Source organism: Saccharopolyspora halophila (assembly GCF_039531955.1).
GTDB classification, from domain to species: Bacteria; Actinomycetota; Actinomycetes; order Mycobacteriales; family Pseudonocardiaceae; genus Saccharopolyspora; species Saccharopolyspora halophila.
Window position 1 is genome coordinate 1 of the sequence record NZ_BAAARA010000002.1, and the last position, 56,645, is coordinate 56,645.

The window sequence follows — 56,645 nt, forward strand, 5'->3', positions numbered from 1 at the left end:
ACAGTAACAAGACCAAGCGATGATGTCTACAGCCGCGATCACAGAAATTCCCACCGGGCGATCACCCGAAGCTCGGGGCGGGGCTCATGGCCACCCGCCGGTGCTGGCGGCAGGGGCCGGCAACACGTCACCGACAAAGCTGCCGGAGCCGAAGAACGCCAACAGCACCGCCACCTACCGCGATCAGGCTGCGGCGCAGTGCTGGAGCGGATGGCCCCAGCGGGATGCCGATCGGATGCGTCGAGCTGCGCGGCAGCACGGACCACCGCCTGACGCTCCGCCATCCGAGATCTGCGCCTTCCGCCCCGCCTACGCCGCGTTCCGGGTGCGACGAAGCAGCAGCAGGCTGGCGCCCCACAGGATGAGCAGCAGCGCGATACCCACGCGCGCCAGCGACGGGGTGTCGGTGTGCGTGCCCTCGGGCAACTGCCACGTGCAGGTGCGTCCCGGCGGAAGCCACGACCACTCGGGAGTTCCGCGCGGGGACGAGGAGGGCGTCAACGGGCACGCGTCGGACCGGTGAAGTACCACTCGACCCCCAGCAGGGCGATCCAACAGAGCAGAGCCAGCGCCCACAGCACGCCGAGAGCAATGATTCCGCGACTCCGCATGCGGTGGTCCGCACCGACGTCTGCGCGCATCTCAACTCCCGATCATCACCCGCCGGCCTGCTGATGAATCGTGATCAACCCAGTTCGTGCTGACAGCGCCGCCTCGGACGCCGCACCGGTGCGCGGCCGGTCGGAAGCGTCGCGCGCAAGTCGGCTGCGAGCGACGGCACCTCCGCGTCGAAGTGGTGGAAGCCAGGACGGGCGATCAATGGTGTTCGGGCAAGTCCGCAGCCGTGCGCAGCACGGGAGTCAGTCGATTGTGCGGAACCGCAGCGATACCGCCCTGCTCGATGTCGTCGGCGAGGTCGGCAGCGAACTCGACCAGCCGGTCCACTGCGATGGAGTGCGGGAATTGCTGGCCATAGGGCTGGATGTGGTCGCGCGCTCTGCGCAACAGGGCGGTGGCTCCTGCGGCGTTCCCCCGATGCAGGTGCGTCAGGCCGACGGCGAGCTGGGCCAGCCCCTTCCACAGAGCACGCTCGGCGCTGGGGGCGGTCTTCCACGCCCCTTCGAGGACTTCGTGAGCGTGGAACGGGCGGCCGTCGTCGAGGAGTCGCTGGGCCTGCTCCAGGCTCTCCTCCGGAGTGAGCACGAGGTCTTCATCGATGCGCTCGACGCCTGTGGCGTCGTGCGGCAGCGGGCGGCCGAGTCCATCCCGCGGGCGGGCATTGCGGGCCCGGCCGCTTGCATCGCGATCGCGTTCAGCCATGCCCCGAGTGTCCCTCATCCCCGACGCCGTCCAAGGGGCGAGACGGCGAAACCGGATGCGCCTGGACGATCAGGGAGTCCGCTGGACAGAAACCCATGCGCAACAGGCCCGTGCAGCTGTCGGATACGCAGCAGGCCCGGCGTTTCCTCGCGAAGGCGAGCCCGAGCCGCCATCTCACCCACATGCCTGAAATGTCCGGCTGAGGGCAGGTGCCTGAATGGCCGGGTCCTCGCGGCTGCCGGATACTGCGCTCGAGGGGAGTACTTCCCAAGGGCCTGCCCGGTCAGGACGGACATCCGCAGATGTCCCCGGGAGGCCGTCCGTCCCCAGCGGGCGAAGGAGACCTCGAACGACGATGTTCGAGGAGACGCCTGTGCTCGCCCTCGCCGCCGCCCCGGAATCGATCGGCACGCCTTCGCTGTGGGCAGCCAGCATCGGCGCGCTGCTGGTTCTGCTGGGCGCGGACTTCCTGGTCACCCGCAGGCCGCACGCGGTGTCCATGCGCGAGGCCGTGGGCTGGTCGGTGTTCTACCTGGCGCTGCCGCTGGTGTTCGGGCTGTCCCTGTGGGCGGTGTACGGCCGCGGTCAGGCGTTGGAGTTCATCACCGGCTTCGTGGTGGAGAAGTCGCTGTCGGTGGACAACCTGTTCGTGTTCATGCTCCTGCTGTCCGCCTTCGCGGTGCCCGCGGTTCTGCAGCAGCGCGTGCTGCTGTTCGGCATCGTCGGCGCGCTGGTGCTGCGCGGCGTCTTCATCGCCGCCGGTGCCGCGCTGCTGCACGCGGGGACCTGGGCGTTCCTGGTGTTCGGCGCGATCCTGTTCGTCACCGCCGTCAAGATCCTTCGCGAAGCGCTTACCGGCTCCGACTTCGAGCGCGACGTGTCGCAGATGCGCTCGGTGCGCCTGCTGCGCCGTGCGATGCCGGTCACCGACGACTACCGCGGCACCCGGCTCACCGTCCGGGACAGCGGGCGGCGAGCCCTGACCCCGCTGACGATCGTGATCGTCGCGGTGTTCGCCACCGACGTGGTCTTCGCCGTCGACTCGGTTCCCGCCGTCTACGGGGTCACCGACGACCCGTACCTGGTGTTCGCCACCAACGCCTTCGCCCTGCTGGGGCTGCGCGCCCTGTACTTCGTGCTGCGCGCCGTGCTGGCCAAGCTGGTCCACCTCAACCACGGCCTCGCGATCATCCTCGCGTTCATCGGCGTGAAGCTGGTGCTGCACTGGGCGCACGAGATCTGGCCTGCGGTTCCGCAGGTGCCGACGCTGCTCTCCCTCGGCGTCATCGTCCTGATCCTGGCGACCGTCACGCTGACGAGCCTGCGCACCCGCAGCGCCGCCGAAGTATCCGAACCCGGGAGCTGACCATGCCAACCGACATTCTCATCGAGATCGCCGTGACCGCGCTCGTCCTGGCCGCGCTGGTGATCACCTGCGCGGTCCTGTCGGACGTGCACCCGCCCAGGGGCCGGCACAAGTAACCCCGCTCGCGGAGCGAGGTGTCACGAACGAGGGCTCCGGCACGTCCTGAGAGGTAGGAACAACACCTCGATCGGAGGCGATGACCATGAACCTCGCGCTGTGGATCGTTGCCGGATTGCTGACCGCCGTCTTCCTGATCGGCAGCTCCAAGATGTTCGTGCCCAGGGAGACGATGGCCGCGATGTCGGCCGCCTCGCGCTGGGTCGAGGACTTCAGCCCGGGCGCCCTCCGCGCTCTCGGCGCGCTCGAGGTCCTGATCGCCGCCGGGCTGATCCTGCCTGCACTGCTCGACATCGCGCCGATCCTGGTGCCACTGGCCGCGACCGGCGCCGGAGTGCTGATGATCGGCGCCGTGATCACCCGCCTCCGCCGGGGCGAGCGCGCGACCATCGTGGGCGACCTGATCTACCTCGCGATGGCCGCCTTCGTGGCCTGGGGCCGCTTCGCGCTCGTGCCCTTCAGCTGACCTGCACGACCGATTCCGCCGGAACTCCGGGCCATCGCTCCCGTCGAGAGCCGGTTCGCGATCGCCCTCAGCACGCGGATTGGGAAGGTCGCACCTGGGCCGGTTCGGCGCGGCGGACGAGGACCACGCCGGTGATGATCAGCAGACCGCCGAGCAGCACGGAGAGCCCGGGAAGCTGGTCGAGCAGTAACCAGGCGAACAACGCTGCGGCGACCACTTCCAGGAGTGCGACGAAGGAGCCCACGCGGGAACCGAGGCGGCGGATCGCTGCGGTTCCACTCGCGTAGGCGAGCGCGGCCGAGATCAATCCGAGCGCCAGCAGCGGCACCCACCAGGGCCCCGCGCCGACGGCGTACCCGGCGGCAGCGAAGTTCACGTGCATGGGCAGGATCCCGATCACGCCCAAGGCCGCGAGGACCGCGGCGGCGATGGCCAGCCCTACCCCGGCCAAGGCGATCGGCGGCAGCACATCCTCGGTCTCCCCCGCGATCAGGAAGTACGCCGCGTTGCCGATCATCGCCGCGAACGCCCACAACGCTCCCGTCCAAGCGACTTCAGCTCCCGACGCCAGGTCCAGCGCGAGCACCAACCCCAACACCGCCGCACCGCCACCGAGCAAGGTCAACGGCTGCGGTCGCTGCCCACGCCGGGCCCACAACCACAGCACGATGGCGATCGGTGCGGTGAACTCGATGAGCAGCGCGGGAGCCACGTCCATCGTGCCGACGGCCGAGAAGTAGCAGAACTGGGTGCCCGCCAAGCCCAAGGCGCCGTAGACCAGGAGCGGTCGCAGCTGCGTGCGCAGCAGCCCCCAACGACCGCGCAGCGCGATGATCGCGAACGGCGAGAGCGCGGCGGCCCCGATGCTCAGCCGGGCGAGCACCACCGCACCCGGGCTCCACCCCGCTTCGAGCAGACCACGCGCCAGCGGACCGGCCATCCCGAACGAGGCCGCCGAGAGGACCGCGAGCACCAGGCCGCCGTTGAATCCCCGATCAATGCGCACACCAGCGCTGTCATCTTCTACTTGAGTCATGGCAAATGACGCTATGGACGCACGTGTAAGATGTCAACATGATTTTTGGGCATGACACCGAAGCCGCTCTGCAGGCGGCCGTCGCGCTCATCAACAGCACCGGGAACCCGGATGCGCTGACGACGGTGCAGGCCGTCGATGCCTGGTACGCGGAGCACCGCTACACCGGGCGCCGCGATCGCGACGAAACCGAACTCGAGGAGCTCCGCGCGCTGCGGCCGGTCCTGCGCGATCTGCTGACCACCGACCGCGACCACGCGGCGAGCCTGGTCAACGACATGCTCTCCGAGGCAGCAGCGCTCCCCCAGCTCGTGCGCCACGGAGATGAGGACTGGCACCTGCACGCGATCGACGGGGACGCCCCGCTGGCCCGACGCGTCGTCGTGGAGACCGCGATGGCGATGGTCGACGTGATTCGCCTGGACGAGATGTCTCGCCTGTCGCTGTGCGCCGACGAGAACTGCCAAGGCGTGCTGATCGACCTGACCCGGAACCGCTCCCGGCGCTTCTGCACCACCGCCTGCGCCAACCGCAACGCCGTGGCCGCGTACCGCGCCCGGACCAGGACCCGCTGACGCCACGTACCGAGTGGCCGGTCGCGAGCGTGGGAGGTTCGTGGTCGGTGAGGTGATCGGGCAGGATCGGGGTGTGAGTTCTTATCCCGAGGCGAAGATTCCCAGTGCGTTGTTCGAGGATCCCGAGGCCGAGCAGCGGTGGCGGGCGCGGTTCAGTGCGCCGCGCGTGTCGTTGCCGGACTGGGCGCGGGAAAAACCGCAGCGCAGCCTGTACGTGTCGAATTTCAGCGGGACCTGGGAGCTCTACGCCTGGGACCGCGATTCCGACGAGCACCGCCAGGTCACCGACCGCCCGCAGGGCACCTTCCACGGGACGTTGTCGACCGACGGCGAGAGGGTCTGGTGGTTCGACGACACCGACGGCGACGAGTTCGGCAGCTGGAAGGTCGAGCCCTTCGAGGGCGGTGAGGCGACCGAGGCCGTGCCCGGCACGCACGCCGGTTACCCGGCGGGCCTGGAGCTGGGCCGATCCGTGCTCGGGCTCGGGATGTCCACCGATGACGGCCTGACCGTGTGGGTCAGGCGCGACGGCGGCCGTCCGGAGGTGCTCTACGAGCACGAGCAGGACGGCGGGCTGTCCGCGCTGTCCTGGGACGAGTCGATGGTGGTCATCTCGCACTCCGAGCACGGGGACAGCCGCCACCCGGCGCTGCGGGTCCTCCGCATCGACGGATCGGAGGTCGCCGAGAAGTGGGATGGGCCCGGAAAGGGGCTGGACGCGCTGGCCTTCGCTCCGGTCACCGGTGATCCGCGGCTGCTGGTGCTGCACGAGCGGCGCGGCAAGGAAGAGCTGCTGATCTGGGACGTCGAGGCCGACGCCGAAACCGAGATCACCCTGGACCTGCCCGGCGAGGTCTCCGCGGACTGGTTCCCGGACGGCCGCTCGCTGCTGATCGCGCACACCCACCACGCGCGCACCACGATGCACCGCTACGACCTGGACAGCGGTGAGCTCACCGATCTGCCCACCCCGCCGGGCACGGTCGTGGGCGCCTCGGTCCGGCCGGACAGCGCCGTGGAGTACGTGTGGTCCTCGGCGGCGACGCCGTCGCTGGTGCGCACCGTTTCCCCCGACGGCGAGGACCGGGTGCTGCTGACGCCGCCCGGGGAGCGCGCGCCCGGGTCCGAAGCGCTCACCGACGTGTTCGTCGAGGTCCCGTACGGCCCGAACGACACGGTGCACGCGCTGGTCGCGCGCCCGGCGGGCGCGGGGGAAGGACCGGTTCCGACGGTCTTCAACCTGCACGGCGGCCCGCACGCGGCCGACGAGGACCGGTTCTCCGCCTATCGCGCGGCCTGGCTGGACGCCGGTTTCGCCGTGGTCGAGGTCAACTACCGCGGCTCCACCGGCTACGGCTCCGCCTGGCGGGACGCCATCGAGGGCCGCCCGGGCACCACCGAGCTCGAGGACGTCGCGCGGGTGCACGACTGGGCGATCGAGGCGGGGCTGACCACACCCGCGCTCAGCGTCGTCGCGGGCGCGTCCTGGGGCGGCTACCTGACGCTGCTGGCGCTCGGCCTCCAGCCGGAGCGCTGGGCGGGCGGCGTCGCGGGAGTACCGGTTGCCGACTACGTCTCGGCGTTCGCCGACGAGATGGAGCCGCTGCGCGCCTACGACCGCGCGCTGTTCGGCGGCTCGCCGGAGGAGATCCCGGACGTCTACGAGAAGGCCTCCCCGATCACCTACATCGACCAGGTGCGGGCTCCGGTGCAGGTGCTGGCGGGCGACAACGACCCGCGCTGCCCGATCCAGCAGATCCTCAACTACCTGGATGCGCTGCGCGAGCGGGAGATCCCGTTCGAGTTCTACCGCTACGACGCCGGCCACGGCTCGCTGGTGGTTTCGGAGACCCTGCGCCAGGTCTCGGCGGAGATCCACTTCGGCCGCCGCGCGGTCGGCCTGGCCTGAGGTCGCGACGCGTCCCGCTGAACCGGCCCGGCGCAAGCCGTCCGGCCGGTTCGGCGGGGCTGCCCCGCACCGGATCCCACCTGTTGAGCGGCCTGTGACAAACCCGACGAGGGCTTCGCGGACCGGAATAACTTACCGGCGCTAACGGTCGGACTGGTCGTGAGTCATCTCTTCGAACCCATCAAGCTGCGCGACCTGACCATCCGCAACCGCGCTTGGGTCTCGCCGATGTGCCAGTACTCGGCCACCGACGGCGTGCCCAACGACTGGCATTTCGTGCACCTGGGGCGTTTCGCCACCGGCGGCGCCGGACTCGTGATCGCCGAGGCGAGCGCCGTGGCGCCGGAAGGCCGGATCAGCCCGCAGGACACCGGGCTGTACAACGACGAGCAGGTCACCGCCTGGCGTCGGATCAACGACTTCATCCACGAGCAGGGCGCGGCCACCGGCGTGCAGCTCGCGCACGCGGGCCGCAAGGCCTCCACTGCCCGGCCGTGGGAGGGCGAGCACGCCGTGCCGGAGTCGGAGGGCGGCTGGCAGCCGGTCAGCTCCACCGACGAGGCCTTCGGCGAGCTCTCCGAGCCGCGGGCGCTGACCGCCGACGAGATCGCCGAGCTGCCCGCGAAGTTCGCCGCCTCCGCGCGTCGTGCCGACGAGGCCGGTTTCGACGTCGTGGAGCTGCACTTCGCGCACGGCTACCTGGCGCACCAGTTCTACTCGCCGCTGGTCAACGACCGCACGGACGACTACGGCGGGTCCTTCGACAACCGGGTGCGGATCCTGCTGGAGATCACCGACGCGGTGCGCGAGGTCTGGCCGGCGGGCAAGCCGCTGTTCGCCCGCCTGTCGGCCACCGACTGGACCGAGGGCGGCTGGACCGGTGACGACACGGTCCGCCTCTCCCGGCTGCTGGCCCAGCGGGGCGTCGACCTGATCGACGCCTCCACGGGTGGTGCGATCCCGAACGCCCAGATCCCGGTGCGCTCCGGTTACCAGGTTCCCTTCGCGCGCCAGGTCCGCCTGGAGGCCGAGGTCCCCACCGGCGCGGTCGGCCTGATCACCGCGCCGGAGCAGGCCGAGGAGATCATCGCCGCGGGCTCGGCCGACGCGGTGCTGCTCGCCCGCGAGCTGCTGCGCGACCCGAGCTGGCCGATGCACGCCGCGGACAAGCTCCGCGCCGACGTGTTGTGGCCGGACCAGTACGTCCGCGCCCGCCGCTGAGACACCAGCGGGGATCACAGTTTTGCCTAAAACTGTGCGGACATTTCGGACGCCGAGGCGTCACAGTTTTAGGCAAAACTGTCACCACCCCCGACGCAAAGTGAGGCCGACGAGCAGGGTGAGCACGTAAGCAGCCGCCCGCAACGGCGGAGCCGTTAGCCCACCTCAGCAGCCGGCACCGCCGGGGGTTCTGACACGTCGTGTGGCGAGGGCAGCCGCGACGCCGCGTAGGTTGCTACTCAAGGAGCGGATCCCGCAGCCACGCGGCGTGTCAGGTTCCCCTGCTCGCACCGTCCCGCAGAACGAGCCCAGGAACAGCCCTGAAGCGGGCCTGTCACGCCAGTTGGGCCTGCCACATCCAGTGGGCCTTCTCCAGGTCCGCTGCGATGGCGATCAGCAGGTCCTGGGTGACCAGGTCGGTCTTGTCGGTTTCGTCGATGCGCTTGCGCAGGCCCGCGATGACCTCGTGCAGAGCGGTGACGATCGCCTCGACCACCTCCTGGTCGTTGTGCCAGTCCGGTTCGAACTCCGGCACGTCGGACCCCTTGGCGACGGTCGCGGCGCGGCCGTCCGGGGAGACTCCGATCGTCACCGCGCGCTCGGCCACGTCGTCGGCGTAACCGCGCGCCGAGGTGACCAGCTCGTCGAGCTGGAGGTGGACGTCGCGGAAGAACCGGCCGACCACGTTCCAGTGCGCCTGCTTGGCGACCAGGTGCAAGTCGATGAGATCGACCAGAGTGTCCTGCAGGACGCCACCGGTGATGTCCCGCTCCTCGGCGCTGAGCGGGCTGGTGATCGGACCTTCCGCCTTCTTCGCGGCCTTGCCGGACTTCTTCGCGGTGTCCTTCTTCGCGGTGTCCTTCTTCGCGGTGTCCTTCTTCGCGGTGGACTTGGACTTCGTGGACTTCTCCGCCATGTGTGCGCGACCTCCTCGAACGCGAGCAGACACCTCGAGAGTGCCGCTCCGCGAGCACCCCCGCACTCCGAAGAATCCACGCCAGCGGCGATCGGTCAAGCGCGCTGGGCAGCGAAGTCCACGACTTGTCGACCGATCGTGCGCAGCGTCTCGGTGACCTTGGCGTCGGTCTCCACGCCGGTCTCGAAGCGGGTCTCGGCCGAGTTGACCGCGCCTCCCAGCGGTGTCGGCCAGCCGCGCAGCGCGTGCACCACCGAGCGCAGCCCCTGCAGCGTCGTGACAGTGGCCTGCCAGCCGTAGGCGATGCCGATGCAGCCCACCGCGCGGCCGTCCAGGTAGGGACGCTCGTCGCCGCGCAGGTCCTCGACGTAGTCCAGCGCGTTCTTGATCAGCCCGGAGATCGTGCCGTGGTATCCCGGGGAGGCGAGGATGACCCCGTCCGCGGTGCGCAGCGCCTCGACGAGTTCGCGTGCGGCCCCGGTGCGCTCGGGAACCTGCGGGTCGTAGAACGGCAGCGAGAGCGCGGTGCCGGTGATGGCCTGCACCTTCGCCCCGGACTCCCGGGCGCCGTCGAGCGCCACGTGCAGCGCTCGCTCGGACTGCGAATCCGGCCGCACCGATCCGCCGATCCCCACCACCGTCACGCTCATGCGTGGATCCTTTCATCTGCTGACCGTCCTGCCAGGCCACGCTAAGACTTCAGGTTCACTGGAGGTCAATTTCGGAGACCTTTGCTACCTGCGGGTAATCTCACAGCGACACTGTCACCTTGCGGGAAGGTCACGCCCCATGGCCAACGCCATCGAACAGAAGCTGCAGAGCGCCGTGCTGCGCGGCGTATTCGCCCTGCCCGCGCCGCTGCGGCGCGTCCTCGCGGGCTCGGCGATCCGCCTCGACGACCAGGAACTGGCGCTGGACGCCCAGCTGCTGCTCAAGCTGCAGAAGCTCAGCGGGCAGGAAGGGCTGGCCGCCTCGACGCCCGAGGCCGCCCGCACCGCGATGTCCGACGCGCCGACCTCGGGCGGGCCCCAGCTGCCCGGCGTGGTGGTCGCCGAGCGCACGATCCCCGCCGAGCACGGCACGTTGCCCGCGCGCCTGTACCGGCCTCGGGAGCTGACCGAGACCGGACCGCTGATGGTGTTCCTGCACGGTGGCGGCTGGGTCATCGGCGACATCGACACGCACGACGACCTGTGCCGGTTCCTGGCCAAGCACGCGGGCATCCGGGTGCTGTCGGTGGACTACCGGCTCGCCCCCGAGCACCGCTTCCCGGCCGCCTTCGACGACGCGCTGGCGGCCTACCGCTGGGCCGTGGACAACGCCGCGGAGCTGGGCTCCAGCGCCGACGCGATCGCGATCGGCGGGGACAGCGCTGGCGGCAACCTGGCGGCCTCGGTCTCGCTGCACGCGACCCGCAACGGGATGCAGAAGCCGGTCTTCCAGCTGCTGCTGTACCCGGCCACGGACGCCACCGTGCGGCGCCGCTCGCGAGAGATCTTCGGCAACGGCGGCTTCCTGCTCACCGACCACGACATGACCTGGTTCATGGACCACTACGAGCCGGAAGTGGACAACCGCGGCGACGTCCGGCTGTCCCCGCTGCTGGCCGACGACCACGCGGAGCTGCCGACCGCCTACATCGTCACCTGCGGCTTCGACCCGCTGCGCGACGAGGGCGAGGCCTACGCGAAGGCCCTCGCCGACGCGGGCGTCCCGGTCGTCGCCCGCCGCTTCGCCGACCTCATCCACGGCTTCGCCAACCTCCGGCCGGTCAGCCACCGCTTCGAGGAAGCCCTCTTCGAGATCGTCGGGACCACGCGCGCGGCCCTTCAGCTCACCAAGCGCTGAACCGCGTCGTCAGTCCCGGTAGTGGCGCCCCGACGGGGTGGGGTCGGTGAACTGCGCCGGCCCCGCCTCCGGATCGGGTTTCGCGTGGCTGCCGGTGGACTGACCGACGCCGGGGTGGAAGCGGCGGCCGCCGGTGTCCGGGCCGGTCGAGCGGCGCCTGCGTCCCGTGCCGGTGTCACCGTCGTCGGCCTCGGCGCGGCGCCGGCGGCCGGAACCGCTCTCCGCGTCGTCGACGTCGGCGCGACGGCGTCGACCGGTACCGGTGTCCGCCTCGTCCGCGCGGCGACGGCCACCCGTGCCGCGCCCCTGTTCCCCGGTCTCGGGGACGGGCCGATTCCCCACCAGCTCGGGGGATTCGGCCTGCTGGCCGGAGTCGTCCGGCCTGAGCCACTGCCCGCCGGACTGCGCGGTCTGAACCGGCTGGGCCGGTTGCGCAGGCTGCGCCGGTTGCGAGGGCTGCACCGGTTGCCCCGGTTGCGAGGGCTGCACCGGTTGCGCAGGCTGCGAGGGCTGCACCGGTTGCGCAGGCTGCGCCGGTTGCGCCGGCTGCACCGGTTGCGCCGGTTGCGCAGGCTGCGCCGCCGGTTGCGCGAGCTGCGCCGGTTGCTGGCGGGCCACCGGTGTCGCCGCGGGCTGCTGCGGGGATGCGGCCGGGTTGCCCTGCACCGGCTGCGGATTCGACGGCCGGCGAACGCCCTGCCCGCCGTTGTGTCCTTGCCGAGCCGGTTGCTGCTCCGGCTGCTTGCCCGCCTGCTGAGCGCCGTTCTGCGCCTGCTGAGCGCTGTTCTGGGCGGGCTGAGCGGGTTGCTGCGCCGCGCCCTGCGCCTGCTGCAGGATGATCCGCTCGCAGCTGCGCACCACGGTCCGGACGGCGTCGCGCTCGGTGCGGGCGAGGATGGGGTTGACGCTCTGCTCCCGCCAGCGGTTGAGGGCGGCCGCGGCCTGGTCCGCCAGGTCGGTCGTCAGGGCGTTGTCGTCCATGCCGAGCCGCGCGTGCGGAGATTGGCCGGAACCGCCGAGCAGCCGCTTCGCCTCGGCCTGCAGCGGCCGGGAGAACCGCACCTGCCCGGAGTCCAGGGCCGACAGCAGCCGGAGCTCGTTCCACTCGTGGGCGTTGGTCAGCAATCGCTCGAACTCGGCGCGCAGCACGTGCACGCCCGGGCGCGCGTTCGCGCGCAGCACCATGTCCACCGCCAGCAGGGCCGAGCGGGCGCGCAGCGCGTCCTGCCGCTCCACGAACTGCTCGTGCAGCGTCTGGCGCAGGTGGTTCATGCCGCTCTCGTCGATCAGCGCGTCCTGCAGCTTCTGCTGGGAGTCCACACCCCCGCGCAGCAGATCCAGGCAGCGCGAGATCCCGAAGTGGCCGAACTTCTCCAGCAACCGCTGCCGCACCGGGGACGGAACGGCCTCCAGCCCTGCCTTGACGAAGCGCTCCGCCGAGAGCAGCAGCGTCTCGCGGTCGTTGTCCGACAGCCTGGCCAGGAAGACCAGGATCTTGAAGTCGTCCTCGGTCATCGAGTGCGCGGCCTCACCGAGCAGCCCGACCACCGGGATGAAGTACTGCGCGAAGGAGCCCAGCGTCGGGTCGCCGCGGAATTTCTCGGTCATCTTCTCCGCGGCGACCAGCGCCTCGCTGCCCCCGGAGCCCGTCTCGTCGGCCCGGGAGAACGCCACCAGGGTGCTGATCGGCACGCTGCGCGCGGTCTGCAGCTCGTTGACCGACTGCAGGAACTGCAGATCGGCCTGCCGCGGGTAGCGGGTCAGGTACAGCACCGCGTCGGACTCGGACAGGATCTGCGCGAGCGCCTCGCGCCCGTTGCCCTGCACCGCCGCCGAGGCCACGCCGGGCGTCTCGATCAGGGTGATGGACTCCAGCCCCGGGGTGGGGGACTCGATGACCAGGCGCGCGACCTCGTCCGGCCGCCAGTGCTGCAGGTCCCGGATCGTCGCGGCGTCCAATGTGGACGTGGGCACGTTCTGCACCGCGCCGTGCGGCGTGTGCACCATGATCTTCGGTTCGGGCCCGTACTGGTAGAAGGTCGGGACCTGGGTGCGCTCCTCGGCGTCGGCGGGCGCCAGCTCGGTGCCGATCAGCGCGTTGATCAGCGTCGACTTGCCGGACTTCACCCGGCCGCTGACCGCGATCCGCAACGGCTGGTCCAGCCGCTCCAAGCGCCCGCGCAACCAGCTCGAGGTGCGCGGGTCGTCGCGGTAGAAGGTCATGGTGCGGAGCAGGAGCCCGCGGGCCCGCTCCAGCAGGGTCTCGGTGCTCATGCCGCCGTGATCCGGTTCTGCGTCAGCTGGGTAACCTGGCGGCGCAGCACGGTGATCTCCTCGAGCTTCTGCTTGATGTCGCGCGCCCGCTGATCCCGGTCGACCGCGCTGCGCTCCGCCGAGCGCTTGATCGACTGGATGGACTGGCTGACCTCGAGCTGCGCCTGCTCGGTGATGCGGGTGAAGTGCTTGTGCATCGCCTTGTGCACGCTGCGAATGGTGTCCTTGCCGTCCTTGTTGACCTGGAAGATGACCTGCTCGACGTAGCGCTGCACGTTGTTCTTGGCCTCGGCCTGCCTGCGGCGCAGCCGCGAGTCCTTCTCCTCCTTGAGGCTCTTGGAGCCCAGCAGCACACCGGCGGAGATGGACACCACGTTCATCAGCGGCAGGTTGGCCATCGTGGTGATCAGACCGAACATCAGCACGCCGCCGTAGGAACCGCGCAGACCGGTCAGCACCTGGTCGAACTTCTTGTAGTCGGCGCCGGTCGGCAGCTTCGGCCGGGGCACGTCGTCGAGCGGTTCCGGGTACTCGATCGGTTCGAGGGCGGGCAAGTCGGACCGCTGCGGCATCTGCTCGGCGACGGCCTCGGCGAGCCGCGCCTGCCGCTGCTCCAGCCAGCCGTAGGTCTCGGCGATCGCGTCGGTCAGCCGCGCGCTCAGCCAGCTGTTGAAGTCGTCCCAGATGGCCTGCGGGTCGGCCACCTCGAAGATCTCGTTGACCTCGTGCAGCACGGCCCAGGTGCGCTCGCGGAAGTCGAACTCGATGTCGGTCATCAGCTCGCTGATGCCGTCGTTGAGCGTCTTCTGCCAGTGCCCCTGGATCCGGCGCAGCTCCTCGGCGCGGCGCTGCGCGGTCTCCAGTTCGACCAGCGTCTCGGCCGCGGTGCGCGGGTCGTGCGCGGCGAGCTCGGCGCGCAGCCCGTCGTTGATCTGGGTCAGCGCCTCGGAGACGTTGTGCGCGACCAGGCGCCGGGTGAACTGCTCGTGCTTGCCCGCGAGCTCGGTCTGCAGGAACTCCAGCAGCGGCGGGAAGCCGGACTCCGCGTTGAGGTTCGTGTTGCGCGCCTGCATGGCGCGGTTGCGGATGTCGGCCGACACCGGGAAGAGCTTGGCGGAGACCCCGGCGTTGCTGAGGTGCTTCTTGTTGACCTCCATGACCTTGCGCCAGTGCGGCGTGCGGTCGATCTTCGGCATCACCAGCGCGATGTTCGGGCACAGCGAGGTGGCCTGCTTGAGGAAGGTCAGCTCGTTGGTCGTGAGCTCCTGGGTCGAGTCGGAGACCATCAGCAGCGCGTCGGCCTCGGCGACCACCGACAACGTCGTCGACGTCAGCAGCGACGAGACGCTGCCCACACCAGGGGTGTCCATGAGCGCCAAGCCGTTCTGCAGCACGGCCCGGGGGACTCCGATCTCACTGCGAGTAACCGGCCGACCGTGAGCAAGAGCACGCTCCATGTGCTCGCCGACGGCCTCGATCGGGACCGGATGCCGGTCCAGCGCGGCGGGCCCGCCGGTCGGCTCCTGCTCGATCAGCTGGGCGCTGGGCTCATCCGAGTAGCGCACCAGGGTCGGCACGGAAGTGGAGACATCGTCTCCGGATTGGCAGACCGGAGCGTTCACCAAGGCATTGACCAGTGCGCTCTTGCCCTGCTTGGATTCGCCGACGACCAGCACGAGCTGGGTCGGATCGAGCACCCTGGTCCGGATCTGGCGCAAGCGGCCATGCAGATCGTCGCGCTCCTGCTCGACGCATTCGGCAGTAGCGCGGTCGATCAGTTCCACCAACGCCGTCTCGATCACGGCGGCCATTGTGTCTTGCGTCGGCGATGAGAGAAACCCAATCGGTTGAACTCACATCGTTACCGAACACTCGGGGTGTCGGTTTGTCGCGCAATTCATACCTAATGAGTGAAATGCCGGGGTTCACTCATCAGTGAACCCCGGCATTCAGTCGCTCACTGCGTTCAGCAGCGGACTACTCCGATCAGAGCAGGCCGTCCAGCGGCAGCGCGTCGGTGGCGGTGCCGACAACGCCCTCGACCGCGTCGCCCGCGACCGGGCCGGCGACCGGCAGGTCGCTCGGGGCCGGCAGGTGCGAGGCGACGTCGCCGACCGGGGCCAGCGGGGCGTCGGTGCCCGCGTGGGCCTCGGCGTCCAGCGCACCGGTGGCGGAGCCCGCCACATCGCCGACGGCCGGGACGTCGGCGGCCGTGCCCGCGAGGTCGTCGACCGGCAGCGCGGTGACGTCGCCGCCCGCGACCGTGTCGGTCACGTTGCTGGCCAGGTCACCGGCGACCGGCAGGTCACCGACGACGCCGGTGGCGGTGCTGGCCACGTCGCCCGCGACCGGCAGGTCGCCCACGACGCCGGTGGCGGTGCCCGCGACGTTGTTCACGACGTCGCCAGAAGCGGCGTCGCCGGCCAGGTCGCCCGCGACCGGCAGGTCGCCGGCCAGGCCGGTGGCGGTGCCCGCCACGTCGCCCGCGACCGGCAGGCCGCCGACAACACCGGTGGCGGTGCCCACGACGTCGCCGGTGGCGGCGCCCCCGGCCAGGTCGCCCGCGACCGGCAGGCCGCCGGCCAGGCCGGTGGCGGTGCCCGCCACGTCGCCCGCGACCGGGAGGTCGTTCACGACGCCGGTCACGTCGCCGGAGGTCACGTTGCCGACGACGTCGCCCACGACCGGGGCCTCGGAAACGGTGGAGGTCACGTCGCCGGCCACGCCGGTCACGTCGCCCGAGGTCACGTCGCCGACGACGTCACCCACGACCGGGGCCTCGGAAACGGTGCCGGTCACGTTGGAAGCGACGTCACCCACGATCGGGGCGCTCGACACGACGTCGGACACGTTGCCCGAGGTCACGTTGTTCACCGTGCTGTTGACGTCCAAGTCGCCCAAGACGGGGGCCTCCGAAACCACGTTGTTCACCACGTTCGTCGCGTCGCCCGAGGCGACGTCGCCCACCACACCGGTCACGTCGCCGTGCACGACGTTGCCGATACCACCGGTGAGGTTCACGGACTGGTCGACCACGTTGGTCGCGGTGCTGGTCACCGAGCCGACCGACTCGGAGACGGCGGACAGGTTCAGGCTGTCGCCGATGCTGATGTCGTTGCCGCTCAGGATGGTGTTGTCGCTGAGGACGTCGTGCACGTTGACGACGTTGTGCGAGTCGACGTCGTTGTGCTCGATGTCGACGTCGGTGTTCTGCTGCGGCATGTCGGCGTCGACGTCGCCGCCCTTGCCGAAGTCGTCGCCGGGCTGGGGGGTGTTCTGCAGCATGCTGAGTTCTTCCTGCTCGTGTGGATGTGCGGGATGCAGTTCATTGATCGCGACGAACTGGCTATGCGCGGCGAACTTCTCCACGCTGCCCGAGAGGGAGCGCTCGTACGCGTTGACAACCTCGACCGGCGCGTAGTCGAGGACCAGTGACGTGGCTTGCAGCACGTCCGTCGCGCTCATATCCCCGAGTCCGAACCGATCCAGCGTGGTTTGCGGATCAGTGTCGAAGGCCGACCGGGCTGCCGGATCGCTGACGAGGTGCGTGAGGAACTCGTGCAGCGTCGGCTCCGCGGCCTGACCGGAGGCGGAGTGCGTCCCGGGGGCGGAGATGTGGGACTCGGCAGGACCGGCGGGGTGCTGAGTGTTCGCCATCGTCGGACCTCCCGATGCTCAGCGTTACTCGGCGGTTGAAACCGAGTGAGGTCTTGCCGTCCCTCACTCCTGTCTTGATCACGTTATGAGCGCAGGCTCCCCCCAACATCGGGTACGACTCCTAGTCATCTCAATCTCTATTAGGGGCTTACTTGAGTACCCCGTTAGGGGGTCAATGGGGGATGCTGAAGCCGCTCCGTGACCGAGTACCGCTAAATTGTGTGACACCGCAGCTAGGGCGGCCCGCCGCTGCAGCTGCGCGCCGCACCGCACACGAAGGGATTGCATGCCTTACGTCCTGGGCGTTCACCTCGGCTCGACGGTGACGACCGCCGCCACCGCCAGGCGGGATGGCAGCCAGTGGGCGGCTGCCACGCCCGTTCCGCTGGCAGGCACCGGGCCCGTGGTCCCCACGGTGCTGTGCCGGGTTCAGGACGGTTCCTTCGTCGCCGGGGAAGCCGCGGCCCGGCAGGAGATCAACCACCACGAGTGGGTCGCCCGCGGGTTCACCACCCGGCTCGGCGACGACCTGCCCCTGGTGGTGGGCAGCGAGTTCGTACCCCCGCAGCGGCTGGTCGCCGCGATGATCGAGTGGGTGGCCGACACCGTCACGCATCACCAGGGACACCCGCCCGAGCACATCGCCGTCGCGCACAGCTCCACCTGGGGCCCGCACCGGATCCGCCTGGTGCAGCAGGCGCTGGCGCAGCTGGGGCTCAGCGAGGTGACCATGGTCCCGGAGCCGATGGCGGTGGCCGTGGACTACGCGGCCAAGCAGAAGCTCGAGGAGCACCATCCCCTCGTCGTCGCCAACGTGGGCGGCAGCAGCACGGACATCACCGTGCTGCGCAGGCGCGCGCCCTCCTTCGAGTTCGTCGGCTCGCCGCTGCACTCCGATCACCCGTCCGGGCAGGACCTCGACGACGAGCTGGTCGGACTGCTGCGCGAGGGCTTCGGCGAGCAACTGGACTCGCTGGACCCCGGCGACCCGGCGCAGCGGGCCGCGCTGACCGCGCTGCGCAACGAGTGCGTGCGGGCGAAGGAAGCGCTGTCCCGGCAGCCCGGGATCTCGATGTGGCTGGACCTGCCCGCCGGGCGCACCGAGTTCGCGCTCTCGCGCACCCGGTTCGAGCAGCTGGCCCGGCCGCACCTGGAACGGGTGCCCGAACTGATCTCGCAGGCCGCGCAGTCGGTCTCGCTGCGGACCGAGGACGTCGAGACGGTGATCCTGGCCGGTGGCACCGCGCGCGTCCCGCTGCTGCAGAACCTGGTCGGCGAACGACTCCAACAGCCGCCGCTGGTCGACGCCGCCCCCGAGCTGGCCGCCGCCCGCGGTGCCGCGGTGGCCGCTTCGAAGGTGTTGACCACGGACACCGATCAGGGTTCGGTGGCCGAGACGAGCGTGCTCATGGCCGTCGAGGGAGTCGACGACGCCGTCCCCTACGACGACGAACCGGAACCGGTGGAGCGGCCTCCGATCGAGGTCGAACCGATGCCGATCGAGCCGCCCGACGAGAACAAGGCGAAGCGGATGAAGTACATCAAGCTGTCCGTCGCGGCGGCGCTGGTGCTCATCGGTGTGCTCATCACGTTCTTCGCCGAGGACACCTCGTTCAAGGGCGTGCTGACCCTGTTCCAGACCGTCCTGCACTTCGGGGCGGACCGGCCGAGCTAAGGAGATGTTTCAGTTTGGGGTTTGCGTGGCGGTGCCGGTAGCGGAACCTCGGACGCCGCCGGGCTGCGGGATCCGCGACTCGAGCAGCGGCCTGCGCGGCGCTGCGGCTGTCCGCGCCCGACCACGCCTGAGAACCCGCCGCGGTGCCGGCTGACTCCCGCACCGCATGCCGCTACCGCCGCGTACTGGAATGCCCCTAACGGATCGGCAACGCGAGCAACCGGATCCGAACAATCCACCGTCAGCCAACTGACCGCCGCGGCCGGCCGGTGACGGACGACAAGGAAGGCAGGCGTGAATCACTCGACGACTTCCCGCACCGCCCTGCTCCCGGACGGGCACGCGCCCGGACTGCGCTCGGCGATCGCGGCGGACCCCGCCGCGCCGGTCGTGGCGGGAATCCAGGGAGCGGGAGGGTTCGGCAAGACCACCCTGCTGAGCCAGCTCGCCCGCACCTACGAGACCGCGGGCGTGCGCGTGCTCGGTGCGGCCGAGCTCGACCGGGCCGACGAAGGCGCGGTGCTGATCGACGACGCGCACCGCCTCGACGACGACCTGCTGCGCCAGTTGCGCGAGATCGCCGCGACGCCCGGGGCCCGGCTGCTGGTCGCCTACCGCCCGGGCCCGCGCAGCGCCGCGCTCGGTGAGCTCGTCGAAGAGCTCGGCGCGCCGGTGCAGCTCTCCGCCCTGGGAGTCGAGGAGATCGCCGAGCAGACCGGTGGTGCGGCGCTGGACTGGGTCGGCTGGGTGCAGACCCAGACCGGCGGAGTGCCCCGCTACGTCACGCGGCTGCTGGCCACCGCAGTACCCGGCGAAACCCGGTTGCCCGACCGCGCTCTGGACCTGTTCGGGCACGAGCTGGACCAGCTGGGCGAGGCGGGCTGGGAGTGCGCGACCGCGATGGCCGTCGGCGCCATGCCGCACCCGGACCTGCTGGCCTCCGTGCTGGAGCTGGACACCCGGCAGGTCGGCTCCGCGCTGACCGCGATGCGGCTGGCGAGCATGGTCAACGCCGAGGACGCGCTGCTGCCGATCGTGCGCGCGGCGGTGCTGCGGCTGGGCAACTGGGATCGGCGGTTGCGCATCACCCGGCGTCTGGTGGAACTGCAGATGAGCCGGAGCGGTCCGGTGCTGCCGCTGGTGGCGCCGCTGCTGGACGCGCCGATGGCGCTGCTGCCGGAGGCCACGCTGGCCTCGGCCTTCGAACACGCCGCGGAGGAAGCGCTCCAAGTGGCACCGCGGCTGGCGCCGAAGTTGTTGGCGGCGGCGGTCTCCGCGGGCTCACCGGCCTCGTCCGTGCTCGCGCGGCAGGCTCGCGCGGCAGCAGTGGCGGGCGATCTGGACGAGGCCCTGCGACTGGCCGACCAGGTGATCGTCGACGAGCAGATCCCGCAACGAGCGCTGGGCGCGCAGGTCGCTGCGGGCGTGCTCGCGCAGCGCGGACTGCTGGAGCGTTCCGCGGAGATGTGCCGCTGGTCGGTGAAGAAGCTGAACTGGCCAGGGGATTCCTCCTACGCGGCAGTCGGTCTGATCGGCTCAGGGCGGCTGGCCGATGCCGACGCGCTGCTCGAGGCGGACGACGACGCGGGACCGCCGACGTCGTCGTCCGGCGCCGCCGCGCAACTGGCCACCGGGGTCCGCGAGTCCATCACCGGGACCGCGACCAACTCGCTGTCCACTTTGGTGCGCGCCGCTTCGCTCGCCGAGCCGAAGAGCACCGCACCGATCCCGGACAGCCCTGCCGCGCTGGCGACGCTCGTCGCGCTGCACTGCGGTGAGCTCGAGGTCGCCGAATCCACTTTGGACAAGGCGCTGGAGGCGGGCGCGGGTGGCGCGCTGCTGCAGAACCGGCATCGGCTGCTGGCCGCCTGGCTCCCGCTGATGCGCGGCGACACCATCACCGCGCGCGCGAAAGTTCCTGCGGTGGCCGAGAACGCGGTCCGCGACCGGTTGATGGCGGTGGCCATCGCGGCGGGCATCGCCAGCCGTGACAACGACATGGGGATGCTGGCCAACGCCCGCACCCTGGCCAGGCAGGTGGTCACCGAGCACGCGGTGGACCTGTTCAGCCTGCTACCGCTCGGCGAACTGGTGGTCGCCGGCGCGCGGCTGCGCGACCAGGGCTGGATCGCACCGCACCTCACCGAGGCCGAAGCCCTGCTGGAGCGGCTGGGTCATCCCCCGCTGTGGACTTCGATGCTGTGGTGGAAGCGCCTGCAGGCGGCCATCGTCCTGGAAGACCGGGACGAGATGCGCCGATTCGCAACCGGTCTCGGCGAGTTCGCCCAGCACAACCCGCTCGCCTCGGCGATGGCCGATGCGGCAGGCGTGTGGTTGCGGGTGCTCGACGGCGACGTCGACCACGAGCGGACCGAGAGCGCATCGCGGGCGTTGCACGCGGCGGGCCTGGCCTGGGACGGCGCCCGCCTGGCCGGGCAGGCCGCACTGCGCACCACCGACCGCCGGGCGATGCTCTCGCTGCTGGAGTGCGCGCGCTCCCTGCAGGGCAAGCCCCAGCGCCCGCGCGCGGTGCAGACCTCCGGCACCGACGCGGAACTGCTCAGCGACCGCGAGAAGGAGGTCGCCGAGCTGGTGATCGCGGGCCTGACCTACAAGCAGGTCGGCAAGCGCCTGTTCATCTCGGCCAAAACGGTCGAGCACCACATCGGCAGAATCAAGCAGCGCCTGGGCTGCTCGAGCCGGGAAGAACTGCTCACCAAGCTCAAAGAGATCATCGCCGACTGACCCGCGGGTCAGCGCGCGAACGCCCGCGCGGCTCGCTTTTGGAGATCCTCGCGGCGTGCGGCGGCAGCCGCCATCTCAAGCGTGGGACTCAACCCGCACCGCCGCGGGTTCTGACGCGTCGTGTGGCGAGGACAGCCGCGACGCCGCGTAGGGCCGCTACCCGAGGAGCGGATCCCGCAGCCGCACGACGCGTCAGGTTCCGCTCCGGGCACCGCCACGCAAACCCCGCACAGAACCTAGTTCGGGAGGGATTTGAGGGTTTCGTGGAATCTGTCGATGAAGGGTCGCCGCGCGGCCAGCAGCTCGGCCGCCGCCGGGTCCGGATCGGCCTCGCCTTCCATGGCCACGAGTTTCGCGGCGTACTCCAGCGAGTCGTACTCGCCCAGCGCGCGCCAGCCGAGCAGCACCGCGCCGAGACCGGAGCCACCGCTGCCCTCGGCCAGCGAGATGGGCATGTTGAGAGCGGAGGCGATCGCCTCGGCCCAGACGCGACTGCGGAAACCACCACCGGTGGCGCGCACCGCGCGCACCGCCGCACCGGAATCGGCGACCGCGTCCCGGACCAGCGCCAGCTGCTGCGCGACGCCCTCCACGACCGCGCGGGTCATCTCGGCGCGGCCGTGCGAGCGGCGCAGGCCGAGGAACGCGCCGGTCATGCCCGGTTCCCACCACGGGGCCCGTTCGCCGAGCAGGTACGGCAGGGCGATCAGCCCGTCCGCCCCGGCTGGCACGTCGGCGGCCTCCTCGAGCAGCGGGGCGACGTCGACGCCGAAGGCTTCGCCGGCCCACGCGCCGACGACGGCGCCGTTGCTCACCGCCCCGCCGATCACCCACAGGCCGTCGGCCAGCGCGTAGCTGAACGTGCGGCACCGCTCGTCGACGCCCGGCTGATCCCGCGTGACCCGCAGCGCCCCGCTGGTGCCCAGCGACAGGGCCGCCACGCCGGGTGCCACCGCGCCGACGCCCAGGTTGGCCAGCGGACCGTCCCCACCGCCGAGCACGACCGGCAGACCCGCGGGCAGCCCGACCGCCGCAGCGATCTTCGGAGCCAGCGGCAGCGCGTCGGTGGACGAGCGCAGCTCGGGCAGCTGCTCGGCGCGGATCCCGGCGACCTCCAGCGCGGGCTCGTGCCAGCGCAACGAGGCCATGTCTTGCAGACCGGTACCGGAGCTCAGCGAGTGCTCGGTGACGAACTCGCCGGTGAAGGCGGCGACCACGTAGTCCTTGAGTCCCGACCAGCGGACCGCGTCGCCGATCAGCTCGCGGCCGGCCCCGTGCAGCCAGGACAGCTTCACCATGACCGACTGGGTGTGCACCGGGGTCCCGGTGGCCCGGTGCAGCGCGGAAGCGGTGCCGTGGTCCGCGCGCAGCGCGTCCGCGGCCTCGGCGGCCCGGGTATCGGCCCAGTTGAACGCGCGGGTCGCGGGCTCGCCCGCGGAATCCAGGCCGACCAGGGTGTGCATGGCGGAGCTGAACGACAGCCCGGCGACCTCGTGGCCGTGTTCGCGGGCCCACTCGACGCACTCGGCGAGCGCCTCGACGGCCGCGGCGAGGACCTGGCCCGCGTCCTGGGTCGCTTCACCGGACTCGTCGGTGTGCAGCGGATACCCGCGCTCGGTCTGGTGCAGCACCTGCGCGTCGGTTCCTGCGGCGACGACCTTGGTTGCCGTGGTGCCGAGATCGACACCCAGCACGACCGGGACTGAACTCATGTCCCCAACCTATCCGGGCGGATAAGCACAGCTCAGCACAGGCACAGTGCCCGGAATCACTCCCGCTTCGGGGGGAACGACGCGAGTACCCAGCGCGTCCAGATCGATCCGCAGGTCGAACGGGTGCTCGGTCATGAACACGCCCGGTCCGTCCGAGTCCGTCTTGTAGACGCCGTCGACCAAGCGCTGGGCGGAGAGCGTCGGCCGTTCGCGGATGTCCAGGCTCCAGTACGCGGGTATGCCGGCCTCGGCGTATTCAGCCCGCTTCACGATGTTGTCCGCTCGCTGCGAGCCCGGCGAGAGAACCTCGACCGCGAGAACCACGTCCTGGGCGTGGAGTTTCGCAGGCCGTTCCAGGACCCGGTCGAGGCTCACCACGATCACATCCGGAACCCGGACCGTGGGAGGGAACGTCTCGGCGATCACGACCTCCGGTTCGCTGATCGCGGCCCAGCCTTCGGGCAGCGCGCGATCGAGCGCAGCGGACAACCGGGTGAGGACGAACTGGTGGAAGCCGGCTGCTTTCGGGGTCACTTGGAGGACGCCTTCCTGGAGCTCGTAGCGCCGCGAGTTGTCCTCGGGAAGCTCGTCGAACTCAGCCAGGGTCAACAGGTGATCGGGCCAGGTCATCACGGACATGCCTCCATTGATAGCGGCGCCTGCCACGCGCCCACATCCCCCGTTCGGACAGAAGCCCGCTCGACCACACCTTCGAGCGTTGTTATCCGTCCGCCCCGCGAACAATAGAGGCGCCTTCCCCCTGCGGCCAGGGGAAAGGCGCCTCGGTGCCGCCGGGTTTCAGCTCACTTCGCGAGCGTTTCGGCGATCTCGTAGGTGTTCAGCGCCGCGCCCTTGCGCAGGTTGTCGCCGCAGACGAAGAACTCCAGGGTGTTCGGGAAGTCCAGCGCCTGGCGGACGCGACCGACGTAGGTCGGGTCGGCGCCGACGACCTCGGCCGGGGTCGGGAAGACCTCGTTGTCGTGGTCGTCCCGCAGCACGATGGTCGGCTGGTCGCCGAAGACCTTGTGCGCCTGCTCGACCGTGACCTCGTGCTCGAAGGTGGCGTGCACCGCCAGCGAGTGCGTGGTCTGCACCGGCACCCGAACGCAGGTCGCGGAGACCTTCAGCTCCGGGATGCCGAGGATCTTGCGGGACTCGTTGCGGACCTTGAGCTCCTCGGAGGTCCAGCCGTCGTCCTTGCGCGAACCGGCCCACGGCACCACGTTGAGCGCCAGCGGGGCCTTGAACGGGGTCTCCTCGGACAGGCCGGCAGCGGCCAGCGCCTCGGCGACGTCGCCCGCCTTGGCGCCCAGCTCCTTGCCCGCGACCGCGGCGATCTCGGCGTAGAGCCGGTCGATGCCGTCCTGGCCCGCACCGGAAGCCGCCTGGTAGGAGGAGACGACCAGCTCGCGCAGGCCGAACTCGTGGTGCAGCGCGCCGAGGGCCGCCATCATCGACAGCGTGGTGCAGTTCGGGTTGGCGATGATGCCCTTGGGCCGCTCGTGCACCTTCTCCGGGTTGACCTCGGGCACCACCAGCGGCACCTCGGGGTCCATCCGGAACGCGCCGGAGTTGTCCACCGCGATCGCACCGCGCTCGGCGGCCACCGGGGCCCACTGCGCGGAGACCTCGTCCGGCACGTCGAACAGCGCGATGTCCACGCCGTCGAAGGCCTCCGGGCCCAGCGGGACCACGGTGTTCTCCGCGCCGCGGACGGTGATCTTCTTGCCCGCCGAGCGCGGCGAGGCGATCAGCCGGATCTCGCCCCACGGCACCGAGTCGCGGTTGTTGATGATGTCGATCATGACGGTGCCCACCGCTCCAGTGGCACCGACGATCGCCAGGGTCGGAGCCATCAGCGACCACTCCCCGCGTACACGACGGCTTCCTCGTCGCCGCCGAGCTCGAAGGCCGCGTGCAGCGCCTGCACCGCGGCGTCGAGCTCGGTGTCGTCGATCAGCACCGAGATGCGGATCTCCGAGGTGTTGATGATGTCGATGTTGACGCCTGCGTTGGACAGCGCCTCGCAGAACGTGGCGGTCACGCCCGGGTGCGAGCGCATGCCCGCGCCCACCAGCGAGACCTTGCCCACGCTGTCGTCGTAGACGACCTCGGTGAAGCCGAGCTCGTCGCGGATCTTCTCCAGCTCGGCCACGGCCACCTCACCGTTGCTGCGCGCCACGGTGAAGGTGATGTCGGTGCGCCCGGACTCGGTGCCGGAGACGTTCTGCAGCACCATGTCGATGTCGATCTCGGCATCGGCCACGGCGCGGAAGATCCGCCCGGCGATACCAGGGTTGTCCGGCACACCGCGCACGGTGACCTTGGCCTCCGACCGGTCGTGCGAGACGCCGGTGATCATCGCCTGTTCCACGGAAAGGTCCTCCACTGAACCGGACACGGTAGTGCCGGGCTTGGGCGAGTAAGACGAGCGGACGTGCAACGGCACGCCGTAGCGACGGGCGTACTCCACCGCGCGCAGGTGCAGCACCTTCGCGCCCGTGGCGGCCAGCTCGAGCATCTCCTCGGAGGTGATGCGATCGAGGTGCTTGGCATCGGGCACGATGCGCGGATCGGCGGTGTAGACCCCGTCGACGTCGGTGTAGATCTCACACACGTCCGCTTCCAGGGCGGCGGCCACCGCGACCGCGGTGGTGTCCGAGCCGCCCCGGCCGAGCGTGGTGATGTTCTTGGTGTCGAGAGCGACACCCTGGAAGCCTGCGACCAGCACGACCTGCCCCTCGGACAGCGCCTCCTGGATCCGGCCGGGGGTGACGTCGACGATGCGCGCGTCCTGGTGCGCCGAGGTGGTGATCACCCCGGCCTGCGAACCGGAGAACGAGCACGCCTCCACCCCGAAGGACTCGACCGCCATCGCGACCAGCGCGTTGGAGATCCGCTCCCCCGCGGTCAGCAGCATGTCGAGTTCCCGCTCGGGCGGTGCCGGGTTGACTTGGCCGGCGAGGTCGAGCAGCTCGTCGGTGGTGTCACCCATCGCGGAGCAGACGACCACGACGTCGTTGCCCGCTTTGCGGGTCTCGACGATGCGTTCGGCAACTCGTTTGATGCGATCAGCACTCTCGAGCGAGGAACCGCCGTACTTCTGGACGACGAGCGCCACGTGAAACAAACCTCCTCGACCGCTGCGGTCGCCCGGGTGCGGGTTGTCCCCGCACTGACACCGGGTTGACGAAAGAGCACCGGCCCGTCACGACCGGTTCGCTCCGCGACTCGGCGGTCGGCAGCGTCGGCGACCCGAGGTCGCCCGGGCCAGCCGAAACGGCCTACACCAGGTCGCTCCGCTGCCGGACTAGCCTACCGAACACGTGGGCCCGAACCCCAATCTCCGAAGGCGCGTCTACCCTGTGGGACGCGATTGTCGACAAGAGTGGAGCGTCGGGTTGTCCACCACGCCGGGAGCGCTGGAACCACCCCGCGACGGCGCCGGGAACGCAACGGCTACGCAGCGGAAACGATACAGCTCATCGCGGCTGCCAACGACTGATTTCGGCACCCCGCGGCAGCGTCGGACGATCATCGCGCTCGCACCGGCTGTGGTGTACCTCGCAGTGCGCCTGGTGGGTCTGCTGGTGCTGACCTGGCTCTCCACCGCGAACGATCAGACGGTCGTGGAGAACCTGCGCGCCTGGGACGGGCAGTGGTACACCGAGATCGCCGCGCACGGCTACGGCGGCGTCGACCCGAGCATGGTCGACGGGTTCGGCAACCGCTATCCGGAGACCCCGCTCGCGTTCTTCCCCGGCTACCCGCTGCTGATCATGGCGGTGCAGATCCTCCCGGGGATCACGACCACCGGCGCCGCGGTCATCGTCAGCCTGATCTGCGGCGTGTTCGCCGCCTACGGGCTGGCGCGGCTCGGCGAGCGCATCGGCGGCTCGCGCACGGCCGGGCTGCTGCTGGTCGTGCTGTTCGCCGCGGCGCCGATGTCCGTGGTGCTGTCGATGGCCTACTCCGAGGCGCTGTTCTGCGCGCTGTCCATCTGGGCGCTGATCGGCGTGGTGGAGCGCAACTGGACGCTCGCCGGCCTGTGCTGCGCGGCCGCCGGACTGGTCCGGCCCACCGCGGCGGCGCTGATCGGCGTGGTCGGGCTGGCCGCGATCGTGGCGATCGTCCAGCGGCGCGACGCGTGGTGGCCCTGGCTGGCGATACTCCTCGCGCCGACCGGGATGCTGCTCTACGTCGGCTGGGTCGGATTGCAGACCGGTGCGCTCAACGGGTACTTCGAGCTGCAGCAGCGCGGCTGGTCCTCGGCCTTCGACGGCGGCGCGTCCACCGGCAAGTTCGTCCTGGAGACGCTCACCCAGCAGCGCTCGGTGTTCGAGACCTTCACCGTCTGGGTGGTGCTTGCTGCGCTCGTGCTGCTGGTGGTGTGCGTGCGCCAGCGCATGCCCTGGCCGCTGGTGCTGTTCGCCGCGGCCGTCGTGGCGCTGGACCTCGGGTCGGACGGACTGATGTACTCGAAGGTGCGGTTGATGTTGCCGGCCTTCCCGCTGCTCATCCCGGTCGCCATCGGGCTGGCCAAGCGGCGGCGACCGACGGCCGCGACGACCGCGGTACTGCTGGTGTTCTTCGGCTCCTGGCTGGGCGCGTACTCGTTGACCGCCTGGCAATACGCGATCTAGGAGGTACCGGTGACCGCTGAGGACGAGCTGGTTTCTCGGCCGGACAAGTCCGCGGATACGGCCGTTCCCGTGCACGCCCTGCTGGCGCAGCGGTGGAGCCCTCGGGTGCTGGATCCCGCGACGACCATCGACGACCGCACCTTCACCGCGCTGTTCGAGGCAGCCCGCTGGGCGCCTTCCTGGGGCAACACCCAACCGGCCCGGTTCATCGCCGCTCGCCGCGGCGAACCCACCTTCGACCGCATCTTCGGCGTCCTCTCCCGGGGCAACAAGGGCTGGGCGGGCAACGCAGCGATGCTGGTCATCGGCGTGGCGCGCAAGCTCGACGACGAGGGCGAGCCGATGCCCTACGGCGAGTACGGCCTGGGCCTGGCCGCCGAGAACCTCGTCCTGCAGGCCGAGGCCGAGGGGCTGCACGGCCACCAGATGGCCGGCTTCGACCGCGAAGCAGCCCGCGCCGAGTTCGACGTACCCGCGGACTTCGAACCGACGGTGGCCATCGCGGTGGGCGCTCTGGGCGACCTCGCCGACGCCGACGAAGGGCTGCGCACCAAGGAGACCCGTCCGCGCGCCCGCAAGTCGCTCGACGAGATCGTCTTCACCGGTTCCTGGTCCACCCCGGCGTTCTGAGCGGACTCGCGAGGACCGGAATCCGCAGCGGAGAGCCGTCCTGCCCGCCGGTCTTACCGCCAGGCAGGACGAATTGGGCGACAGGCATTAGGCTCCCGAGTTATGAAGGCGGACGCAGTGCGGGGTGACGGGCCGGGGAGCGGCTTGTGAACCCCATCGACCGCTACGTCGCGGAGCTCGCCGCGGAGCTGCGCGGCCCGGCCCGGACCAAGGAACGGCTGCTCGACGAGATCCGCGACGGCCTGGACGACTGCGTCGCCGCGCACCTCGACGCGGGCAAGCCGCGCTCCGAGGCGGTGGCCGAGGCGCTGCGCGAGTTCGGCACGCCCGCCGAGCTCGCCCCGGGCTGCCAGCGGGAGCTGACCGTCGCCCAGACCCGGCGCACCGCGTTCTGGCTGCTGCTGACCATGCCCGCGCTGCTCGGAGGGTGGCGGCTGGCCTGGACGCTCGGTCACGACGGCTACGTCACGCCGCCGGAGACGGTGCAGCTGCTGATCGGGATAGGGATCAGCACGGTGCTGATGGGCGTGGCCGCGCTGCTGCTCACCCAGCGCCTCTCGGTCCCGGACCGGCTGCCCGCGGTGCTGGGCTGGAGCGCCACCGTGGCGGGCCTGGCGATGCCGACCACCACGATCGCCCTGGTCACCGAACTCCCGGGACCCTGGCCGCTGCTGCTGATCATCGCGGGGTGCACGGTCATCGCGCACGGGGCGCTGATGCTGTCGGCCCGGACGTGCCGGCAGTGCGCCTCGCTGTTGAGCTGAAGCGGGCGAGCAACAGCAACCTACTCACGCGTTGCCACTGAACGGCTCATTCCCGGTCCGCCAGGAGCATGATCAGCACATCGGAAATTCGATCATTGATGCCTGTCCCCATTACATGGCGTTCTCCGATGCGGTATGACTTCACTCGTGTGGACGAGTATCAGAACGACTGCGGAAGCGCTCGATGACGCCGACGTGCTCGCTGGACTGCGCCTGCGCTACGACATCCACCCGGGTCTGATCCGCCTGGACGGCTACAGCGGCGGTCCGCTGCCGCGCACCTCGCCCGCGCGACTGCGCCGGTTCGTCCAGCACCGCTGGGAACCGCGCAGCGGTCGCTCGCAGGGCGAGTCCGAATGGCGGCGGGAGGCCCGGCTCGCGGCCGGTGCGCTCGCGCCGCTGCTCGGCGCCGACACCGGTGAGATCACCATCGCGGAGTCGACCTCGATCAACCTGTTCAAGGCCCTGGTGGCGGCCGCTCGGCTGCGCCCCGACCGGACGATCCTGGCGGTCGGACGCGACTGCTTCCCCACCGACCGCTGCTTGGCCCGTTCGGCCGCCGAGCACATCGGCGGCGAACTGGTGCTGATCGACGACACCGACCGGCTCGCCGAGCTGCCGATGGACCGGGTGGCGGCGGTGGCCCTGTCGCACGCCGACCTGCGCACCGGCGCGGAGCGCGACGCCGCCGCGATCACCGCCGAGATCCACCGGCACGGCGCGCTGGCGCTGTGGGACCTGACCCACTCGGCGGGCGCGCTGGACGTGGACCTGCACGGCTGGAACGCCGACTTCGCCATCGGCTGCGGCTACAAGTACCTCGGCGGCAGCGCGACGGCCCCGTCCTACAGCTTCGTCGCGGATCGGTACCTCGGCGGACCTCCGGAGTCCCGGCACCCGCTGGCCGAGCCCTTCGCGGGCCCGGCCGCGGCACTGGCGGCCACCGAGCTGCGCACGGTGCTGTCCATCCTCGACGGAGTCCCGGCCGGGGCGCTGGCGGCCAAGGCGCGCGGTCTGGTGGAGCTGTTCGTCGAACAGGTCTCGGAGTTCTGCGCCGAGGCGGCGATCGAGATCTCCGAACCGGCGCCCGGCACGCCCCGCGGCGCCCAGGTCTGCCTCCGCCACCCCAAGGCCCAGCGCCTCGCCGACGCCTTGTCGGACCGGGGAGTGCTGACCGAATGCGCCGACCCCGACCTGCTGCGGCTGCACTTCCCGCCGACCTGGCTCTCGCACGTCGACGTCTGGCATGCGGCCGAACAGCTGCACTCAGCGCTGCACGAAATCTCCTAGAACTGTCCGGACGTCCCGGGCGCGAGCCTCTTCACAGTTTTAGGCAGAACTGTCAGCACCACGCGGTCACGCCTCGGTGATGCGCCGGTAGACCGCCTCCAGCTCCGCGCGCAGGTCATCCGGACCGACCTCGGATCCGGCGCGCAGCCGGCGGTTGATCGTGCGCATGGTCGACACCAGCAGCTGGGTGTGTTGCTGATCGTCGGTGTCGCCGCGCACCGCCTGCTCGGTGGCGGCGTCGATCACGCGCTCCAGCAGGATGATCGCGGGCCACCACGCCTCCGCCTCGGACGCGCCGTGCGGGCTCATCAGCCGCTGCTGGAGCCTGGAGCGCAGCTCGGCGAGCTGTCGGTAGGTGCGGCGGCGCAGCGCTGAACGCCCCTGCTCGGCACCGGCCAGCGAGCGGGAGACGTAGTCGGTGACCGACTCGACCGCGTCGGCGAACCCGTCGCGCAGCGAAGGCCCGGCGTGCACCTGGCGGAGCAGGAAGCCGACCACCAGCACGATCGCGCAGCCGATCAGGGTGTCCACCAGCCGGGCCTGCGGGTAGTACAACCGCTCCTGGCTCATCAGCAGCAGCACCAGCGCCGTGATCACCGCGCTGAACAACCCGTAGTGCCTGCTCAGCGCGGTCGGCAGCTTGCCGGCCAGCAGGACGATGAACAGCACCGTCCACCAGCCGGCAGGCACCAGCGCCAGCAGCCCGACCGCCACCGCAACGCCCAGGATGCTGCCCAGCGCGCGCAGCACGGTGCGGGCGAAGACCGAACCGGAGTTCGGGCGCAACACCAGCGCGGTGGTCATCGCGATCCAGTAGGCCTGGTCCAGCCCGAACAGCAGCCCGATCCCCTCGGCCGCGGCCAGGCACAGCACCATTCGCAGGGTCTGCCACCAGACGGTGGAGCCGAAGCTCAGCCGCGGCCCGGCCCGCCGCGCGATCCCCTGCGCCCGGCGGCCCTGGCTGACGGTCTCGGTGAGCTCGGCGATGCTCTCGTCCAACGCCCGCAGCAGCGGCGAGCCCGAGTCGGCGGGCCGGTACGGCGGGAGGGCCTCACCGGTGCGCGTGGCGTGCGCGAGCGCGTCGAGCGCATCGCGAGTGCGCTGCGGCGGGGTGATCCCGGCGTGGGCCACCGACACCGCGGCCTCCACCACCGAGTTGGACCGCTGGTAGATCAGGTACAGCCGGTCGCGGACGCGGCTGCGCGACATCGACGCGCCGCCGAGGAGCACGTCGTGCGCCGTGTCGAGGGACCTGGTCAGCTGCTGGCGCGCGGCGATCGTGGAGTCGGCGTCGAACATCCGCCGCACCGCGACGAAGATGTCGGCGACCGCGCCCCGCGCCGGGGCGGCGCGGCGCAGCGGCCAGGTCGCGGCCGCCAGCACCAGCAGCAGCACCTCGCCGGCCAGGAACCAGCCGACCTGTTCGACCGGCGGCAGCGCGGAGTGATCGCCGGTGGCCACGATGCAGAAGGTCAGCATGTGCGCGCCGCCGGACGACCACAGCTCGCCCAGCTTGCTGGACAGCGCCGAGGGCACCGCGACCAGCAGCACGACCGCCGCGGCCCACCACGGTCCGGGCGCCGCCACCCCGGCGGCGAAGCCCGCGGCGCCGAGCACGGCGGCCACGCTCAACCGGCGCAACCGGTATCCGTACGAGCCGGTGACATCGGAGAACGAGGCGCACAGCGCACCGATCGAGACCAGCATCGCGATGTCGCCGCGCCCGATGAGCAGGCCGAGCACCTGAGGCAGGCCGATGCCGATGGCCGCGGCCGACACCCGCGTCCAGTCGGTCGGGATCGCGACCGGGCGCAGCATGCGCCGCAGCCACGCGGGAACTTCGATTCTGGGGAGCGCGCCGGTGCTCAACCGCCATCCCTTCGCAACGGGCGTGCGCTCCACACCGAGCGACTCATCGGGTCGTCGCCGATTCTCCCGGCTCCCCGTTCTCCGCTCGGCCGATCGACACCCGCGTCACATCACGAGATGGGTCACACCCGTTCGGCCGAGGGCACGACTCACCGGAGGGAGGTGAGGATCCTCGTCGCGATGCCCGTGATCACCAGCCAGAACAGCGCGGCCGTCCCGTAGTTGACCAGCACCTCCAGCTGCGGGTCCGCGGGCATGAACAGGTCCTGGAAACCGAGCGCGAGAGTGTCGGCCGCGCTCGCCACGAACTCGGTGATGCCGTTGTCCGGGTTCGCGCCGCCGAGCGTGAACACCACGTGGATCGCCAGCAGGGCTGCGCAGACCGAGCCCGCGATGCGGACGACCCGGGTCAGCACGTCGACCGAGCGTCCCCACATCCGCCTGGCGTCGGCGCGGCTCAAGCCGCCCTCGCGCGCGTCGCTTCGAGCATGTTCGGCCACGATCACAGTTTGACACGCCGAGCCCGGATCACCCCAGAGTCATTACCGACTCGCAACCCGGGACCGTTCCCACGATCCGGACAGGATGCTTGCACACCGGACCCGCGATGCGGTTAGTCTAGGCCTCGTGGCTCGCGTTCTCCTGCTTCGCCGCCGCGACGGGGTCTCCTAGACCGGCCCCTCGTCGCGGGGTTCGAACGCGCCGGTCGTCAGCACCGAACCGGCAAGCGACCAGGAGAACCACTCTGATGAGCAGCAATTCCCCAGACGCCCAGGCCCCGTTTTCCGGCCGGGTGACCAAGCCTTCCAAGCCCGCACCCGCCGACCAGGCGCCGTGGAACCCGCAGCAGGGCAGCTCGATGCCCGTCCACCGCTACCGCCCGTTCCACGAGCTGGTCGAGGACGTATCCCTGCCGGACCGCACCTGGCCGGACGCGCGGATCAGCCGCGCCCCGCTGTGGTGCGCCGTCGACCTGCGCGACGGCAACCAGGCCCTGATCGACCCGATGTCGCCCGCGCGCAAGCGCCGCATGTTCGAGCTGCTGGTGCAGATGGGCTTCAAGGAGATCGAGGTCGGGTTCCCGGCGGCCAGCCAGACCGACTTCGACTTCGTCCGGGAGATCATCGAGGACGGCGCCGTCCCGGACGACGTGCGCATCCAGGTGCTCACCCAGTGCCGCACGGAGCTGATCGAGCGGACCTTCCAAGCGCTGGAGGGCGTGTCGAAGGCGGTCGTGCACTTCTACAACTCGACCTCGATCCTGCAGCGCCGCGTGGTCTTCCGCGAGGAGCGCGAGGGGATCAAGAAGATCGCCACGTCCGGCGCCGAGACGGTCAAGGAGCTGGCGGCGAAGTACCCGGACACCGACTTCCGGTTCCAGTACTCGCCGGAGTCCTACACCGGCACCGAGCTGTCCTACGCGGTGGAGATCTGCGACGCGGTCACCGAGATCCTGCAGCCCACGCCCGAGAAGCCGGTGATCCTGAACCTGCCCGCCACGGTCGAGATGGCCACGCCGAACGTCTACGCCGACTCGATCGAGTGGATGCACCGCAACCTGGCCCGCCGCGACTCGGTGATCCTCTCGCTGCACCCGCACAACGACCGCGGGACCGGCATCGCCGCCGCCGAGCTGGGCTACCAGGCCGGCGCCGACCGCATCGAGGGCTGCCTGTTCGGCAACGGCGAGCGCACCGGCAACGTCGACCTGGTGGCGCTGGGCATGAACCTGTTCAGCCAGGGCGTCGACCCGCAGATCGACTTCTCCGACCTGGACTACATCAAGCGCACCGTCGAGCACTGCAACCAGCTGGCGGTGCCGGAGCGGCACCCGTGGGGCGGTGAGCTGGTCTACACGGCCTTCTCGGGCAGCCACCAGGACGCCATCAACAAGGGCCTGGACGCGCTGCGCGCCGAGGCCGCGCAGGCGGGCACCCCGCTCGACGAGCACCCGTGGGAGGTCCCGTACCTGCCGATCGACCCGAAGGACGTCGGCCGCTCCTACGAGGCGGTGATCCGGGTCAACTCGCAGTCCGGCAAGGGCGGCGTGGCCTACGTGATGAAGACCGAGCACCAGCTGGAGCTGCCGCGCAAGCTGCAGATCGAGTTCTCCAAGGTCGTGCAGGACTACACCGATTCCGAGGGCGGCGAGGTCGCCCCGGCGGTGATGTGGGACGCGTTCTCCACCGAGTACCTGCAGGCCGACGCCCCGCTGAAGCTGGTGCGCCAGCGCTCGGCGGGCGAGGCCGGCGACGAGACCATCCACGCCAGCGTCGTGGTCGACGGGCAGGAGCGCGAGATCACCGGGCACGGCAACGGGCCGGTCTCCGCGTTCGTCGACGCGCTGACCACGGTCGGCTACGACGTGCGCGTCCTGGACTACCACGAGCACGCCCTGACCTCCGGCGATGACGCCCGAGCCGCGGCCTACCTGGAGTGCGCCGTCGGCGACGAGGTCTTCTGGGGCGTGGGCGTGAACACCTCCACCATCGTCGCGATGCTGGAAGCGGTGGTCTCCGCGGTCAACCGCGCCAACCGCTGACCTTCCGCACCCACGAAGCGGGGCGGTCCGGATTCCGGACCGCCCCGCTTCGTGGGTGCTTCAGGAGATCTCGCAGCATGCGGCGGTAGCCGCTGTTTCAGGTGCGGGACTCAACCGGCGCCGCGGCAGAACCGGCCACCCGCACCGCCGCGCAAATCCCACGCTGGAAACGCCCTCAATGGGTGGACGCGGTCTCGCCGGCTTCCTGCTCCTCTTCATCGGCTCGCGCGACGCGCTTCTGGATGACCCGGGCGGCCAGCCAGGCGAAGACGACCGCGAACAGCAGGGCCACCCAGGAGAACCGGTGGAACCACTGCCCCGCGACGAGGCCGAAGAGGTAGGCCAGCGTGGTCACCGACCCGGCCCACGCGATACCGCCCGTGGCGTTGGCCAGCAGGAACTTGCGGTAGGGCATGTCGAGCGTGCCCGCCAGCGGGCCCGCCAGGATGCGCAGCAGGGCGACGAAGCGTCCGCCGAAGACCGCCCACGCGCCCCAGCGCTCGAAGAGCCGCTCGGCCTGCGCGACCGGTTTGGGGCCGAAGTGCTTGGGCATCTTGCGCCCCAGCCACTGCAGCAGGCCACGCCCCCAGCGCTTGCCGACCGCGTAGCCGATGGAGTCGCCGATGATCGCGCCGGTCGCCGCGAGCACGCCCAGCAGGACGGGGTCGACGACGCCGTGCGATGCCGCCACCCCGGAACTGACCAGCAAGATCTCACCGGGCAGCGGAATACCGATGCTCTCCAGCCCGATGATCAACGCGACCACCAGGTAGATCAGTCCCGATGGAATCGTGTCCAGCCATTCGATCATGTGGGTCCGTTCGGGTCGGGGACGTCGCACGCCTCGCACGCAGCCGATAGCCAGGGTACGGATCCGAACCGGGACAGGTCCGGTCGACCGGCGGCACGATCGCGGCGAAACGCCCGAACTTCCGCTGCTTTTCGACACACGCGACAGCCCCGCCCCACGGACGGACATAACGCCGCGCGAATTCGAGGCTCTCCTGTGCGATCGGTCACCGAATCCGGGTGATCCCTGGTTCGAGCACCCAGGTCGTCCCGCAGCGCCGACCGGATCCGGTCAACTCGCTCGACCAAAGTCGGTATTGCGCCGCGCCCGGCCGGGGCAGCATGGACAACGCCGGGGATGCACGGCGGCCCCTGGGGAAACAGGACGTGGGGAAGCGGCCGGCGATAGGGGATCACAGTCGGGGACCGCGCCGCTTTCCCGCTCCACCCGCTTCCGCTGCCCGGAAGCCTCCCACTCGAACGAGCGACGATACTTGCTACCGCGCTCCGGGCCCTGTTCAGTCACTGCGGAAAACAGCAGTGTCGAGGTGAACATGTGGCCGACCGAGGATCCGACGGAAATGCTCCGCTGGCGCATCAGGTGCGCCGCGCCCGCGGACGCCGACACCACGGTGCTCGTCCTCGGCGACCGCGTCGCGGTCGTGCTCCCGCGCGGCGACACCCTGGTGTTCACCGCCGACGAGGCCGAGGATCTGGCGCGGCTGGTCGACCGGGCCGGCGGCTTCGCCACCTCAACCTGATCCCTCCACGACCACGGCGGCCTCGGCGAGCAACGCCTCGAGCGCAACCTGCACGGCCGGGTGCTCGGTGGCGCCCCGCCGCGAGACCACCTCGATGTTGCGGCCAGCCCGCACCCCCGCGAGCGGCCGCAGCACCAGCCGGGTGCCCTCGGTCGAATGCCGCGGCAGCAGGGCGATGCCGTGCCCGTCGGCGACCAGCGCCTCGATCACCCGGAAGTCGTTGATCCGCTGGATCACCTGCGGCCGCGCCCCGGTGCGCACCGCGAGGGAACGCAGCACGTCGTCGACCGGGAACCCGATGTCCACGCTCAGCCAGGGCTCGCGCACCAGCTCGGTGAGCTCGACGCGTTCCCGGTCCGCGAGCGGGTGCCCGGGCGGCAGTGCGACGTCGAGCGGCTCGCGCAGCAGCGGGGTGATCTCCATCCGCCGGTCGTCGAAGGGCGGGGCGTGATCGTCGCGGTGCGTCACGACGAGGTCGAAGTCGGCGGTCAGCCGCGGCACCTCGGTCGGCGCCATGTCGATGTCCCGGCACTCCAGCCGCACCTTCGGGTGCTCGGCCATCCTGCGCAGCAGCCCGGGCAGCAACAGCAGCGCGGCCGAGGGGAACGACGCCACGCGCACCACACCGCGCGGGCTGGAGCGGTAGGTGTCCAGCTCGGCTTCCGCGCGGTCCAGCGCGGCCAGGATCTCGTCCGCGCGGGCGGCCAGCGACCAACCCGCGTCGGTGAGCCGCAGGCCGCGGCCCGCCGGCTCGGTCAACGGCACGCCGACCTCGGTCTGCAGCGCGCGAATCTGCTGGGACACCGCCGACGGCGTGTAGGAGAGGGCCTCGGCGACCGCGGTCACCGTCCCCCGGTCGGCGAGCTCGCGGAGCAGCCTCAGCCTGCGAACGTCCATGCAGGAATTCTACATAGTTCTTGCAGATAATATTGCTTGTGCTTCACAAATGACGCGCGGCAGGGTGAGCTCGTGACCAAGAAGGACCGCCTGCTCGCCGTGACCGTCGCCGCCCTCTGGGGATCGAACTTCATCGCTCTGGACTGGGGGCTCGGGCACTTCCCGCCGTTCTTCTTCGCCGCGCTGCGGTTCGCGGTGCTGCTGCCGGTCTTGCTGTTCGTGCCGCGGCCGCAGGTGAAGTGGCGCTGGCTGATCGGCTACGGCCTGGGCTTCGCGACCGGGCAGTTCGCGTTCCTGTTCCTCGCGCTGCAAGCGGGCATGCCGACCGGGCTGGCCTCGCTGGTGCTGCAGAGCTCGGCACCGTTCACCGTGCTGCTCGGCGCGCTGCTGCTGCGCGAACGGCTCACCCCGGTGCAGCTGCTGGGCATCTGCACCGCGGTGCTGGGCATGGTCGTCATCGGGTGGCACCGCGCGCACAGCGCGACGCTGCTGCCGATGCTGCTGACGCTGGCGGGCGCGTTCTCCTGGGCGCTGGGCAACCTGTCCAGCCGCAAGGCCGAGGCGCCGAACCCGCTGCACCTGACGCTGTGGATCGCGATCGTCCCGCCGCTGCCGATGTTCGCGCTGTCCGCGGTGTTCGAAGGACCGGGCGCGGGCTGGCACGCGCTGACCACGATGTTCAGCACCACCAGCGGGATCATCGCGCTGAGCGGGCTGGTCTACACCGTGCTGCTGGCGACCGTGGTCGGTTCCGGCGTGTGGACCACGCTGCTCGGCCGCTACCCGGCGAGCACGGTAGCCCCGTTCTCCCTGCTGGTACCGGTCTTCGGCTTCACCCTGGCCTGGCTCCTGCTCGACGAGACCCCGCACTGGATCGAACTGGCCGCGGGCGCCGTGGTGGTCACCGGAGTGCTCCTGGGCAGCCTCGGCCGCATCCGCCCCGCGGCCAAGGAACCCGCGCACCCCGAACCGATCCCGACCTGAACCCCGAAGCAACGGCCGAACCCAACGAAACCCATCGGCAAGCACGAAGCCCCACCACCCCACCGCGAGACTCGTGCTGGTGACAGTTATGCCTAAAACTGTGCGGACATCTCGGGCGCCGGAAGCTCACACTGAAATATCTCGCGGGCTAGCCGGTGGGCTGGGCGCCTTGTTCGAAGTCCGGGTTGCAGACGTGCACACCGTTGCCCTCCGGGCATTCGAAGCTCACCAGCTCGCCCGCGCCTTCGGAGACCAGTCGATCTGCCGTGTCCCGCTCCAGAATCGCCCGGTGCTCGCAAGCCGAGCACCGCAAAGCACCGCTGTACCGCACACCAAGCATCCTAAGTGGACGTCAAGCGAACCGCTCGGGAATCGCGCCGAAACACGCGCACCCGGCGAGGAGGACGAGGCTCTCACCCATGCCCGGCCGGCTTCGCGAGCCTTCGAGCCGGACGCTTCCGAGTGAGCCCTCGGGTTCACGCGGTGGCGGGCTCGACCGCGGTGTTCGGCTGGATCTCGCCGTCGCGGATCTCCTCGGCGTAGTGGCAGGCGACCCGGTGCCCCGGTGCGAGCTCGCGCAGGACCGGGCGCTCCGTCCCGCAACGGGTGGCCTGCCGCCACGGGCAGCGCGTGTGGAACCGGCACCCCGACGGCGGGTTCGCGGGCGAGGGCAGATCACCGGAGAGCAGGATCTGCTCGCGGTCGTCCTCCACGGCCGGGTCCGGGACCGGAACCGCCGACAGCAGCGCCTTCGAGTACGGGTGCAGCGGTTCGGTGTACAACGTGTCCGATGCCGACTCCTCGACGATGCCGCCCAGGTACATCACCCCGACCCGGTCGGCGATGTGCCGCACCACCGCGAGGTCGTGCGCGATGACCAGGTAGGTCAGCCCGAAGTCGGCCTGCAGGCCCTCGAGGAGGTTGAGCACCTGGGCCTGCACCGACACGTCCAGCGCGGAGACCGGTTCGTCGGCGACCACCAGTTCCGGGCCCACCGACAGGGCGCGTGCGATGCCGATGCGCTGGCGCTGCCCGCCGGAGAACTCGTGCGGGTACTTGCGCAGCGCCGTGGACGGCAGGCCGACCGCCGAGAGCAGCTCCCGCAGCCGCTCGTCCGTGGCACCCTTGTCCCTGGCCAGGCCGTGCGCGCGCATGCCCTCGACCAGCAGCGCCTCCACGGACTGGCGCGGGTCCAGCGAGGACAGCGGGTCCTGGAAGAGCATCTGCATCCGCTGCCGCATCCGCCGCAGCTTCTCGCCCTTCATCCCGGACAGGTCGGTGTTCTCGAACATCACCTTGCCCCCGGTTGGCTTCTCCAGCCGCAGCACCGCGCGGCCGAGAGTCGACTTCCCGCAACCGGATTCGCCGACCAGGCCGTAGGTCTCGCCGCGGTTGATGCGCAGCGAGATCCCGTCCACGGCGTAGACGTGGCCCACGGTGCGGTCCAGCACCACTCCGCGCTTGATCGGGAAGTGCACCTCGAGGTCGTCGAGTTCGACCAGCACGTCGTCGCCGGCAACCGCGTCGGTCATGTCGCTCAAGACGCCTCCATCGTGTTCGTCATCGACTCCCGGACCGGGTTGTGGCAGCGCAGCAGCCTGCCGCTCACGTCGACGCTGACCTCGGGGGTCTGCCGCTCGCACACGTCCAGGGCGTTCGGGCAGCGCGGGCAGAAGGCGCAGCCCGCGTCCCAAGGGATGTTGTCGGCCACCGAGCCGTCGATCGGCGTGAGCTGCTGCCCGCGCGGCGAGTCCAGCCGCGGCACCGAGGCCAACAGACCTGCGGTGTAGGGATGTTTGGGGCGAGCGAACAGCTCGTGCCGCTGGGCGCGCTCCACCACGCGACCGGCGTAGAGCACGTTGACCTCGTCGCACAGCCCCGCGACCACGCCGAGATCGTGCGTGATCATGATCAGCGCGGTGTCGGTCTCGGCCACCAGGTCCGCGAGCAGCTTGAGGATCTGCGCCTGGATGGTCACGTCCAGCGCGGTCGTCGGCTCGTCGGCGATGAGCAACCGCGGCTTGCAGGCCAGCGCCGTGGCGATCAGCGCGCGCTGGCGCATCCCGCCGGAGAGCTGGTGCGGGAACTCCTTGAGCCGCCGGTTCGGGTCCGGGATACCGACCCGCTCGAGCAGGTGCTCGGCCTCGGGCATCGCTTCCTTGCGGGACAACCCGCGGTGCCGCTCGATGACCTCCGAGACCTGCAACCCGATGGGAACCACCGGGTTCAACGAGGTCAGCGGGTCCTGGAAGACCATCCCCAGGTCCTTGCCCCGGCGGGCGTCGAGCTCCTTGCCGGGCAGCTCGAGCAGATCGGTGCCGTCGAACCGCACCGCGCCGGAGACCTCCGCACCGCGCGAGGGCAGCAGCCCCATGATCGCCAGCGAGGTCACCGACTTGCCGCAGCCGGACTCGCCGACCAGGCCGACGGTCTGCCCCGGCTCCACGTCGAAGGAGATCCCGTCCACCGCAGTCACCGGTGGCTCGCCCTTGCTCGCGAAAACCACCGAGAGGTCGCGGACTTCCAGCAGTGCCATTGGGCTCCTCCCCCTCAGCGCCGGCGTTTCGGGTCCAGCGCGTCGCGCAGCGACTCACCGACCAGCGTGAAGCCGAACGCGACCAGGATGATGCAGCTCGCGGGCCAGAACGCCAGCTGCGGGTGCGAATCGATGACGCCCTGCGCCCGGCCGAGCATCTGTCCCCATTCCGGGACCGAGTCGTCGGCCGCGCCCAAGCCCAGGAAGGACAGCGCCGCCGCGTCGATGATGGCCACCGCCAGCACCAGCGTGGCCTGCACGACGACCGGGCCGAGCGCGTTGGGCAGCATGTGCCGGAACACGATCGAGCTCTCCTTCACGCCCAGCGCCCGCGCGGCCAGCACGTGATCGCTGGCGCGCTGGGCCAGCATGGTTCCGCGCAGCAACCGCCCGAAGATGGGCACCTGCACGATCGCCACCGCCAGGATCACGGTGAACTGGGTCTGCTGCACGAACAGCGCACCGATCGAAACCGCCAGCAGCAGCGAGGGAACCGACAGCATGACATCGGCGATGCGCATCACGAGCGCGTCCACCCAGCCGCCGAAGGCGCCCGCCAGCACGCCGAGCACCAGCCCGCCGCCGAGCCCGATGACGGTGGCGAGCACCGCGACGAGCAGCGTCTGCTGCGAACCGAGCAGCAGGCGGGACAGCAGATCGCGCCCGTACTGATCGCCGCCGAGCGGAAATCCGGGCTGCGCGGGGGGAATCGCGTTGTCCGCCCGGGAGACCTGGTCCTCCAGCAATCGCAGACCGGGATCGTGCGGCGCCAGCAGCGGCGCCGAGACCGCCAGCAGCACGAACAGCACGATGACGGTCGCACCGACGAGGAAGACCGGGTTGCGGCGCAACCTCCGCCACGCCGACGCGGCCAGGCTCACCCCGGCATCGGACGCCGTCCCGGCCAGCTCGTCGACCTTCTCCTTGCGCGCAGTGTTGAGCACCATCCGCCTCACCGTGTCCGCAGTCGTGGGTCGATCAGCGCGTACGAGAGGTCGACCACCAGGTTGACCAGGACGTACACCATCGCCGAGGCCAGGATGACCACCTGCAGCACCGGGAAGTCCTTGCGCTCGAAGCCGACCGCGACCGCCTGCCCGACACCGGGGATGTTGAACACCCGCTCGGTCAGCACGGCTCCCGCCAGCAGCGCACCGGTCTGCAGCCCGATCGTGGTGACCACCGGCAGCATCGCGTTGTGCAGGATGTGCCGTCGCCGGATCACCATCCCCGCAAGGCCTTTCGCGCGCGCGGTGCGCACGTAGTCCTCGTCCATCACGTCCAGCACCGCCGCGCGGGTGATCCGGAAGATCACCGCGAACGGGATGGTGGACAGCGCGATCGCGGGAAGGATCAAGTGCACCAACGCGTTCCACGACGCGTCCCACTCGCGGGTCAGCAGCCCGTCGAGGACGTAGAAGCCGGTGACCCGGGTCGCGTCGATGCCGACGTCCTGGCGCCCGGAGGCGGGCAGCACGCCGAGCTGGATGGCGAACACGAACTTCAGCAGGAAGGCGAGGAAGAACACCGGCACGGCCACGCCGACCAGCGACCAGCTGATGCTGATGTTGTCCAGCCAGCCGCCCCGGCGCCGCGCGGCGAGATAACCCATCGGGATGCCGATCAGCACCGCCAGCAGCAGCGCGAAGATGGACAGTTCCAGGGTCGCCGGGAACCGGGTGAGGAAGACCTCCAGCGCCGGGTCACCGCGCTGCACCCCGGTGGAGGTCCCGAAGTCGCCGGTGATCGCGCGACCCAGGAACTTGAAGTACTGCACGTAGAGCGGTTGGTCGAGGCCGAGCGCGGCTTCCAGGCTGGCCCGGGCCTCGGGTGTGGCGCGGTCGCCGAGCAGCGCCGAAACCGGCCCGCCGGGCAGCATTCGGAGCCAGCCGAAGAGCAATATCGACAGCACGAAGACGACCAGGACGAGTTGTCCCAGCCGCCGAATGGTGTAGCGGAGCAAGTGGAAACCCCCGTTGCGGGCGAAACGCGGGTCCGCGCGCCGGGTTCAGCGCGCGGACCCGCCCGGAACTCACTGATCCGAGACGCTCACCGAAGCGAACTCCTCGGCGGTCAGCGGGGAGGTCACCAGACCCTGAACCCGCGGGCTGGTCACGATCGCCGGCGGCGAGTGCGAAAGCGGGATCGCGGGCAGGTACTTCGACATCAGGTCCCGATTGATGTCCTGGTACATCTCGTTGCGCTTGGTCTCGTCCGGCTCGCCATCGGCCTTCTTGAGCCGGTCGGCCAGCTCCGCGCCCCAGGGCGAGGCCTCGGTGTAGAAGCGGTTGGTGGTCGTGCCGAAGAAGGTGCCGATGAAGTTGTCCGGCGTGTTGTAGTCACCGGTCCAGCCGAGCAGGAAGAGGTCGGCCTTGCTGTTGTCCACGTCGTCGATGTAACCGCCGTTCCACGGCTTGCTCACCGGCTTGACCTCGATGCCCGCTTCCTTGAGGTCCTCGGCCAGGGCGTTGTAGATGCCCCGCGGGTCGGGCATGTAGGGCCGGGTGACCTGGGTGGGCCAGTAGAAGTTCACCGTCAGGTCCTGCTGCCCCGCCTCGGCCAGCAGCTGCTTGGCCTTGGCCGGGTCGTGCTCGTACCGCTGCACGTCATCGGCGTAGCCGTCGACCGATTCCGGGTAGAACTGGGTCGCGGCCTTGGCGCCCTCCGGGAGGTTCGCCTTGACCAGCGTCTGCTTGTCCACCGCGTGGGCCAGCGCCTTGCGCACCCGCAGGTCTCGCAGCGCCGGGTTGTTCTTCTGGGTGATCCCCAGGTACATGATGTTGAACGGATCGCGGACCTTGACCTCGTTGCCCGAGTCGCGCAGCGACTTGATGTCGGCGGGGTTCGGGAAGTCGTAGGCGTCGATGGAGCCGGATTCCAGCTCCTGCTTGCGGACCGTCTCGTCCGGGATGATGCGGAAGATCAGCTCGCCGACCTTCGCCTTGTCGCCCCAGTAGTTCTCGTTGCGCACCAGCTTGATGCTGCCGTTGGACTGGTCGTAGGACTCGAACTCGAACGGGCCGGTGCCGGTCGGGTGCGACCTGGCGTACTCGGGGTAGACGAAGCTGTCGCCCTGCGCCTTGACGTCGTTGGCGTTGTACTTCTCCATCGCCGCGGGCGACTGCATGGAGAACGACGGAAGTCCCAGCATGTCGGGGAACTTCGAGGTCGCGCGGGTCAGGTTGATCACCGCGGTTGTCGGGTCCGGAGCCTCGCAGCTCTCGTAGAGCGAGGGCTTCTCGCCGTCGGCGAACCCGCCGAAGTTCTCGATCCAGTAGTAGGACAGCGCGTTGTTCTGCCCAGCACCGGTCTGGTGGTACCAGCGCTCGAAGTTCTTGCAGACCGCGTCGGCGTTGAAATCGGTGCCGTCGTGGAACTTCACGCCCTCGCGCAGGTCGAAGGTCCACGTCTTGCCGTCCGGGGTCTCCTCCCAGCCGGTGGCCAGCTCGGGTTCCACGTCGGCCGTACCGGGCTTGAACCCGACCAGGCCCTCGGTGATCTGCCGGGTGATCCGGAAGGTCTCACCGTCCGAGGCGTAGAACGGGTCGAACAGGTCGGGAGCACCGGCCGCGCCGAAGGTGAGGGTGCCGCCTTCGCCACCTCCGGCTCCGCGCTGCGATTCCGCGCAGCCCGCCAAGGAAACGGCCGTGGTCAGTGCGATGCCTGCGGTCAGAGCTCGGCGCAGCGCGCGTGGTGCGCGCCGCTGCCCCGATCGAGCTTCTCTCATTGGATGTACCACCCATTTTGTCCGGAAGGCAGCAGAGTGGCGATGAGAGTAACCCTCGAACGGATGTCGATGGAACACACAAGGTTACGATCCTGCTACTTAGGCGATCCTTAGAAACTGGGCCTTTCGGGCATCGCCAGCACCTGCGAACAGCTGGGATAGCTCACCGCAACTGGCAAGATCAGTGCTGCCAGCTGGGAAATACGGGAAAAACCACGCTCATCGGCGCCGCCCGACCGAAGATCTCCACCGGCGAAACGAGAAGCAGGGGCGCCTCCCCGGAAATCCGGGAAAGCGCCCCTGCTTCGGCGCGATTGCGCCATCCGCGTCTTCCGCGTTCGTGGCAGCTACAGCGCGCGACGTCCGGACAACGCGCGGCCGAGCGTCAGCTCGTCGGCGAACTCGAGATCGCCACCCATCGGCAGGCCGGAGGCCAGCCGGGTGACGTTCAGGCCAGGGAAGTCGCGCAGTATCCGCACCAGGTAGGTGGCGGTCGCCTCGCCCTCGGTGTTCGGATCGGTCGCGATGATCACCTCGGTGATCTCGTCGGTCCCGATCCGCGCGAGCAGCTCGCGAACCCGCAACTGATCCGGGCCCACCCCGGACAACGGGTCCAGCGCACCGCCCAGCACGTGGTAGCGGCCCTTGAACTCGCGGGTGCGTTCCACCGCGAGCACGTCCTTGGGCTCCTCGACCACGCAGACCAGCGTCTTGTCCCGGCGGTCGTCGGCGCAGATGCGGCAGGTCTCCTCCTCGGCGACGTTGCCGCACACCCCGCAGAAGACCACGCCCTCCTTGACCTGCTGCAGTACCTCCTGCAACCGGGTCACATCAGCGGGCTCCGCAGCCAGCAGGTGAAAGGCGATGCGCTGCGCGCTCTTCGGACCGATACCGGGCAACCTGCCCAGCTCATCGATCAAATCCTGTACCGGACCCTCGTACACTCGTCAGCTCACATACCCGGCAGGCCGAGATCGCCCATGCCACCGCCGAGACCGCCCGCGAGCGGTCCCATCTTCTCCGCCATCAGCTCCTGCGCCGAGTCGTTGGCGTCGCGGACCGCCGCGACGACCATGTCGGCCAGGGTCTCGGTGTCCTCGGGATCGACGGCCTTCGGGTCGATCACCAGGCCCTTGAGCTCGCCGGAGCCCGTCACCGTCGCGGTGACCAGCCCACCACCGGCGGTCCCGTTGACCTCGGCGGCGGCGAGTTCCTGCTGCGCGGTCTGCAGCTGCTGCTGCATCTCCTGCGCCTGCTTCATGATCTCTTGCATGTTCGGCTGGCCACCTGGCTGCACCGCTGTTCCTCCTCCGCCGGGGCACGTACAACACCCAGCCTAGCTCGGCGGTCTGCCGGATTTGCGGTGCGTGCGCCTGCGGGTCCGCGCACACCCTTGGGCGGGACCGCTCCCGCGTGCAAAGGTGATCAGATGACGCTGGACATCGTGCGGTTGCTGGAGCTGACCGGCTGGCGGGCGTTCGACGTGGACGACCGCGGACGGGTGCTGGCCGGCTCGGACGAGTCGGGGTCGATGCAGCTCGTCGAGCTCGCCGACGGCGAGCGCACCGACCTGACCGCGCTGCCCGGCGCGGTGACCGGCCGCTACCTGCCCGGCGAGCGCGCGGTGGTGGTCCAGCACGACAGCGACGGCGACGAGCGCGCCCAGCTGTCCCTGCTCCGGCTGGACCGCACCGGACCGGCCGAGCTGGCCGACCTGGAACCGCTGGTCGACGACCCGAAGCACGTGCACCGGCTGCTGGACGTGCTGCCCGGCCGGATCGTCTACGCGACCAACCGGCGCAACGGCGTGGACTTCGACGTGGTCATCCGCAGCGCCCGCAGCACCGAGGAGCACGTGCTCTACGACGGAGGAGGGCTGGTCGGCGAGGTGGCGGTCTCGCCGGACAGCCGCTACGCGGCGCTGACCGTGCCCGCCGCGCCCGCGCTGTCCGACCAGCTGCTGCTGGCCGACACGATGCCGGAGACCCGCGCCGACGCGCTGCGCGAGCTCACCGACCGGCGCGCCGCCGCCCGGCACCTGCACCTCGACTGGCTGCCCGACGCCTCCGGGCTGATCGTGACCAGCGACTTCGGGAGCGACCGCACGCGCATCGAACTGCTCGAGCCGCGCAGCGGACGGCGGCACCCGCTGGTGACCTCGGACTCCTGCGACCTGTCCGGAAGCCTCTCACCGGACGGCGCGACCCTGCTGGTGCAGGCCAACGACGACGGCGCCACGCGGCTCGCGCTGCACGACGCGCGCACCGGTGCGCACCGCCTCGACGTCGAACCGCCCACCGACGGCTGGTGCGGCCACCCGATGCCCGCTCCGGTGTGGTCACCCGACTCGCGGTTCGTCGCGCTGTCCTTCTCCGGGCCCACCGCGCCCGGCGACGTGCTGCTGGTGGAGGCCGCTACCGGCCGGTGCCACCCGCTGACGTTCTCCGCAGCGCAGTTGACCGGCGAAGACCCGGTCGAGCCCACCGCGCACCGCATCCCGGCGCGCGACGGCGAGTCCATCCCGTGCTTCCGCTACGCCCCGCACGAACCTGACTCGCGCACGGCGGGATCTGCGGTGGTGATCATCCACGGTGGCCCGGAGAGCCAGTCGGTGCGCGCGTTCAGCCCGATCGTGCAGGCGCTCGCCGCGCGCGGGCACACCGTGCTCGTGCCCAACGTGCGCGGCTCGACCGGGTACGGCAAGCGCTGGTACTCCGCCGACGACACCCGTGATCGCCTCGAATCGGTGGCCGACCTCGCCGATCTGCACGCCTGGTTGCCGACGATCGGCGTCGACCCGGACCGGGTCGCGTTGTGGGGCGGGTCCTACGGCGGCTACATGGTGCTCGCCGGACTGGCCTTCCAGAGCGGCCGGTGGGCGGCCGGCGTGGACATCGTCGGCATCTCCTCGCTGGAGAGCTTCCTGCGCAACACCGCGGGCTATCGCCGCGCCCACCGCGAGCGCGAGTACGGCAGCCTCACCGAGGACGCGGACTTCCTCCGGGCGGCGTCCCCGCTGAACCGGGTTTCGGCCATCGCGGCACCGCTGTTCGTGATCCACGGCGCGAACGACCCGCGGGTCCCGCTCAGCGAGGCCGAACAGGTGGTGGCGGCGGTGCGCGACAACGACCTGGAGTGCGAGCTGCACGTCTACCAGGACGAAGGACACGGCCTGGCCAAGCGCCGGAACCGACTGGACGCCTACCCGAAGGCCCTGGACTTCCTGGCACGGCACCTGAGCGGTTGAGGACGACCTCGGCAGGCCCGCCGGAGGTTCAGCCCTCGATCCGACGTCCCCCGAGCTCGCGCTCGATGAGCTCGACCGCCGCCTTCTCCGGGTCCGGCCCCGCACGGGTCACCGCGTCCATCGGCGAGGATCCCGCGAGCATCTCCTCGGGGTCCTCCTCGTCCGGTTCCGCAGGGGCCTCCGGCTTTTCGGGCTCGCGAACCGGTGCGGGTCGCTGCGGCTGCGGTGGCGGAACGTCGTCCGGCGGGACGTCCTCGTCCGGCGGTTCCGGCGGCGGCGGGATGTCGTCGGGTTCGGGCGGATTCGGAACCGAACCGCCCCGGGGGCTGCCGGTCCCGGCCTGCGCGGAGTCCCGCGGCTGATCGTCGCCCCGGGCACCGCCCGACTGACCGCCCTGCTGCCCGCCCGGCCTGCCGTTCGAACTCGGCTGCTGCGCGGGTGCCTGCTGCGGCTGCCGGCTCTGCGGCTGCGCGGGCGGCTGCTTCGGCGCCGCGGGCTTGGCCGGTGGGGCCGCGCCCGCCTCGACGCACTGGATGTCCCACTCCCCGCCGACGACCTCGCGCATCGCCTCGCGGACGAAGTCCAGCCTGCGCTGCTGCGCGAGCTGCTTGACGAGACCCGGTGTCGGCATGGACAGCACGAGAACACCGTTGTTGAGATCCTGCACGGTGGCGTTGAGCAGCAACGCCTGGGTCGGGCGGTTGCGCTTGGCCACGCCCTGCAGCACATCGGTCCACACCCGGCGCACCGCAGCGGCGTCGAACCCGCTCGGCGCGGCAGCGGCAGGGGCGGCGGTTCGGGGCGCCGGTTCCGAGGCCGCAGCGGCCTGCGGCTGCGGAGCCGGTGGCTCCGGCGCTTCCGGCTGGCTCTCGGCTGGAACCGGTTTCGCCTCGGCAGCTGGCGCCTCGGCGGCCCGTTCCGGCACCGCGGCCTGCGGCGGCTCCGGCGCGGCCTGCGGCGGCTGGTCCTGCTCCGCCTGCGGCTGAGCCCGCTGGGCCTGCGGTTGCGGGGGTTCCGGCTGCTCGGATTCGGCCGCGCGCTCGTGCGGCCGCTGGAAGACCCGCTTGGGCTTGTCCTCGTCCGAGCCCTGCGCGGGAGCCTCCACCGGAGCCGGACCGGATTCGGCCGGGGCCTCCGCGCCCGGCGCGATGGTCATCCGCCGCTCGACCCGCTCCAGGCGCTGCAGCAGCGCGGCTTCGGAGTCGGCGACGGCGGGCAGCAGCATCCGCGCGCACACCAGCTCCAGCAGCAGCCGGGGCGCGGTGGCACCGCGCATCTCGGACAGCCCGGTGTGCACGATCTCGGCGAACCGGGACAGCGTCGCCGCGCCGAGCTGCTCGGCCTGCTGCTGCATCCGCGCGAGCTCGTCCCCGGCGACGTCCACCAGACCGCGTTGCGCGGCGTCCGGCACCGAGTTGAGCAGCACCAGGTCGCGCAACCGGTCGAGCAGGTCGGAACCGAAGCGCCGCGGGTCGTGCCCGGCCTCCACCAGGCGCTCGACCGTCCCGTACACGGAAGCCGCGTCACCGGCGGCCAGCGCATCGACCATGTCGTTGATCAGCGTGACGTCGGACACCCCGAGCAGCGCGACGGCCCGCTCGTAGGCCACGCCCCGCTCGTCGGCGCCCGCGAGCAACTGGTCGAGCACGCTGAGCGTGTCCCGCGCCGATCCCCCACCGGCCCGGATGACCAGCGGGTACACCGCGGGCTCGACCTGGACGCCCTCGTCGGTGCAGATCCGCTCGACCAGCTCGCGCATCACACCGGGCGGCATCAGCCGGAACGGGTAGTGGTGGGTCCGCGACCGGATGGTGGTCAGCACCTTGTCCGGTTCGGTGGTCGCGAAGATGAAGACCAGGTGTTCCGGCGGCTCCTCCACGATCTTCAGCAGGGCGTTGAAGCCCTGCGGGGTGACCATGTGCGCCTCGTCGATCACGAAGATCCGGTACCGGGACTGCGCGGGCGCGAAGAAAGCCCGGTCGCGCAGCTCGCGAGTGTCGTCGACACCACCGTGACTGGCCGCGTCGAGCTCGACGACGTCGACGCTGCCGCCACCTTCGGGCGCCAGCGCGACGCAGGAGTCGCACTCGCCGCACGGGTCCGGGGTCGGGCCCTGCGCGCAGTTCAGCGAGCGCGCCAGGATGCGCGCGCTGGAGGTCTTGCCGCAGCCGCGCGGGCCGGAGAACAGGTACGCGTGATTGATCCGCCCGGCGCCCAGCGCGGTGCGCAACGGCTCGGTGACGTGTTCCTGCCCGGCGACCTCACCGAAGGTCGCCGGACGGTACTTGCGGTAGAGGGCGAGCGCCACGGTCGAAACCCTACGCGGTTGGACTGACAACTCGGACCAGGGTGCGACAGCCCCCGGAAAGTAAAGGGGACCCCGTGCACCCGTCAGAGCCCGCTTACCCTTGCTGCCTTCCGGCCCTGGGGGAGTTCACAGGATGGACGCCGCACGAGGTCCGCGTTCAGTGTATCCCAACGCAGCCCGTCGTCGATGCCCCCCTCCACGAGACGGGAACCGCAGGTCATCGGGCTCGACACCCGATCGGGGTCCGGAACCGGACCGCGAACCGCCACCGACCGGTCCGCAGCGGCCGCCGCGCCGCTCGCCGCGCGCCCCCTCTCCGAAGCCCGAAATCCGTACTGCTACGCTTCTTCGCGGAGGATTGGCCGAGCGGCCTAAGGCGCACGATTGGAAATCGTGTTGGGTTAATAGCCCTCACGGGTTCGAATCCCGTATCCTCCGCTCGAGCGAAAGAGCCCCGAACCACCAGGTTCGGGGCTCTTTCGCGTTCGCGGGTCAGCCGCACAACGAGCCGGCCGGTTGGGGAGGACTCACTCACTGGTTCGGACTGCCCGGTTACCACGTCGCGTCGCGACGAGCGCCAGCACGACCGGAACGGCGAGCAGCAGGAAGTACGTGAAGGCCGGGACCGGGGTGGCCCTGTCCGCAGTGGCGACGACTGCCGCGAGCAGCAGTTCGGCCAGCAGGGTCAGCACCAGGATCGAGCTGGTGAACACGATGCGCATCCGGCGGAGCTGCCAGACCTCGACCGTGTTGAACCAGCCGTCCGCCCTCGCCGTGCGCCCCACCATCGTCAGCGTGAGGGTGGTCAGAAAGGCGAAGAAGACCGAGATACCACCGAGCATGAGGGGGAATATGGCTGTCATACCGGCCGAGGACATCAGGCCCGCAGCCAGGCCGACGATCAGAGCGGCAGTGATCAGCGACAGCAGGAGAAGCACCGTGCCCAGTGGCTTCACGCGAGAGCGGATGTCGCGCGTGGCGTCCGCTCCGATGTAGACGTACCGCTGGTTCGGATCGTGCGTGGTCATTCCGGGACGCTCCATTCCGTGCGGTCGCCGTCGCTGACGCTCCCGTCTCCGAGATCGTGGGTGGAGCGCGACCACGTGTCACCGAGATCGGTGACCTTCTGCTTGATGCCGGTCTGTTCGGTTTCGATGGTGTCGGCGAAGCTGTTCATCGAGATGATCGCGGTGGTGACCAGCCCGATGGAGACTCCGGCCGCAGTGGCGATCGCGGCGATGGCAGCGGGCGTGCCGACCACAGTGCACGCCGCAGCGATGGCTCCGACGGCGCCGACGATGAAGACACCGAACGCGACGCTGATCGCCAGCAGGAACGCATCGATGGCGTTGGCGAGGCTGTTCAACGAGGTCCGCAGTTGCATCGCCACGTCTTTGATGGAGGTAAGACCGTCGCTTTGGGCGGGAACGAGGGCCTTGTAGGCCTCGGCGGCAGGTCCGCTCCATTCGATGTTGGCCTTGAGCCGCTGCAGATTGATGTCACCGGCGATGTCGCCGAGCTTGTCCCCGACGGCGGTCGCCCACTGGTCGCTCACCTCGCGCAGCCGGTCTGGGTCGCCGAGCTGGTCGATGAACTCGTTGATCGGCTTCCAGAATTCCTGGACCTTCACCCGCAGCTCTCGCATGCCCTGCTCGATCGGTTCGATCAAGTCCGTGAACGGGGCTGGCACCCAGGAAATCATTTCGTTGACCTGCGCGAAGAACTCATCGATCTTGACCGTGAGTTCGTCGGCCTTGTCATTGACTTCGGACACGAGCGAGTCGCCCATGATCCACCTCTCAGGTCAGTAGGCGTTCTCGATGTCGTGTTTGCCCTGCTCGTCATCGCGTTCGTACTGCGCCGCGGCCTGGGTGAGGTCGCTGCTGATCTGGGCGAAGTAGTCCGCGGCCTCCTCGAGCATCCTTTCCAGCGCGCTGCGCGCGTCGTCATAGGTCTGATCGATCCCACGCTCGACCGCCCACATCGAGAAGGCCGTCGGGTCGATGCGCAGCGTCGTCACCGCCTCCTGCGGAGCGCCCAGATCATCAGACGCGTTTTTCCAGGTGGTCGCATCGGAGCGCATCGCTTCCAACGCGACGGTGATGCCGTCACTCATCGGTCGTTCCCTTCGGGTAGTCGCCTTCAGGACGGCAGGCCGAGTCGCCTCAGCAGGCGCTGCGGCTCCGAGGCCAGTGCGTTGAGCTCGTCGATCGCGCGGCTGCGCGGACCGCCTGCGAGATCCTGCGGAGTGGATTTCGAACGCAGCTCGGCCAGGACGGCCTTGATCTCGGCTTCGATCTCGGTGTTGCGGGCGGCCGAGGCCCATGCGGGGTCGATCCCGAGCCGGAGAACCTGTCCACGCTGCGCCGAGCCGGAAACGTTGCGCCCCGGGCTTTCGGCGGTGACCGGTTGATCGACGACCTTGGACAACCGCTGGGTGAACGCGCCCAAGTCGGCGGTAACGGCGTCCAGCAAACGAGTCACGTCCTGACGGGTCAGGGGCGAGTCGTCCTGCTGCGCGGCCGGTTGAGGCGCGGCAGCCCCGAGGTCGGTCGTCTCCAGTCGCCGGGCGAGAGCCTGCGCCGTGGCGGCGTTGGCGGCGGTGACCACCGCCGAATGCAAGGCCCGGGGATCGATGCGGCGTTTCCAGTCCTCGGCCAGGGTGACCGCCACGACCTCGGCCTCTGGTGTCGCCGCGACGGTCACGGCGCCGGCTGGGTCAGTTCCGGTCACGACATCGGCATGTTCCGGCTCCGGCGGGTCGCTCCGCGGCGACGGATCACCGGAGCCGACCAGCCACAAATCGCCCTCGTCGTCCTCGTCCCAGTCATCCGGCGAACGCCGACCGAACCCCATCGCACACATCCTTCACAGCAATGTCTTGCAGTTGCAGCGGACCTTACAAGTCAGATCGGGCCCGAGGGGCAAAATCCGCGAGCCCGCGCAACGAAGACGGCATGAAGCGAGCAACGCGAAAGCGGCCCAGGACATGTACGGGACAGGTCATGAGGGCGGTCCCGTCCGATCGTTTTCGCCGGGACCGCTCGTCTACTTCTCGACGGGCTCAACGATGTCCAGCGGCGGGAGCGGGTCGACGATCCGCATCGTCTCCACCGACGCGGTCGTCACGCGCGCGACCAGGTGGAGGATATGGCGCGGGTCGCCTACCTCTCGCGACCAGCCGTTCGGGTCGTTGACGATGCCCGACGGCTTGTCCGTCTTGATGTAGTAGCGGTCGATGATCCGTCCGAGCGTCGAGCGGCTGCCGCGCGCGTTCCGGCTTTCCTCGATCATGTTGCTCGAAGCCGTCCCGGACAGCATCGAGAGCCTTCCGCTGATGCCGAAGCAGGGTCTTCGTCCCCGTTCGGACGACGTGCTCCGGAGCGGACCACGAGACCCGAGACCAGCCGATCGAAGCTGGTGTTCTCGATCGCGGACCAGGTTGGCAACCGCTTCTAGCCGACCGATCGGTAAGCACGACGGTGGCGACGGTCGGGCAGGAGTCTTGGCTCCCCCTGAGCGGGCCGATGAGACGCAAAAAGGGCCGGCCCCGAGTGGGCCGGCCCTTGCGAGCGGTAGCGGTGGGATTCGAACCCACGGAGGCTCTCACCTCACGCGCTTTCGAGGCGCGCTCCTTAGGCCGCTCGGACACGCTACCGCCGAAAAGGCTACACATCCGGGTACCCGGCCCGCTGAAGGGGGGTCCCCATCACGGCTTCGTTCCTGGTCATCCCGGGCACCCCGGGCCAGCGTGGGGCTTACCGCCGTCCTGGGTCGCGCTGGGCGCCGAAGAAGTCCTCCAGCACGGCCGCGCACTCGTCGGCCAGGACGCCGCCCACGACCTCTGGGCGGTGGTTGAGGCGCCGGTCCCTGACCACGTCCCACAGCGAGCCGACCGCGCCGGTGCGCGGCTCCCAGACGCCGAAGACCACCCGCGCCACGCGCGCGAGCACCAGCGCGCCCGCGCACATCGTGCAGGGCTCGACGGTGACCGCGAGGGTGCAGTCCTCCAGCCGCCAGCCGTCGCCGTGCCGCTTGGCAGCCTCGCGCAGGGCCAGGACCTCGGCGTGCGCGGTCGGGTCACCGAGGGCCTCGCGCTGGTTGTGCGCCTCGGCCAGCACCTGGCCGTCGGGGTCGAGCACCACCGCGCCGATCGGGACATCCCCTGTGGACGGTGCGGCTTCGGCGGCGCGCAGTGCGGCCCGCACCAGCGCTTCGTCGCCGGCGCGGGCCCGTGCGATGTTCACCGGTAGAGCTTCTCCATCATCTGCGCGAAGTCCTCGCCGAACCCGCAGCGCTGGGCGATCATCTCCAGCTGCTCGTCCGGGTAGAGGTCCACTTCCTCGATGATGACCAGCAGCTCGCCCTCCGGGATGCCGAGGTCGGTCAGCACCGCCAGGTTGCCCTCCGGCCAGACCTCCTCGTCGTCCTCGTCCGGCGGATCGACGCGCAGCAGATCCAGCACGTCGGCCGCGATGTCGTAGTCCAGCGCCGCTGCCGCGTCCGAGAGCAGCAGGTCCACCCCGCCGGGCACCGGACGGATCAGCACGAAGAACTCGTCGTCCACATTGCACATTCCGAATACCGCGCCCGGGGACCGCAGCTCGCGCAATGCGGTGATAGCGGCGTCCAGACCGGTCAGCACCGCGTTGTCCATTGCACTGCAACGCCAGCGCCCGTCCTCCCGGACGACAGCGACCGCGAAGCCCGCGACCGGTTCCTGCACCGTCATAACGACACCGTAGAGCGTACGAACCCCACCCGAAAGCACTATTGCGTCTGTCATAACCAACTGGGGGCGTTTCGGCGCTCTACCGGGTGCGTGCGAGCGGGGTCCATCGGGCACGATGGACGGATGCGTGCCGTGTGCGTGATCGGACTGGGACTCATCGGTGGCTCGGTGCTGCGAGCAGCTGCTGCGGTCGGCCGCCCCGCTTGGGGCGCGACGATCGACGAGGAGGACTCCGCGGCTGCCGGGCGAGCCGGTTTCGAAGTGCTCGCGACCGAGGCCGCGCTGCGCAGGGCGGCCGACGAGGACGCGCTGATCGTGCTCGCCACGCCGCTGACCGCGATGCAGGGCGTGTTGCGCCAGGTCGCGGCCAACGCACCGCACGCGCTGCTCACCGATGTGGTCAGCGTCAAGGACGCCGTCGAGAACGAGGTCCGCAAGCAGGTCCCGACCGCCCGCTACGCGGGTGGTCACCCGATGGCGGGGCTGGCGGAGTCCGGCTTCCTCGCCGGTTCCGCCGAGCTGTTCTCCGGGGCCGCGTGGGCGGTGACCATCGAGGAGCGCACGCCGCTGCAGGCGTGGCGGGAGGCCGCCCGGCTCGCCCTGGACTGCGGCGCGCACGTGGTTCCGACCTCCGCCGCAGCGCACGACGACGCGGCCGCCCGGATCTCGCACCTGCCGCACATGTTCGCCGCAGTGCTGGCCGCGGTCGGCGCCGACGGGGGGCCGCTCGCGCTGTCGCTGGCCGCCGGGTCGTTCCGGGACGGCACGCGAGTCGCGGGCAGCCCGCCCGAGCTGGTGCAGGCCATGACCGAGGGCAACAAGCCCGCTCTGCTCGACGCCCTGGACGACGCCCTGGGCAGGCTCGGCGCGGCTCGCGGTTCGCTGGCCTCCACCGGCGGGTTGAAATCGACCGTGGACGCCGGCCATCAGGCCCGCATCTCGCTCGAGGAGCTGGACACCGACACCCGGGAGACCTCCGCGGTCGCCCTCGGGGAGAACGCCCTGTTCCGCTTGCGCGAGCTGGGCGAGCTCGGCGGCCGGGTCACGGACGTGACCGAGGACGAAGCCACGATCGAGGTCCCGGTGGCCTGACGGCCGGTGGGGTTCCCACCAAGCGAAACGGGTTCGGAACCGGCCACCGAACGAACCGGGCAAAACTGCGATTGCCCAACCCCAACGGCGAACCCGAGAGGGAAAACGACCCAAGTCGAGGCCGACAAGCAGGACGAGCACCTGAGCAGCGGCCCGCAACGGCGAAGCCGTTGGCCCACCTCGGCAACCCGCACCGCCGGGGGTTCTGACACGTCGTGCGGCGAGGACGGCCGCGACGCCGCGTGGGTTGAGCGGATCCCGCAGCCACACGGCGTGTCACGTTCCCCTCCCCGCACCGTCACGCAGAACGAGCCCAACACTTAAGAGAGGTCGCCGTGTGCATAGCGGCGACCTCTCCATTGCCCGCTCCGGCCACTGGTCGGGACGGCCCTCAGCTGGTCCCGGGCGCCAGCGTGGGCCGGAGCGGCGATGTTCGGTTGTTACTGCTGCTGGCCGGGTTCCTCTTGCTGGCCGGACTCCTGCTGGTCGTTTCCAGCGCCGAGGAACTCCTTGCCCTTCTCCTTGGCCTGGTCGATCTTGTCCTCGTGGCCGAACTTCTCCTTGGCCGCGTCGGCGGCCTTGTCCACGCCCTCGCCGACCTTGTCGCCGTGCTCGGACAGCTTGTCCTTGAAGTTCTCGAGACCCATGGTGCTCCTCTCCGGACCTCCGCGTGAAGGTCCTGCGGTCAGCGCAGCCCACAACCTAAGTCGACCTCCGGATCACCGCTCGGTGGAAGCGCCGGTGACCGGGCGCATTTAGCCCTTCCAGGCGACACCCCTTTTGCCCGATACGTCTGAGCGCTACCGTCGGTTTGACCACGTGACCGAATTCGCATATTCGGTCAGAGAGTCACGGAGGCAGCCATGACCCAGCCGATCGGCCGCGCCGACCGCATCCTCGACGCGGCCGGCGAGCTCCTGATCAAGCTGGGCTACCGCAAGGTGACCATCGAGGACGTCGCCCGCCGCGCCGAGATCGGCAAGGGCACCGTCTACCT

51 protein-coding genes, 2 tRNA genes and 1 other RNA gene (1 of these 54 running past the window's edge) are annotated in these 56,645 nt (G+C 70.3%); 19 read left to right on the forward strand and 35 right to left on the reverse strand.

Translation table 11 applies throughout. The features are described from left to right. Window positions 1-309: 309 nt before the first annotated feature. Together ABD289_RS02880 and ABD289_RS02885 are read right to left on the reverse strand one after the other, a co-directional pair. Window positions 310-501: a hypothetical protein gene (locus tag ABD289_RS02880; RefSeq protein ID WP_344126196.1), complete on the reverse strand. Its 192-nt coding sequence runs from the start codon at window positions 499-501 to the stop codon at window positions 310-312. A gap of 315 nt (window positions 502-816) precedes the next feature. Next, on the reverse strand, window positions 817-1,320 hold the full coding sequence (locus tag ABD289_RS02885) for a DUF309 domain-containing protein (protein ID WP_344126198.1): 504 nt from the start codon (window positions 1,318-1,320) through the stop codon (window positions 817-819). Window positions 1,321-1,675: 355 nt separating this feature from the next. Here ABD289_RS02885 and ABD289_RS02890 point away from each other — a divergent pair, with 355 nt between their 5' ends. Together ABD289_RS02890 and ABD289_RS02895 are read left to right on the forward strand one after the other, a co-directional pair. After that, the gene (locus ABD289_RS02890; RefSeq protein ID WP_344126200.1) at window positions 1,676-2,686 is read left to right on the forward strand and encodes a TerC/Alx family metal homeostasis membrane protein; all 1,011 of its coding nucleotides are present in this window, start codon (window positions 1,676-1,678) and stop codon (window positions 2,684-2,686) included. A gap of 196 nt (window positions 2,687-2,882) precedes the next feature. Further along, window positions 2,883-3,269 carry a DoxX family protein gene (locus tag ABD289_RS02895; RefSeq protein WP_425564536.1) on the forward strand — a complete coding sequence of 129 codons (387 nt, stop codon included), beginning with the start codon at window positions 2,883-2,885 and terminating at the stop codon, window positions 3,267-3,269. Window positions 3,270-3,336: 67 nt separating this feature from the next. Here the strand turns inward: ABD289_RS02895 and ABD289_RS02900 are convergent, their stop codons facing one another. Beyond that, window positions 3,337-4,305: an EamA family transporter gene (locus tag ABD289_RS02900; protein ID WP_344126202.1), complete on the reverse strand. Its 969-nt coding sequence runs from the start codon at window positions 4,303-4,305 to the stop codon at window positions 3,337-3,339. A 38-nt stretch (window positions 4,306-4,343) separates the two neighbouring features. Between ABD289_RS02900 and ABD289_RS02905 the strand changes: the two genes are divergently transcribed. From ABD289_RS02905 to ABD289_RS02915, 3 genes are all read left to right on the forward strand, one after another. Continuing rightward, window positions 4,344-4,880: a CGNR zinc finger domain-containing protein gene (locus ABD289_RS02905; protein ID WP_344126204.1), complete on the forward strand. Its 537-nt coding sequence runs from the start codon at window positions 4,344-4,346 to the stop codon at window positions 4,878-4,880. Between the two features lie 73 nt (window positions 4,881-4,953). Then, entirely contained in the window at window positions 4,954-6,789 is a 1,836-nt protein-coding gene (locus ABD289_RS02910; protein ID WP_344126206.1) for a S9 family peptidase, read from the forward strand. 159 nt (window positions 6,790-6,948) lie between these two features. Next, window positions 6,949-8,010: an NADH:flavin oxidoreductase/NADH oxidase gene (locus ABD289_RS02915; protein ID WP_344126208.1), complete on the forward strand. Its 1,062-nt coding sequence runs from the start codon at window positions 6,949-6,951 to the stop codon at window positions 8,008-8,010. 334 nt (window positions 8,011-8,344) lie between these two features. Here the strand turns inward: ABD289_RS02915 and ABD289_RS02920 are convergent, their stop codons facing one another. Then, a complete protein-coding gene (locus ABD289_RS02920) occupies window positions 8,345-8,926 on the reverse strand; it encodes a Dps family protein (RefSeq protein ID WP_344126210.1) in 582 nt (193 codons plus the stop codon). A gap of 95 nt (window positions 8,927-9,021) precedes the next feature. Then, a complete protein-coding gene (locus tag ABD289_RS02925) occupies window positions 9,022-9,576 on the reverse strand; it encodes an NADPH-dependent FMN reductase (protein WP_344126212.1) in 555 nt (184 codons plus the stop codon). A 139-nt stretch (window positions 9,577-9,715) separates the two neighbouring features. On the opposite strand from ABD289_RS02925, the gene ABD289_RS02930 reads away from it, so the two are divergent. Beyond that, window positions 9,716-10,774, forward strand: coding sequence for an alpha/beta hydrolase (locus ABD289_RS02930; protein WP_344126214.1), 1,059 nt, complete (start codon window positions 9,716-9,718; stop codon window positions 10,772-10,774). Between the two features lie 9 nt (window positions 10,775-10,783). On the opposite strand, the gene ABD289_RS02935 is transcribed toward ABD289_RS02930, so the two are convergent. From ABD289_RS02935 to ABD289_RS02945, 3 genes are all read right to left on the reverse strand, one after another. After that, on the reverse strand, window positions 10,784-13,048 hold the full coding sequence (locus ABD289_RS02935; protein ID WP_344126216.1) for a dynamin family protein: 2,265 nt from the start codon (window positions 13,046-13,048) through the stop codon (window positions 10,784-10,786). After that, the gene (locus ABD289_RS02940; protein ID WP_344126218.1) at window positions 13,045-14,850 is read right to left on the reverse strand and encodes a dynamin family protein; all 1,806 of its coding nucleotides are present in this window, start codon (window positions 14,848-14,850) and stop codon (window positions 13,045-13,047) included. The genes ABD289_RS02935 and ABD289_RS02940 overlap by 4 nt, the downstream gene beginning before the upstream one ends. A 184-nt stretch (window positions 14,851-15,034) precedes the next feature. Further along, window positions 15,035-16,705 carry an IniB N-terminal domain-containing protein gene (locus tag ABD289_RS02945; protein ID WP_344126220.1) on the reverse strand — a complete coding sequence of 557 codons (1,671 nt, stop codon included), beginning with the start codon at window positions 16,703-16,705 and terminating at the stop codon, window positions 15,035-15,037. 286 nt (window positions 16,706-16,991) lie between these two features. Between ABD289_RS02945 and ABD289_RS02950 the strand changes: the two genes are divergently transcribed. Beyond that, window positions 16,992-18,380 carry an Hsp70 family protein gene (locus ABD289_RS02950; RefSeq protein ID WP_344126222.1) on the forward strand — a complete coding sequence of 463 codons (1,389 nt, stop codon included), beginning with the start codon at window positions 16,992-16,994 and terminating at the stop codon, window positions 18,378-18,380. Between the two features lie 294 nt (window positions 18,381-18,674). Beyond that, a complete protein-coding gene (locus ABD289_RS02955; protein WP_344126224.1) occupies window positions 18,675-21,125 on the forward strand; it encodes a LuxR C-terminal-related transcriptional regulator in 2,451 nt (816 codons plus the stop codon). A 236-nt stretch (window positions 21,126-21,361) separates the two neighbouring features. Here ABD289_RS02955 and ABD289_RS02960 read toward each other — a convergent pair whose 3' ends face one another. From ABD289_RS02960 to ABD289_RS02975, 4 genes are all read right to left on the reverse strand, one after another. Then, window positions 21,362-22,837 carry a gluconokinase gene (locus ABD289_RS02960; RefSeq protein WP_344126226.1) on the reverse strand — a complete coding sequence of 492 codons (1,476 nt, stop codon included), beginning with the start codon at window positions 22,835-22,837 and terminating at the stop codon, window positions 21,362-21,364. 9 nt (window positions 22,838-22,846) lie between these two features. Then, window positions 22,847-23,476 carry a Uma2 family endonuclease gene (locus ABD289_RS02965; protein WP_344126228.1) on the reverse strand — a complete coding sequence of 210 codons (630 nt, stop codon included), beginning with the start codon at window positions 23,474-23,476 and terminating at the stop codon, window positions 22,847-22,849. 164 nt (window positions 23,477-23,640) lie between these two features. Next, window positions 23,641-24,693 (reverse strand): aspartate-semialdehyde dehydrogenase, encoded by a 1,053-nt coding sequence (locus tag ABD289_RS02970; RefSeq protein WP_344126231.1) that lies wholly within the window; start codon window positions 24,691-24,693, stop codon window positions 23,641-23,643. After that, window positions 24,693-25,958 (reverse strand): aspartate kinase, encoded by a 1,266-nt coding sequence (locus tag ABD289_RS02975; RefSeq protein WP_344126233.1) that lies wholly within the window; start codon window positions 25,956-25,958, stop codon window positions 24,693-24,695. The genes ABD289_RS02970 and ABD289_RS02975 overlap by 1 nt, the downstream gene beginning before the upstream one ends. A 448-nt stretch (window positions 25,959-26,406) precedes the next feature. Between ABD289_RS02975 and ABD289_RS02980 the strand changes: the two genes are divergently transcribed. From ABD289_RS02980 to ABD289_RS02995, 4 genes are all read left to right on the forward strand, one after another. Next, complete coding sequence (locus ABD289_RS02980; RefSeq protein WP_344126235.1) at window positions 26,407-27,480, forward strand: hypothetical protein; 1,074 nt, start codon at window positions 26,407-26,409, stop codon at window positions 27,478-27,480. A 9-nt stretch (window positions 27,481-27,489) separates the two neighbouring features. Beyond that, complete coding sequence (locus tag ABD289_RS02985) at window positions 27,490-28,110, forward strand: nitroreductase family protein (RefSeq protein WP_344126237.1); 621 nt, start codon at window positions 27,490-27,492, stop codon at window positions 28,108-28,110. 146 nt (window positions 28,111-28,256) lie between these two features. Further along, window positions 28,257-28,874 (forward strand): permease prefix domain 1-containing protein, encoded by a 618-nt coding sequence (locus ABD289_RS02990; protein ID WP_344126239.1) that lies wholly within the window; start codon window positions 28,257-28,259, stop codon window positions 28,872-28,874. Window positions 28,875-29,021: 147 nt separating this feature from the next. Continuing rightward, window positions 29,022-30,164: an aminotransferase class V-fold PLP-dependent enzyme gene (locus ABD289_RS02995; RefSeq protein ID WP_344126241.1), complete on the forward strand. Its 1,143-nt coding sequence runs from the start codon at window positions 29,022-29,024 to the stop codon at window positions 30,162-30,164. Between the two features lie 66 nt (window positions 30,165-30,230). Here ABD289_RS02995 and ABD289_RS03000 read toward each other — a convergent pair whose 3' ends face one another. After that, entirely contained in the window at window positions 30,231-32,033 is a 1,803-nt protein-coding gene (locus ABD289_RS03000; protein ID WP_344126243.1) for an FUSC family protein, read from the reverse strand. 149 nt (window positions 32,034-32,182) lie between these two features. Further along, window positions 32,183-32,533: a hypothetical protein gene (locus ABD289_RS03005; protein WP_344126245.1), complete on the reverse strand. Its 351-nt coding sequence runs from the start codon at window positions 32,531-32,533 to the stop codon at window positions 32,183-32,185. A 248-nt stretch (window positions 32,534-32,781) separates the two neighbouring features. Between ABD289_RS03005 and leuA the strand changes: the two genes are divergently transcribed. Next, window positions 32,782-34,575: a 2-isopropylmalate synthase gene (leuA, locus tag ABD289_RS03010; protein ID WP_344126247.1), complete on the forward strand. Its 1,794-nt coding sequence runs from the start codon at window positions 32,782-32,784 to the stop codon at window positions 34,573-34,575. A 175-nt stretch (window positions 34,576-34,750) separates the two neighbouring features. Here the strand turns inward: leuA and ABD289_RS03015 are convergent, their stop codons facing one another. Beyond that, entirely contained in the window at window positions 34,751-35,386 is a 636-nt protein-coding gene (locus tag ABD289_RS03015) for a DedA family protein (protein WP_344126249.1), read from the reverse strand. A gap of 559 nt (window positions 35,387-35,945) precedes the next feature. Between ABD289_RS03015 and ABD289_RS03020 the strand changes: the two genes are divergently transcribed. Next, the gene (locus ABD289_RS03020; protein WP_344126252.1) at window positions 35,946-36,125 is read left to right on the forward strand and encodes a hypothetical protein; all 180 of its coding nucleotides are present in this window, start codon (window positions 35,946-35,948) and stop codon (window positions 36,123-36,125) included. On the opposite strand, the gene ABD289_RS03025 is transcribed toward ABD289_RS03020, so the two are convergent. Beyond that, window positions 36,117-37,022, reverse strand: a complete 906-nt coding sequence (locus ABD289_RS03025) for a LysR family transcriptional regulator (RefSeq protein ID WP_344126255.1) — start codon at window positions 37,020-37,022, stop codon at window positions 36,117-36,119. The genes ABD289_RS03020 and ABD289_RS03025 overlap by 9 nt on opposite strands. Window positions 37,023-37,094: 72 nt before the next feature. On the opposite strand from ABD289_RS03025, the gene ABD289_RS03030 reads away from it, so the two are divergent. Beyond that, complete coding sequence (locus tag ABD289_RS03030; RefSeq protein WP_344126257.1) at window positions 37,095-38,006, forward strand: EamA family transporter; 912 nt, start codon at window positions 37,095-37,097, stop codon at window positions 38,004-38,006. 148 nt (window positions 38,007-38,154) lie between these two features. Here ABD289_RS03030 and ABD289_RS03035 read toward each other — a convergent pair whose 3' ends face one another. The 8 genes from ABD289_RS03035 to ABD289_RS03070 form a co-directional block, all read right to left on the reverse strand. Further along, window positions 38,155-38,337, reverse strand: coding sequence for a hypothetical protein (locus ABD289_RS03035; protein ID WP_344126261.1), 183 nt, complete (start codon window positions 38,335-38,337; stop codon window positions 38,155-38,157). Window positions 38,338-38,482: 145 nt separating this feature from the next. Then, on the reverse strand, window positions 38,483-39,538 hold the full coding sequence (locus ABD289_RS03040; RefSeq protein WP_344127110.1) for an ABC transporter ATP-binding protein: 1,056 nt from the start codon (window positions 39,536-39,538) through the stop codon (window positions 38,483-38,485). Window positions 39,539-39,543: 5 nt separating this feature from the next. Further along, the gene (locus tag ABD289_RS03045; RefSeq protein WP_344126263.1) at window positions 39,544-40,542 is read right to left on the reverse strand and encodes an ABC transporter ATP-binding protein; all 999 of its coding nucleotides are present in this window, start codon (window positions 40,540-40,542) and stop codon (window positions 39,544-39,546) included. A 14-nt stretch (window positions 40,543-40,556) separates the two neighbouring features. Continuing rightward, the gene (locus ABD289_RS03050; protein WP_344126266.1) at window positions 40,557-41,489 is read right to left on the reverse strand and encodes an ABC transporter permease; all 933 of its coding nucleotides are present in this window, start codon (window positions 41,487-41,489) and stop codon (window positions 40,557-40,559) included. Window positions 41,490-41,494: 5 nt separating this feature from the next. Continuing rightward, complete coding sequence (locus tag ABD289_RS03055) at window positions 41,495-42,505, reverse strand: ABC transporter permease (protein ID WP_344126268.1); 1,011 nt, start codon at window positions 42,503-42,505, stop codon at window positions 41,495-41,497. A 69-nt stretch (window positions 42,506-42,574) separates the two neighbouring features. Next, on the reverse strand, window positions 42,575-44,269 hold the full coding sequence (locus ABD289_RS03060; protein ID WP_344126270.1) for an ABC transporter substrate-binding protein: 1,695 nt from the start codon (window positions 44,267-44,269) through the stop codon (window positions 42,575-42,577). Between the two features lie 347 nt (window positions 44,270-44,616). Further along, entirely contained in the window at window positions 44,617-45,213 is a 597-nt protein-coding gene (recR, locus tag ABD289_RS03065) for a recombination mediator RecR (protein ID WP_344126273.1), read from the reverse strand. A gap of 8 nt (window positions 45,214-45,221) precedes the next feature. Continuing rightward, window positions 45,222-45,542 carry a YbaB/EbfC family nucleoid-associated protein gene (locus tag ABD289_RS03070; protein ID WP_344126275.1) on the reverse strand — a complete coding sequence of 107 codons (321 nt, stop codon included), beginning with the start codon at window positions 45,540-45,542 and terminating at the stop codon, window positions 45,222-45,224. 156 nt (window positions 45,543-45,698) lie between these two features. On the opposite strand from ABD289_RS03070, the gene ABD289_RS03075 reads away from it, so the two are divergent. Further along, complete coding sequence (locus tag ABD289_RS03075; protein ID WP_344126277.1) at window positions 45,699-47,516, forward strand: alpha/beta hydrolase family protein; 1,818 nt, start codon at window positions 45,699-45,701, stop codon at window positions 47,514-47,516. Between the two features lie 28 nt (window positions 47,517-47,544). On the opposite strand, the gene ABD289_RS03080 is transcribed toward ABD289_RS03075, so the two are convergent. Both ABD289_RS03080 and ffs read right to left on the reverse strand, forming a co-directional pair. Continuing rightward, window positions 47,545-49,824 carry a DNA polymerase III subunit gamma and tau gene (locus ABD289_RS03080; RefSeq protein ID WP_344126279.1) on the reverse strand — a complete coding sequence of 760 codons (2,280 nt, stop codon included), beginning with the start codon at window positions 49,822-49,824 and terminating at the stop codon, window positions 47,545-47,547. 61 nt (window positions 49,825-49,885) lie between these two features. Further along, an RNA gene (gene ffs / locus ABD289_RS03085) (signal recognition particle sRNA small type) lies at window positions 49,886-49,980 on the reverse strand. Window positions 49,981-50,176: 196 nt separating this feature from the next. On the opposite strand from ffs, the gene ABD289_RS03090 reads away from it, so the two are divergent. Then, window positions 50,177-50,262 (forward strand) — tRNA-Ser (locus ABD289_RS03090). Window positions 50,263-50,351: 89 nt separating this feature from the next. Here the strand turns inward: ABD289_RS03090 and ABD289_RS03095 are convergent. From ABD289_RS03095 to ABD289_RS03130, 8 genes are all read right to left on the reverse strand, one after another. Beyond that, complete coding sequence (locus ABD289_RS03095; RefSeq protein ID WP_344126282.1) at window positions 50,352-50,852, reverse strand: hypothetical protein; 501 nt, start codon at window positions 50,850-50,852, stop codon at window positions 50,352-50,354. Further along, window positions 50,849-51,613 carry a WXG100 family type VII secretion target gene (locus ABD289_RS03100; RefSeq protein WP_344126284.1) on the reverse strand — a complete coding sequence of 255 codons (765 nt, stop codon included), beginning with the start codon at window positions 51,611-51,613 and terminating at the stop codon, window positions 50,849-50,851. The genes ABD289_RS03095 and ABD289_RS03100 overlap by 4 nt, the downstream gene beginning before the upstream one ends. 15 nt (window positions 51,614-51,628) lie before the next feature. Beyond that, window positions 51,629-51,940 carry a type VII secretion target gene (locus ABD289_RS03105; RefSeq protein ID WP_344126286.1) on the reverse strand — a complete coding sequence of 104 codons (312 nt, stop codon included), beginning with the start codon at window positions 51,938-51,940 and terminating at the stop codon, window positions 51,629-51,631. A gap of 26 nt (window positions 51,941-51,966) precedes the next feature. After that, complete coding sequence (locus ABD289_RS03110) at window positions 51,967-52,680, reverse strand: YbaB/EbfC family nucleoid-associated protein (protein ID WP_344126288.1); 714 nt, start codon at window positions 52,678-52,680, stop codon at window positions 51,967-51,969. 192 nt (window positions 52,681-52,872) lie between these two features. Continuing rightward, a complete protein-coding gene (locus ABD289_RS03115; protein ID WP_344126290.1) occupies window positions 52,873-53,145 on the reverse strand; it encodes a hypothetical protein in 273 nt (90 codons plus the stop codon). A 252-nt stretch (window positions 53,146-53,397) separates the two neighbouring features. After that, window positions 53,398-53,482 (reverse strand) — tRNA-Ser (locus ABD289_RS03120). A 100-nt stretch (window positions 53,483-53,582) separates the two neighbouring features. Then, complete coding sequence (gene tadA / locus ABD289_RS03125) at window positions 53,583-54,071, reverse strand: tRNA adenosine(34) deaminase TadA (RefSeq protein WP_344126292.1); 489 nt, start codon at window positions 54,069-54,071, stop codon at window positions 53,583-53,585. Continuing rightward, the gene (locus ABD289_RS03130) at window positions 54,068-54,556 is read right to left on the reverse strand and encodes a tRNA adenosine deaminase-associated protein (protein WP_344126294.1); all 489 of its coding nucleotides are present in this window, start codon (window positions 54,554-54,556) and stop codon (window positions 54,068-54,070) included. The genes tadA and ABD289_RS03130 overlap by 4 nt, the downstream gene beginning before the upstream one ends. A 123-nt stretch (window positions 54,557-54,679) precedes the next feature. Here ABD289_RS03130 and ABD289_RS03135 point away from each other — a divergent pair, with 123 nt between their 5' ends. Continuing rightward, window positions 54,680-55,648 (forward strand): prephenate dehydrogenase, encoded by a 969-nt coding sequence (locus ABD289_RS03135; RefSeq protein WP_344126296.1) that lies wholly within the window; start codon window positions 54,680-54,682, stop codon window positions 55,646-55,648. A 440-nt stretch (window positions 55,649-56,088) separates the two neighbouring features. Here the strand turns inward: ABD289_RS03135 and ABD289_RS03140 are convergent, their stop codons facing one another. Next, on the reverse strand, window positions 56,089-56,295 hold the full coding sequence (locus ABD289_RS03140) for an antitoxin (protein ID WP_344126298.1): 207 nt from the start codon (window positions 56,293-56,295) through the stop codon (window positions 56,089-56,091). A 216-nt stretch (window positions 56,296-56,511) separates the two neighbouring features. Between ABD289_RS03140 and ABD289_RS03145 the strand changes: the two genes are divergently transcribed. Next, window positions 56,512-56,645, forward strand: partial view of a TetR/AcrR family transcriptional regulator gene (locus ABD289_RS03145; RefSeq protein WP_344126300.1) — the 5' end (the start) only. The gene runs 544 nt beyond the window's last position; 134 of the gene's 678 nt are visible here — the first part of the coding sequence; the start codon lies at window positions 56,512-56,514; its stop codon lies off the right edge, out of view.

Excerpts from the sequence above, each read along its gene's own strand:
- ABD289_RS02885 (WP_344126198.1), bottom strand. The coding sequence starts at position 1,320 with ATGGCTGAACGCGATCGCGATGCAAGCGGCCGGGCCCGCAATGCCCGC.
- ABD289_RS03140 (WP_344126298.1), bottom strand. The coding sequence starts at position 56,295 with ATGGGTCTCGAGAACTTCAAGGACAAGCTGTCCGAGCACGGCGACAAG.
- ABD289_RS02920 (WP_344126210.1), bottom strand. The coding sequence starts at position 8,926 with ATGGCGGAGAAGTCCACGAAGTCCAAGTCCACCGCGAAGAAGGACACC.
- ABD289_RS03110 (WP_344126288.1), bottom strand. The coding sequence starts at position 52,680 with ATGGGGTTCGGTCGGCGTTCGCCGGATGACTGGGACGAGGACGACGAG.
- ABD289_RS03050 (WP_344126266.1), bottom strand. The coding sequence starts at position 41,489 with ATGGTGCTCAACACTGCGCGCAAGGAGAAGGTCGACGAGCTGGCCGGG.
- ABD289_RS03060 (WP_344126270.1), bottom strand. The coding sequence starts at position 44,269 with ATGAGAGAAGCTCGATCGGGGCAGCGGCGCGCACCACGCGCGCTGCGC.
- ABD289_RS03075 (WP_344126277.1), top strand. The coding sequence starts at position 45,699 with ATGACGCTGGACATCGTGCGGTTGCTGGAGCTGACCGGCTGGCGGGCG.
- ABD289_RS02930 (WP_344126214.1), top strand. The coding sequence starts at position 9,716 with ATGGCCAACGCCATCGAACAGAAGCTGCAGAGCGCCGTGCTGCGCGGC.
- ABD289_RS02945 (WP_344126220.1), bottom strand. The coding sequence starts at position 16,705 with ATGGCGAACACTCAGCACCCCGCCGGTCCTGCCGAGTCCCACATCTCC.
- ABD289_RS02890 (WP_344126200.1), top strand. The coding sequence starts at position 1,676 with ATGTTCGAGGAGACGCCTGTGCTCGCCCTCGCCGCCGCCCCGGAATCG.
- ABD289_RS03115 (WP_344126290.1), bottom strand. The coding sequence starts at position 53,145 with ATGCTGTCCGGGACGGCTTCGAGCAACATGATCGAGGAAAGCCGGAAC.
- ABD289_RS02965 (WP_344126228.1), bottom strand. The coding sequence starts at position 23,476 with ATGTCCGTGATGACCTGGCCCGATCACCTGTTGACCCTGGCTGAGTTC.
- ABD289_RS03015 (WP_344126249.1), bottom strand. The coding sequence starts at position 35,386 with ATGATCGAATGGCTGGACACGATTCCATCGGGACTGATCTACCTGGTG.
- ABD289_RS03045 (WP_344126263.1), bottom strand. The coding sequence starts at position 40,542 with ATGGCACTGCTGGAAGTCCGCGACCTCTCGGTGGTTTTCGCGAGCAAG.
- ABD289_RS02950 (WP_344126222.1), top strand. The coding sequence starts at position 16,992 with ATGCCTTACGTCCTGGGCGTTCACCTCGGCTCGACGGTGACGACCGCC.
- ABD289_RS02900 (WP_344126202.1), bottom strand. The coding sequence starts at position 4,305 with ATGACTCAAGTAGAAGATGACAGCGCTGGTGTGCGCATTGATCGGGGA.
- ABD289_RS03100 (WP_344126284.1), bottom strand. The coding sequence starts at position 51,613 with ATGGGCGACTCGCTCGTGTCCGAAGTCAATGACAAGGCCGACGAACTC.
- ABD289_RS02970 (WP_344126231.1), bottom strand. The coding sequence starts at position 24,693 with ATGGCTCCGACCCTGGCGATCGTCGGTGCCACTGGAGCGGTGGGCACC.
- ABD289_RS03105 (WP_344126286.1), bottom strand. The coding sequence starts at position 51,940 with ATGAGTGACGGCATCACCGTCGCGTTGGAAGCGATGCGCTCCGATGCG.
- ABD289_RS02960 (WP_344126226.1), bottom strand. The coding sequence starts at position 22,837 with ATGAGTTCAGTCCCGGTCGTGCTGGGTGTCGATCTCGGCACCACGGCA.
- ABD289_RS03025 (WP_344126255.1), bottom strand. The coding sequence starts at position 37,022 with ATGGACGTTCGCAGGCTGAGGCTGCTCCGCGAGCTCGCCGACCGGGGG.
- ABD289_RS03135 (WP_344126296.1), top strand. The coding sequence starts at position 54,680 with ATGCGTGCCGTGTGCGTGATCGGACTGGGACTCATCGGTGGCTCGGTG.
- ABD289_RS03040 (WP_344127110.1), bottom strand. The coding sequence starts at position 39,538 with ATGACCGACGCGGTTGCCGGCGACGACGTGCTGGTCGAACTCGACGAC.
- ABD289_RS03020 (WP_344126252.1), top strand. The coding sequence starts at position 35,946 with ATGCTCCGCTGGCGCATCAGGTGCGCCGCGCCCGCGGACGCCGACACC.
- ABD289_RS02935 (WP_344126216.1), bottom strand. The coding sequence starts at position 13,048 with ATGAGCACCGAGACCCTGCTGGAGCGGGCCCGCGGGCTCCTGCTCCGC.
- ABD289_RS03070 (WP_344126275.1), bottom strand. The coding sequence starts at position 45,542 with ATGCAAGAGATCATGAAGCAGGCGCAGGAGATGCAGCAGCAGCTGCAG.
- ABD289_RS03095 (WP_344126282.1), bottom strand. The coding sequence starts at position 50,852 with ATGACCACGCACGATCCGAACCAGCGGTACGTCTACATCGGAGCGGAC.
- leuA (WP_344126247.1), top strand. The coding sequence starts at position 32,782 with ATGAGCAGCAATTCCCCAGACGCCCAGGCCCCGTTTTCCGGCCGGGTG.
- ABD289_RS02905 (WP_344126204.1), top strand. The coding sequence starts at position 4,344 with ATGATTTTTGGGCATGACACCGAAGCCGCTCTGCAGGCGGCCGTCGCG.
- ABD289_RS02925 (WP_344126212.1), bottom strand. The coding sequence starts at position 9,576 with ATGAGCGTGACGGTGGTGGGGATCGGCGGATCGGTGCGGCCGGATTCG.
- ABD289_RS02895 (WP_425564536.1), top strand. The coding sequence starts at position 2,883 with ATGACCATGAACCTCGCGCTGTGGATCGTTGCCGGATTGCTGACCGCC.
- ABD289_RS03130 (WP_344126294.1), bottom strand. The coding sequence starts at position 54,556 with ATGACGGTGCAGGAACCGGTCGCGGGCTTCGCGGTCGCTGTCGTCCGG.